General features: G+C 58.5%; 54 protein-coding genes and 1 other annotated feature (1 of these 55 running past the window's edge). Of the genes, 38 read left to right on the forward strand and 16 right to left on the reverse strand.

The window, feature by feature from the left end; all coding sequences use genetic code 11:
* From dnaA to gyrB, 4 genes are read left to right on the forward strand one after another with little or no spacing between them, the layout of a single operon-like run.
* Positions 1-1,395, forward strand: a complete 1,395-nt coding sequence (gene dnaA, locus ABFV38_RS00005) for a chromosomal replication initiator protein DnaA (protein ID WP_039267117.1) — start codon at positions 1-3, stop codon at positions 1,393-1,395.
* Between the two features lie 4 nt (positions 1,396-1,399).
* Complete coding sequence (gene dnaN / locus ABFV38_RS00010) at positions 1,400-2,500, forward strand: DNA polymerase III subunit beta (RefSeq protein WP_008500170.1); 1,101 nt, start codon at positions 1,400-1,402, stop codon at positions 2,498-2,500.
* A complete protein-coding gene (recF, locus tag ABFV38_RS00015; RefSeq protein ID WP_048226779.1) occupies positions 2,500-3,573 on the forward strand; it encodes a DNA replication/repair protein RecF in 1,074 nt (357 codons plus the stop codon). Before dnaN ends, recF begins: the two co-directional genes overlap by 1 nt.
* Positions 3,574-3,601: 28 nt before the next feature.
* Entirely contained in the window at positions 3,602-6,013 is a 2,412-nt protein-coding gene (gyrB, locus tag ABFV38_RS00020; protein WP_045909362.1) for a DNA topoisomerase (ATP-hydrolyzing) subunit B, read from the forward strand.
* Positions 6,014-6,047: 34 nt separating this feature from the next.
* On the opposite strand, the gene ABFV38_RS00025 is transcribed toward gyrB, so the two are convergent.
* A complete protein-coding gene (locus ABFV38_RS00025; RefSeq protein ID WP_023616016.1) occupies positions 6,048-6,983 on the reverse strand; it encodes a LysR family transcriptional regulator in 936 nt (311 codons plus the stop codon).
* A gap of 109 nt (positions 6,984-7,092) precedes the next feature.
* Here ABFV38_RS00025 and ABFV38_RS00030 point away from each other — a divergent pair, with 109 nt between their 5' ends.
* The 3 genes from ABFV38_RS00030 (at position 7,093) to ABFV38_RS00040 (ending at position 10,325) form a co-directional block, all read left to right on the forward strand.
* Positions 7,093-8,118 (forward strand): NAD(P)-dependent alcohol dehydrogenase, encoded by a 1,026-nt coding sequence (locus tag ABFV38_RS00030; RefSeq protein ID WP_348958102.1) that lies wholly within the window; start codon positions 7,093-7,095, stop codon positions 8,116-8,118.
* Positions 8,119-8,232: 114 nt separating this feature from the next.
* Complete coding sequence (gene yidA, locus ABFV38_RS00035) at positions 8,233-9,045, forward strand: sugar-phosphatase (RefSeq protein WP_008500165.1); 813 nt, start codon at positions 8,233-8,235, stop codon at positions 9,043-9,045.
* Positions 9,046-9,095: 50 nt separating this feature from the next.
* Positions 9,096-10,325: a DUF3748 domain-containing protein gene (locus ABFV38_RS00040; RefSeq protein WP_348958103.1), complete on the forward strand. Its 1,230-nt coding sequence runs from the start codon at positions 9,096-9,098 to the stop codon at positions 10,323-10,325.
* Here ABFV38_RS00040 and ABFV38_RS00045 read toward each other — a convergent pair.
* The gene (locus tag ABFV38_RS00045; RefSeq protein ID WP_032662055.1) at positions 10,322-10,654 is read right to left on the reverse strand and encodes a YceK/YidQ family lipoprotein; all 333 of its coding nucleotides are present in this window, start codon (positions 10,652-10,654) and stop codon (positions 10,322-10,324) included. The two genes, ABFV38_RS00040 and ABFV38_RS00045, sit on opposite strands and share 4 nt — an antisense overlap.
* 249 nt (positions 10,655-10,903) lie before the next feature.
* Positions 10,904-10,975, forward strand: a sequence feature (ROSE (Repression Of Heat Shock gene Expression) occurs in the 5'-region of heat shock genes and acts as an RNA thermometer to modulate expression.).
* Between ABFV38_RS00045 and ibpA the strand changes: the two genes are divergently transcribed.
* The 3 genes from ibpA (at position 10,969) to ABFV38_RS00060 (ending at position 13,778) form a co-directional block, all read left to right on the forward strand.
* A complete protein-coding gene (ibpA, locus tag ABFV38_RS00050; protein ID WP_008500162.1) occupies positions 10,969-11,379 on the forward strand; it encodes a small heat shock chaperone IbpA in 411 nt (136 codons plus the stop codon). Its footprint overlaps the feature before it by 7 nt.
* A 136-nt stretch (positions 11,380-11,515) precedes the next feature.
* On the forward strand, positions 11,516-11,944 hold the full coding sequence (gene ibpB, locus ABFV38_RS00055) for a small heat shock chaperone IbpB (protein WP_348958105.1): 429 nt from the start codon (positions 11,516-11,518) through the stop codon (positions 11,942-11,944).
* A gap of 172 nt (positions 11,945-12,116) precedes the next feature.
* Entirely contained in the window at positions 12,117-13,778 is a 1,662-nt protein-coding gene (locus ABFV38_RS00060; RefSeq protein WP_111967621.1) for a putative transporter, read from the forward strand.
* Here ABFV38_RS00060 and ABFV38_RS00065 read toward each other — a convergent pair.
* Entirely contained in the window at positions 13,746-14,492 is a 747-nt protein-coding gene (locus tag ABFV38_RS00065; RefSeq protein WP_023618235.1) for a GntR family transcriptional regulator, read from the reverse strand. The two genes, ABFV38_RS00060 and ABFV38_RS00065, sit on opposite strands and share 33 nt — an antisense overlap.
* A gap of 221 nt (positions 14,493-14,713) precedes the next feature.
* Between ABFV38_RS00065 and ABFV38_RS00070 the strand changes: the two genes are divergently transcribed.
* The 4 genes from ABFV38_RS00070 to ABFV38_RS00085 all read left to right on the forward strand — a co-directional run bounded on the left by ABFV38_RS00070 (position 14,714) and on the right by ABFV38_RS00085 (position 18,432).
* Positions 14,714-16,336, forward strand: coding sequence for an alpha-glucoside-specific PTS transporter subunit IIBC (locus ABFV38_RS00070; RefSeq protein ID WP_348958107.1), 1,623 nt, complete (start codon positions 14,714-14,716; stop codon positions 16,334-16,336).
* Positions 16,333-17,655: a 6-phospho-alpha-glucosidase gene (locus ABFV38_RS00075; RefSeq protein WP_348958108.1), complete on the forward strand. Its 1,323-nt coding sequence runs from the start codon at positions 16,333-16,335 to the stop codon at positions 17,653-17,655. The genes ABFV38_RS00070 and ABFV38_RS00075 overlap by 4 nt, the downstream gene beginning before the upstream one ends.
* Positions 17,656-17,747: 92 nt before the next feature.
* The gene (locus ABFV38_RS00080; RefSeq protein WP_025756985.1) at positions 17,748-18,095 is read left to right on the forward strand and encodes a DUF202 domain-containing protein; all 348 of its coding nucleotides are present in this window, start codon (positions 17,748-17,750) and stop codon (positions 18,093-18,095) included.
* Positions 18,085-18,432 (forward strand): DUF202 domain-containing protein, encoded by a 348-nt coding sequence (locus ABFV38_RS00085; protein ID WP_348958109.1) that lies wholly within the window; start codon positions 18,085-18,087, stop codon positions 18,430-18,432. The genes ABFV38_RS00080 and ABFV38_RS00085 overlap by 11 nt, the downstream gene beginning before the upstream one ends.
* A gap of 32 nt (positions 18,433-18,464) precedes the next feature.
* Here the strand turns inward: ABFV38_RS00085 and dsdA are convergent, their stop codons facing one another.
* Positions 18,465-19,751, reverse strand: a complete 1,287-nt coding sequence (gene dsdA / locus ABFV38_RS00090) for a D-serine ammonia-lyase (protein ID WP_048030329.1) — start codon at positions 19,749-19,751, stop codon at positions 18,465-18,467.
* A 17-nt stretch (positions 19,752-19,768) separates the two neighbouring features.
* On the reverse strand, positions 19,769-21,106 hold the full coding sequence (gene dsdX / locus ABFV38_RS00095; protein WP_348958110.1) for a D-serine transporter DsdX: 1,338 nt from the start codon (positions 21,104-21,106) through the stop codon (positions 19,769-19,771).
* A 204-nt stretch (positions 21,107-21,310) separates the two neighbouring features.
* On the opposite strand from dsdX, the gene dsdC reads away from it, so the two are divergent.
* The gene (gene dsdC, locus ABFV38_RS00100) at positions 21,311-22,237 is read left to right on the forward strand and encodes a DNA-binding transcriptional regulator DsdC (RefSeq protein WP_348958112.1); all 927 of its coding nucleotides are present in this window, start codon (positions 21,311-21,313) and stop codon (positions 22,235-22,237) included.
* 84 nt (positions 22,238-22,321) lie between these two features.
* Positions 22,322-23,410: a cellulase family glycosylhydrolase gene (locus tag ABFV38_RS00105; RefSeq protein WP_348958113.1), complete on the forward strand. Its 1,089-nt coding sequence runs from the start codon at positions 22,322-22,324 to the stop codon at positions 23,408-23,410.
* Here ABFV38_RS00105 and emrD read toward each other — a convergent pair.
* The 4 genes from emrD to tisB form a co-directional block, all read right to left on the reverse strand.
* Positions 23,313-24,497: a multidrug efflux MFS transporter EmrD gene (gene emrD, locus ABFV38_RS00110; protein WP_048226801.1), complete on the reverse strand. Its 1,185-nt coding sequence runs from the start codon at positions 24,495-24,497 to the stop codon at positions 23,313-23,315. The two genes, ABFV38_RS00105 and emrD, sit on opposite strands and share 98 nt — an antisense overlap.
* A gap of 175 nt (positions 24,498-24,672) precedes the next feature.
* Positions 24,673-25,506: an EamA family transporter gene (locus ABFV38_RS00115; protein WP_348958114.1), complete on the reverse strand. Its 834-nt coding sequence runs from the start codon at positions 25,504-25,506 to the stop codon at positions 24,673-24,675.
* A gap of 62 nt (positions 25,507-25,568) precedes the next feature.
* Entirely contained in the window at positions 25,569-26,015 is a 447-nt protein-coding gene (locus ABFV38_RS00120; RefSeq protein ID WP_025910712.1) for a GNAT family N-acetyltransferase, read from the reverse strand.
* Positions 26,016-26,079: 64 nt separating this feature from the next.
* Positions 26,080-26,169 carry a type I toxin-antitoxin system toxin TisB gene (gene tisB, locus ABFV38_RS00125; RefSeq protein ID WP_008500146.1) on the reverse strand — a complete coding sequence of 30 codons (90 nt, stop codon included), beginning with the start codon at positions 26,167-26,169 and terminating at the stop codon, positions 26,080-26,082.
* Between the two features lie 490 nt (positions 26,170-26,659).
* Between tisB and ABFV38_RS00130 the strand changes: the two genes are divergently transcribed.
* From ABFV38_RS00130 to ABFV38_RS00190, 13 genes are all read left to right on the forward strand, one after another.
* Positions 26,660-26,974, forward strand: a complete 315-nt coding sequence (locus ABFV38_RS00130; protein WP_048961381.1) for a type II toxin-antitoxin system HigB family toxin — start codon at positions 26,660-26,662, stop codon at positions 26,972-26,974.
* The gene (locus ABFV38_RS00135; protein WP_348958115.1) at positions 26,971-27,390 is read left to right on the forward strand and encodes a helix-turn-helix domain-containing protein; all 420 of its coding nucleotides are present in this window, start codon (positions 26,971-26,973) and stop codon (positions 27,388-27,390) included. The genes ABFV38_RS00130 and ABFV38_RS00135 overlap by 4 nt, the downstream gene beginning before the upstream one ends.
* A gap of 147 nt (positions 27,391-27,537) precedes the next feature.
* Positions 27,538-27,636: an ilvB operon leader peptide IvbL gene (ivbL, locus tag ABFV38_RS00140; protein ID WP_319875829.1), complete on the forward strand. Its 99-nt coding sequence runs from the start codon at positions 27,538-27,540 to the stop codon at positions 27,634-27,636.
* A gap of 106 nt (positions 27,637-27,742) precedes the next feature.
* A complete protein-coding gene (gene ilvB / locus ABFV38_RS00145) occupies positions 27,743-29,431 on the forward strand; it encodes an acetolactate synthase large subunit (RefSeq protein WP_348958116.1) in 1,689 nt (562 codons plus the stop codon).
* A 3-nt stretch (positions 29,432-29,434) separates the two neighbouring features.
* The gene (gene ilvN, locus ABFV38_RS00150; protein ID WP_008500144.1) at positions 29,435-29,722 is read left to right on the forward strand and encodes an acetolactate synthase small subunit; all 288 of its coding nucleotides are present in this window, start codon (positions 29,435-29,437) and stop codon (positions 29,720-29,722) included.
* A gap of 82 nt (positions 29,723-29,804) precedes the next feature.
* Positions 29,805-30,398, forward strand: a complete 594-nt coding sequence (gene uhpA, locus ABFV38_RS00155; RefSeq protein WP_022646555.1) for a transcriptional regulator UhpA — start codon at positions 29,805-29,807, stop codon at positions 30,396-30,398.
* On the forward strand, positions 30,395-31,900 hold the full coding sequence (uhpB, locus tag ABFV38_RS00160) for a signal transduction histidine-protein kinase/phosphatase UhpB (RefSeq protein ID WP_348958117.1): 1,506 nt from the start codon (positions 30,395-30,397) through the stop codon (positions 31,898-31,900). The genes uhpA and uhpB overlap by 4 nt, the downstream gene beginning before the upstream one ends.
* Positions 31,893-33,212, forward strand: a complete 1,320-nt coding sequence (locus ABFV38_RS00165; protein ID WP_126288224.1) for an MFS transporter — start codon at positions 31,893-31,895, stop codon at positions 33,210-33,212. Before uhpB ends, ABFV38_RS00165 begins: the two co-directional genes overlap by 8 nt.
* Before the next feature lie 132 nt (positions 33,213-33,344).
* A complete protein-coding gene (gene uhpT, locus ABFV38_RS00170) occupies positions 33,345-34,736 on the forward strand; it encodes a hexose-6-phosphate:phosphate antiporter (RefSeq protein ID WP_039024528.1) in 1,392 nt (463 codons plus the stop codon).
* 175 nt (positions 34,737-34,911) lie between these two features.
* Positions 34,912-35,364 carry a DUF1198 domain-containing protein gene (locus tag ABFV38_RS00175; RefSeq protein WP_008500140.1) on the forward strand — a complete coding sequence of 151 codons (453 nt, stop codon included), beginning with the start codon at positions 34,912-34,914 and terminating at the stop codon, positions 35,362-35,364.
* A gap of 102 nt (positions 35,365-35,466) precedes the next feature.
* Positions 35,467-36,657 carry a purine ribonucleoside efflux pump NepI gene (gene nepI, locus ABFV38_RS00180; protein WP_348958120.1) on the forward strand — a complete coding sequence of 397 codons (1,191 nt, stop codon included), beginning with the start codon at positions 35,467-35,469 and terminating at the stop codon, positions 36,655-36,657.
* A gap of 56 nt (positions 36,658-36,713) precedes the next feature.
* The gene (locus ABFV38_RS00185; RefSeq protein WP_041911702.1) at positions 36,714-36,986 is read left to right on the forward strand and encodes a type II toxin-antitoxin system prevent-host-death family antitoxin; all 273 of its coding nucleotides are present in this window, start codon (positions 36,714-36,716) and stop codon (positions 36,984-36,986) included.
* Positions 36,961-37,227 carry a Txe/YoeB family addiction module toxin gene (locus ABFV38_RS00190; RefSeq protein ID WP_041911701.1) on the forward strand — a complete coding sequence of 89 codons (267 nt, stop codon included), beginning with the start codon at positions 36,961-36,963 and terminating at the stop codon, positions 37,225-37,227. The genes ABFV38_RS00185 and ABFV38_RS00190 overlap by 26 nt, the downstream gene beginning before the upstream one ends.
* Before the next feature lies 1 nt (position 37,228).
* On the opposite strand, the gene ABFV38_RS00195 is transcribed toward ABFV38_RS00190, so the two are convergent.
* The 6 genes from ABFV38_RS00195 to ABFV38_RS00220 form a co-directional block, all read right to left on the reverse strand.
* Positions 37,229-38,134, reverse strand: a complete 906-nt coding sequence (locus tag ABFV38_RS00195; protein ID WP_008500138.1) for an EamA family transporter — start codon at positions 38,132-38,134, stop codon at positions 37,229-37,231.
* 134 nt (positions 38,135-38,268) lie between these two features.
* Positions 38,269-39,648: a carbohydrate porin gene (locus tag ABFV38_RS00200; RefSeq protein ID WP_008500137.1), complete on the reverse strand. Its 1,380-nt coding sequence runs from the start codon at positions 39,646-39,648 to the stop codon at positions 38,269-38,271.
* Between the two features lie 138 nt (positions 39,649-39,786).
* Positions 39,787-40,089, reverse strand: a complete 303-nt coding sequence (locus tag ABFV38_RS00205; protein WP_008500136.1) for a PTS lactose/cellobiose transporter subunit IIA — start codon at positions 40,087-40,089, stop codon at positions 39,787-39,789.
* Between the two features lie 5 nt (positions 40,090-40,094).
* On the reverse strand, positions 40,095-41,471 hold the full coding sequence (locus tag ABFV38_RS00210; RefSeq protein ID WP_348958123.1) for a glycoside hydrolase family 1 protein: 1,377 nt from the start codon (positions 41,469-41,471) through the stop codon (positions 40,095-40,097).
* Between the two features lie 17 nt (positions 41,472-41,488).
* Positions 41,489-42,817, reverse strand: a complete 1,329-nt coding sequence (locus tag ABFV38_RS00215; protein ID WP_348958124.1) for a PTS sugar transporter subunit IIC — start codon at positions 42,815-42,817, stop codon at positions 41,489-41,491.
* A gap of 11 nt (positions 42,818-42,828) precedes the next feature.
* A complete protein-coding gene (locus ABFV38_RS00220; protein ID WP_032644367.1) occupies positions 42,829-43,143 on the reverse strand; it encodes a PTS sugar transporter subunit IIB in 315 nt (104 codons plus the stop codon).
* Between the two features lie 293 nt (positions 43,144-43,436).
* On the opposite strand from ABFV38_RS00220, the gene ABFV38_RS00225 reads away from it, so the two are divergent.
* Positions 43,437-44,387, forward strand: a complete 951-nt coding sequence (locus ABFV38_RS00225) for a LacI family DNA-binding transcriptional regulator (protein WP_229226559.1) — start codon at positions 43,437-43,439, stop codon at positions 44,385-44,387.
* Between the two features lie 50 nt (positions 44,388-44,437).
* On the opposite strand, the gene ABFV38_RS00230 is transcribed toward ABFV38_RS00225, so the two are convergent.
* Positions 44,438-44,734, reverse strand: coding sequence for a YicS family protein (locus ABFV38_RS00230; RefSeq protein ID WP_032654360.1), 297 nt, complete (start codon positions 44,732-44,734; stop codon positions 44,438-44,440).
* A gap of 141 nt (positions 44,735-44,875) precedes the next feature.
* On the opposite strand from ABFV38_RS00230, the gene ABFV38_RS00235 reads away from it, so the two are divergent.
* From ABFV38_RS00235 to cdiA, 8 genes are all read left to right on the forward strand, one after another.
* On the forward strand, positions 44,876-45,295 hold the full coding sequence (locus tag ABFV38_RS00235; protein WP_048030347.1) for a GNAT family N-acetyltransferase: 420 nt from the start codon (positions 44,876-44,878) through the stop codon (positions 45,293-45,295).
* 129 nt (positions 45,296-45,424) lie between these two features.
* On the forward strand, positions 45,425-45,691 hold the full coding sequence (locus ABFV38_RS00240; RefSeq protein ID WP_023618491.1) for a virulence protein: 267 nt from the start codon (positions 45,425-45,427) through the stop codon (positions 45,689-45,691).
* Complete coding sequence (locus ABFV38_RS00245; RefSeq protein WP_235400532.1) at positions 45,688-46,086, forward strand: type II toxin-antitoxin system VapC family toxin; 399 nt, start codon at positions 45,688-45,690, stop codon at positions 46,084-46,086. The genes ABFV38_RS00240 and ABFV38_RS00245 overlap by 4 nt, the downstream gene beginning before the upstream one ends.
* Positions 46,087-46,225: 139 nt before the next feature.
* On the forward strand, positions 46,226-47,026 hold the full coding sequence (gene nlpA, locus ABFV38_RS00250; protein ID WP_008500128.1) for a lipoprotein NlpA: 801 nt from the start codon (positions 46,226-46,228) through the stop codon (positions 47,024-47,026).
* 123 nt (positions 47,027-47,149) lie between these two features.
* On the forward strand, positions 47,150-47,929 hold the full coding sequence (locus tag ABFV38_RS00255; protein ID WP_045907939.1) for an MBL fold metallo-hydrolase: 780 nt from the start codon (positions 47,150-47,152) through the stop codon (positions 47,927-47,929).
* 26 nt (positions 47,930-47,955) lie between these two features.
* A complete protein-coding gene (locus ABFV38_RS00260) occupies positions 47,956-48,909 on the forward strand; it encodes a helix-turn-helix domain-containing protein (protein ID WP_348958126.1) in 954 nt (317 codons plus the stop codon).
* 182 nt (positions 48,910-49,091) lie between these two features.
* Positions 49,092-50,789, forward strand: coding sequence for a ShlB/FhaC/HecB family hemolysin secretion/activation protein (locus tag ABFV38_RS00265; RefSeq protein WP_348959446.1), 1,698 nt, complete (start codon positions 49,092-49,094; stop codon positions 50,787-50,789).
* Between the two features lie 14 nt (positions 50,790-50,803).
* On the forward strand, positions 50,804-57,326 hold the 5' portion of the coding sequence (cdiA, locus tag ABFV38_RS00270; RefSeq protein ID WP_348958129.1) for a contact-dependent inhibition toxin CdiA. 5,783 nt of this gene lie beyond the right edge of the window; 6,523 of the gene's 12,306 nt are visible here — the first part of the coding sequence; the start codon lies at positions 50,804-50,806; the stop codon falls past the right edge of the window.

Genomic DNA, 57,326 nt, shown 5'->3' on the forward strand with positions numbered 1-57,326 from the left:
GTGTCACTTTCGCTTTGGCAGCAGTGTCTTGCCCGATTGCAGGATGAGTTACCAGCCACAGAATTCAGTATGTGGATCCGCCCGTTGCAGGCGGAACTGAGCGATAACACGCTGGCTTTGTATGCGCCAAACCGTTTTGTGCTCGATTGGGTAAGGGACAAATACCTTAATAACATCAATGGACTGCTGAACGATTTCTGCGGGTCAGATGCCCCACAGCTGCGCTTTGAAGTGGGTACAAAGCCGGTCACCCAAACCGTTCGTGAAACCGTAAACGTCGCAGCACCTGCTCAGGCCGCTCCTGTTCCGGCCCCTCGCGTCGCCCCCGCTCGTCAGGGGTGGGATAATGTTCCCGCACCGGCTGAGCCAACCTACCGCTCTAACGTAAACGTGAAACACACGTTCGATAACTTCGTTGAAGGTAAGTCGAACCAGCTGGCGCGCGCGGCGGCTCGCCAGGTTGCTGATAACCCCGGTGGGGCCTACAACCCGCTGTTTCTGTATGGCGGCACGGGTCTGGGTAAAACGCACCTTCTTCATGCGGTGGGCAACGGCATTATGGCGCGCAAGCCCAATGCTAAAGTGGTGTATATGCACTCCGAGCGCTTCGTTCAGGACATGGTAAAAGCCCTGCAAAACAATGCGATCGAAGAGTTTAAACGCTACTATCGTTCCGTTGACGCGCTGCTGATCGATGACATTCAGTTCTTTGCCAACAAAGAACGATCGCAGGAAGAATTTTTCCACACCTTCAACGCCCTGCTGGAAGGTAATCAGCAGATCATTTTGACCTCGGATCGTTATCCAAAAGAGATCAACGGCGTTGAAGATCGTCTGAAATCCCGCTTCGGCTGGGGCCTGACCGTGGCGATCGAGCCACCGGAGCTGGAAACCCGCGTCGCGATCCTGATGAAGAAAGCCGATGAAAACGACATTCGCCTGCCGGGTGAAGTGGCGTTCTTCATTGCCAAGCGTCTGCGCTCCAACGTGCGTGAGCTGGAGGGGGCACTGAACCGCGTTATCGCCAATGCCAACTTCACCGGTCGTGCGATCACCATCGATTTTGTGCGTGAAGCGCTGCGCGATTTGCTGGCATTGCAGGAAAAACTGGTCACTATCGACAATATTCAAAAGACGGTGGCTGAGTACTACAAGATCAAAGTGGCAGATTTACTGTCTAAACGTCGTTCCCGCTCGGTGGCGCGTCCGCGTCAGATGGCGATGGCGCTGGCAAAGGAGTTAACCAACCACAGTCTGCCGGAAATCGGGGATGCGTTTGGTGGCCGTGACCATACGACCGTGCTGCACGCTTGTCGCAAGATTGAGCAGTTACGCGAAGAAAGCCACGACATAAAAGAAGATTTTTCCAATCTAATCAGAACATTATCATCGTGACGCTATGAAATTTACCGTTGAACGTGAACATTTATTAAAACCGCTGCAACAGGTGAGTGGCCCATTAGGCGGCCGCCCAACGCTGCCTATTCTCGGAAACCTGCTGCTTCAGGTCGCGGACGGTACGCTGTCGCTGACCGGTACAGATCTGGAAATGGAAATGATCGCGCGCGTTACGCTGACGCAGCCGCACGACGCGGGCGCGACCACGGTTCCGGCACGTAAATTCTTTGATATTTGCCGCGGGCTGCCGGAAGGCGCTGAAATCGCCGTGCAGCTGGAAGGCGACCGTATGCTGGTGCGCTCTGGCCGCAGCCGTTTCTCGCTCTCCACGCTGCCTGCTGCGGACTTCCCGAACCTGGACGACTGGCAGAGCGAAGTGGAATTTACCCTGCCGCAGGCGACGATGAAGCGTCTGATTGAAGCCACGCAGTTCTCTATGGCGCATCAGGACGTTCGTTACTACTTAAACGGCATGCTGTTCGAAACCGAAGGTGAAGAGCTGCGTACCGTGGCGACCGACGGCCACCGTCTGGCGGTCTGTTCCATGCCGATTGGTGACTCACTGCCAAACCATTCGGTGATCGTGCCGCGTAAAGGGGTGATTGAGCTGATGCGTATGCTCGACGGTGGCGACACGCCGCTGCGCGTGCAGATCGGCAGCAATAACATCCGCGCTCACGTGGGCGACTTTGTCTTCACATCGAAGCTGGTTGACGGCCGTTTCCCGGATTATCGCCGCGTATTGCCGAAGAACCCGGACAAAACGCTGGAAGCCGGTTGTGATAGCCTCAAGCAGGCGTTTGCACGTGCGGCCATTCTCTCTAACGAGAAATTCCGCGGCGTGCGTCTGTATGTGAGTGAAAACCAGATCAAAATCACCGCCAACAACCCGGAGCAGGAAGAGGCAGAAGAGATTCTGGACGTCACCTACGCCGGGGCTGAGATGGAAATCGGCTTCAACGTTAGCTACGTGCTGGATGTGCTGAATGCGCTAAAATGCGAGAACGTGCGCATCCTGCTGACCGACTCCGTTTCGAGCGTACAGATTGAAGATGCCGCATCACAGTCGGCTGCCTATGTTGTCATGCCAATGAGACTGTAATGTCGCTCACCCGTCTGTTGATCCGCGACTTTCGCAATATCGAAAGCGCGGATCTCGCTTTATCCCCTGGCTTTAACTTCCTGGTTGGCGCGAACGGCAGCGGCAAAACCAGCGTGCTGGAAGCCATCTATACGCTCGGCCACGGCCGGGCGTTTCGCAGTTTGCAGATTGGTCGCGTCATTCGCCACGAGCAGGAATCCTTTGTTCTGCACGGGCGTTTGCAGGGCGAGGAGCGGGAAACCGCCATCGGCCTGACCAAAGACAAGCAGGGCGACAGCAAGGTGCGCATCGACGGTACCGACGGTCACAAGGTGGCCGAGCTGGCGCTGCTGATGCCGATGCAGCTGATAACGCCCGAGGGGTTTACTTTACTCAACGGCGGCCCCAAATACAGAAGAGCGTTCCTCGACTGGGGATGCTTTCACAACGAAGCCGGATTCTTTAACGCCTGGAGCAACCTGAAGCGTCTGCTCAAGCAGCGTAACGCCGCGCTGCGTCAGGTGACGCGCTACGCCCAGCTGCGTCCGTGGGACATGGAGTTAATCCCTCTCGCGGAACAGATCAGCCGCTGGCGTGCCGAATACAGCGCAGGTATCGCCGAAGACATGGCCGACACCTGCAAACAGTTTTTACCTGAATTCTCTCTCACCTTCTCCTTCCAGCGCGGCTGGGAGAAAGAGACGGACTATGCCGACGTGTTAGAGAGAAGCTTCGAGCGCGACCGCATGTTGACCTACACCGCGCACGGCCCGCACAAGGCGGATTTCCGCATTCGTGCTGACGGTGCGCCGGTGGAAGACACGCTGTCGCGCGGGCAGCTCAAGCTCCTGATGTGTGCGCTACGCCTGGCACAGGGGGAGTTTCTCACCCGCGAGAGCGGGCGACGCTGCCTGTACCTGATAGATGATTTTGCCTCGGAACTTGACGACGCGCGGCGCGGGCTGCTTGCCAGCCGCTTAAAAGCCACGCAGTCGCAGGTTTTCGTCAGCGCGATAAGCGCTGAACACGTTATAGACATGTCGGACGAAAATTCGAAGATGTTTACCGTGGAAAAGGGTAAAATAACGGATTAACCCAAGTTGAAATGAGCGAGAAACGTTGATGTCGAATTCTTATGACTCCTCCAGTATCAAAGTCCTGAAAGGGCTGGATGCGGTGCGTAAGCGCCCGGGTATGTATATCGGCGACACGGATGACGGCACCGGTCTGCACCACATGGTATTCGAGGTGGTAGATAACGCTATCGACGAAGCGCTCGCGGGTCACTGTAAAGACATCGTGGTCACCATCCATGCGGACAACTCCGTCTCCGTCACCGATGACGGTCGTGGCATCCCAACCGGTATTCACCCGGAAGAGGGCGTCTCTGCGGCGGAAGTGATCATGACCGTCCTGCACGCAGGCGGTAAGTTCGACGATAACTCCTATAAAGTTTCCGGCGGCCTGCACGGCGTGGGTGTTTCGGTAGTAAACGCCCTGTCGCAGAAGCTGGAGCTGGTTATCCAGCGCGAAGGCAAAATCCACCGTCAGCTCTATACGCACGGTGTGCCGCAGGCACCGCTGGCCGTCACGGGCGATACCGACAAAACCGGTACCATGGTGCGTTTCTGGCCGAGCCTCGAAACCTTCACCAACGTCACCGAGTTTGAGTACGACATCCTGGCGAAACGCCTGCGTGAACTGTCGTTCCTGAACTCCGGCGTCTCGATTCGCCTGCGCGACAAGCGTGACAACAAAGAAGACCACTTCCACTACGAAGGCGGTATCAAGGCGTTCGTTGAGTATCTGAACAAGAACAAAACGCCTATTCACCCGAATATCTTCTACTTCTCCACCGAAAAAGACGGTATCGGCGTGGAAGTGGCGCTGCAGTGGAACGACGGTTTCCAGGAAAACATCTACTGCTTCACCAACAACATTCCACAGCGTGACGGTGGTACTCACCTTGCAGGCTTCCGTGCGGCGATGACCCGTACCCTGAATGCCTACATGGACAAAGAAGGCTACAGCAAGAAAGCGAAAGTCAGCGCCACCGGTGACGATGCCCGTGAAGGCCTGATTGCCGTTGTCTCCGTGAAGGTGCCGGATCCGAAGTTCTCCTCACAGACCAAAGACAAGCTGGTCTCTTCTGAGGTGAAATCGGCGGTTGAGCAGCAGATGAACGAACTGCTGAGCGAATACCTGCTGGAAAACCCGTCCGACGCGAAAATCGTGGTGGGCAAAATTATCGATGCGGCGCGTGCCCGTGAAGCGGCGCGTAAAGCCCGTGAAATGACCCGTCGTAAAGGCGCGCTGGACTTAGCTGGCCTGCCGGGCAAGCTGGCTGACTGCCAGGAACGCGACCCGGCGCTGTCCGAACTGTACCTTGTGGAAGGGGACTCTGCGGGCGGTTCTGCGAAGCAGGGCCGTAACCGTAAGAACCAGGCGATTCTGCCGCTGAAGGGTAAAATCCTCAACGTTGAGAAAGCCCGCTTCGACAAGATGCTCTCTTCTCAGGAAGTGGCGACGCTCATCACCGCGCTGGGCTGCGGCATCGGCCGTGACGAGTACAACCCGGACAAACTGCGCTACCACAGCATCATCATCATGACCGATGCGGACGTCGACGGCTCGCACATCCGTACGCTGCTGTTGACCTTCTTCTATCGTCAGATGCCTGAAATCGTTGAGCGTGGCCACGTCTACATTGCCCAGCCGCCGCTGTACAAAGTGAAGAAAGGCAAGCAGGAACAGTACATCAAAGATGACGAAGCGATGGATCAGTACCAAATCGCGATCGCACTTGATGGCGCAACCCTGCACGCGAACTCGCACGCTCCTGCACTGGCCGGTGAGCCGCTGGAGCGTCTGGTGTCCGAGTTCAACGCCACGCAGAAAATGATTACGCGTATGGAACGCCGTTATCCGAAAACGCTGCTGAAGGAGCTGGTTTATCAGCCAACCCTGACCGAAGCCGATCTGAGCAACGAGCAGACCGTCACCCGCTGGGTGAACGCCCTGGTGACCGATCTGAACGAGAAAGAGCAGCACGGCAGCCAGTGGAAATGCGATGTTCAGCAGAACGCCGATCATCAGTTCGAGCCGATCGTTCGCGTGCGTACCCACGGCGTCGACACCGACTACCCGCTGGAGCACGAATTTGTGACCGGTCCGGAATACCGTCGTATCTGCACACTCGGCGAGAAGCTGCGCGGCCTGATCGAAGACGATGCGTTCATCGAACGTGGCGAACGTCGTCAGCCGGTAGCCAGCTTTGAGCAGGCGCTGGACTGGCTGGTGAAAGAGTCCCGTCGCGGCCTCGCGATCCAGCGCTATAAAGGTCTGGGCGAAATGAACCCGGAGCAGCTGTGGGAAACCACCATGGATCCGGAAAGCCGTCGCATGCTGCGCGTGACCGTTAAGGACGCGATTGCTGCAGACCAGCTGTTCACCACCCTGATGGGCGATGCGGTTGAACCACGTCGTGCCTTCATCGAAGAGAACGCCCTGAAAGCGGCAAATATCGATATTTAATCGACGTGATACCGCACGATAACTGGCCGCGCTTTTAGCGCGGCTTTTTTATGGGCGCAGGCATATCCAGCGACATCACGGACGGTAAACGGCTCGCCAGCGTGTCTATGGCCATTCTTACCCTCAGCGGCAGATGCGGCGTCTGCTGCCAGACCGCATGGACGTCAAAATGGACATCCGGCGCCTGCTTCAGGAGCGGGACGAGTTTTCCCTGATGGATTTCTTTAACGGCCATCCAGCAGGGGAGCCAGGCAATGCCGTGCCCGGTCAGCGCCGCGTCGCAGATGGCCTGCAAATCATCCATATTGAGTGATGAACGGGGAGTAAAACTGTGCGAGGTCCCCTCATTATCCATCAGCTGCCAGGAGAGGACTCTGCCTGCGCGCAGATAGTTAATCGCCGTATGATGGGGTAAATCAGCCACGCTTTGCGGCTGGCCTTTCTTCTGCAGATAATCCGGCGCGGCACATAGCACCATGCGGTGTTCCCCCAGCTTTCTGGCGACCAGCACGCTGCTGTCCTGCAGCGTGCCGTTACGCACCGCCATATCAAACCCTTCCTCCACCAGATCCACCACGCGGTCGCTGAACGACATTTCAAGCTCAAGCCCAGGGTGTTCCTGCGCCAGTTCTATCAACAGCGGCGCGACGCACTGGCGACCAAAGAGCACCGGCATGGCAACACGCAGGCGGCCACTGACCTGCTGTTTCCCTGTTTCAAGCAACGACTCTGCGCCTCGAATCTCCTCCAGCGCGCGCAGACAGCGCTCGTAGAACAGGGCGCCGTTATCGGTGAGCCGCTGGCTGCGAGTGGTGCGCTGAAAGAGCCGTACTCCGAGGCGTTCCTCAAGGCGAGCAATGCTTTTTCCCACCGCCGAGCGCGACAGGTGCAGGCGAACTGCGGCCTGTGCAAAGCTTCCTGCCTCCACGGCAGCGACAAAAACAGGAATATCTTTCAGCGTATCGGTCATGGATTGTATCCATTCAGGCATCAATAAAGAGAAAACTTATCGCCACTGGTGACGAAGAGTCAACGCTAGACTGTCGGTACTGAAGCTTATTTGATCGCAGGAGAGAGAAATGACAGAGACAATGCAACGCTGGACGATGAACGCCCTCGGGCGCGAGAGCCTCACACTCACTCAGGAGCCCATTCCACAGCCAGGCCCGGGTGAAGTACGCGTACGGGTGAATGCCGTTGCGCTCAACTATCGCGATAAAATGGTGATTGAAGGCACGATGCCGATTCCGCTTTCCTTCCCGTTTACCCCGGCGTCTGACATGGCGGGCGTCGTAGACAGCGTTGGTGAAGGCGTCACGCGTTTCCAGCCCGGCGCTCGTGTTATCTCAACCTTTTTCCCGGAGTGGATCGACGGTAAACCGCAGGCGGACGCGCGCAATTTGCCCTACAGAACGTCCGGTGGATACTTCCAGGGAATGCTGGCCGAGTATGTGATTGTGAAGGAAGACGCGCTGGCGGCATCGCCGGAAACTCTGGATGACGCAGAGGCCAGCACCTTACCCTGTGCAGGGCTTACCGCCTGGTTTGCGCTGGTGGAACGCGGCCAACTGCGCGCCGGGCAATCGGTGCTGGTACAGGGGACGGGCGGCGTGGCGATTTTCGCCCTGCAAATTGCCAAAGCGCACGGCGCAGAGGTATTTGTCACCTCGGGGAGCGATGAAAAGCTGGCGTTGGCCAAAAAACTGGGGGCCAGCCAGGGCATCAACCGCCTGAAAGGCGACTGGGCTGAAAATACGCTGGCACTGACGCAGGATCGCGGCATCGACCATATTATCGAAACCGTGGGGGGTGATAACCTGAAGCACTCCCTGCGCGCCGTTGCCGTTCATGGACGTATCTCGGTCATTGGCGTGCTGGCCGGCACTGACATTTCGCTCTCTGCTGGCGAACTGTTGCTGAAATCTCCCGTCATTCAGGGGATCGGTGTAGGACACCGCAGGGCGCTGGAAGATTTCGTCCGCGCTGTTGATGTCACCGGCCTGAAACCCGTGATTGAGCATCGCTACCGTTTTAACGAGCTTGAACAGGCACTTGAGCATCTGGATCGCGGTGCGTTTGGTAAAATCGTTCTCACTCGCGAGTAGGTCTTTATTCCCCGGGAGAAGCGTAAAAGGGGGCTTTTGTTGCGCAATATAGCTCTATTTTTGTGTGCTTAATCGCGTTAGCATGAGGCAGCACTCATTTATCCCGGGGAACTCATGGCTATCAAACTTATTGCAATCGATATGGACGGCACGCTGTTGCTGCCAGACCACACTATCTCTCCAGCCGTTAAGAACGCGATCGCCGCGGCACGCGCCAAGGGTGTGAATGTGGTCCTCACTACGGGGCGTCCGTATGCGGGCGTGCACAGCTACCTGAAAGAGCTGCATATGAATCAGCCTGGCGACTACTGCATCACCTATAACGGCGCGCTGGTACAGAAAGCCGCGGATGGCAGTACGGTTGCGCAAACCGCGCTGAGCTACGATGACTACCGGTTCCTGGAAAAACTGTCCCGTGAAGTGGGCTCCCACTTCCACGCCCTCGATCGCAATACGCTTTATACCGCCAACCGTGATATCAGCTACTACACGGTACATGAATCCTACGTGGCGACCATTCCGCTGGTGTTCTGTGAAGCCGAGAAAATGGATCCGGCCACCCAGTTCCTGAAAGTGATGATGATCGACGAGCCGGAGATCCTGGATAAAGCGATTGCGCGCATTCCGGCCGAGGTGAAAGAGAAATACACCGTGCTGAAAAGTGCGCCGTACTTCCTTGAAATCCTCGATAAACGCGTCAATAAAGGCACCGGCGTGAAATCGCTGGCCGACGCGCTGGGCATCAAGCCGGACGAAATCATGGCGCTGGGCGACCAGGAAAACGACATCGCGATGATTGAATTCGCGGGCATGGGCGTGGCGATGGATAACGCCATTCCGTCGGTGAAAGAAGTGGCTAATTTTGTCACCAAATCTAATCTCGAAGACGGCGTGGCTTACGCCATTGAGAAGTTTGTGCTGAACTAAACACCCGCTTGCTATACCCTGATGCGATAACTGCGCATCAGGGTATCCTCATGAAACAAATCACCTTCGCTTCCCGCAACCACCAGCTGACCAACATCAATACCTGGACGCCGGACAGCCAGTGGCTGGTCTATGACGTGCGCCCGTCAGGTGCATCGTTCACCGGAGAAACCATCGAGCGGGTCAACGTCGGCACGGGCGAGGTAGACGTGGTTTACCGCGCCACTGACGGCGCGCACGTTGGCGTGGTGACCGTTCATCCTGCGCAAGAGAAATACGTCTTCATCCACGGTCCGAAAAACCCGGATGCAGACTGGCACTACGATTTTCATCATCGTCAGGGAGTGATTACGCATCACGGTCAGGTGAGCAACCTGGACGCGATGGATATCACTTCGCCATACACCCCTGGCGCGCTGCGCGGCGGCAGCCACGTCCATGTCTTCAGCCCGAACGGCCAGCTCGTCAGCTTTACCTATAACGACCACGTGCTGCACGTGCGCGATCCTAAACGTGATTTACGCAACGTCGGCGTGGCGGCGCCTTATGGCCCGGTGAAGCCGCAGGGTAACCATCCCCGCGAATACCCGGGCGCTTACTGGAGCGTGCTGGTCAGCCGCACGACGCCCAACCCGCAGCCGGGCAGCGACGAAATTAACCGCGCCTATGAAGAGGGCTGGGTGGGCAACACCAGGCTGGCGTTTATCGGCGATACCCTCTCTGCGCAGGGCGAAAAAGTTCCGGAACTGTTTATCGTCGACCTGCCGGAAGAGGAGCAGGGCTGGAAACGCGCGGGCGATGCGCCGCTGCAGGGCACCGAAGAGACCCTGCCAGCTCCGCCTGCTGGGGTGAAGCAGCGTCGTTTGACCTTTACGCATCAGAGGGCCTATCCGGGTCTGGTGAACGTGCCGCGCCACTGGGTTCGCAGCAACCCGCAGGCGACGCAGATCGCGTTTCTGATGCGCGACGATAACGGCATTGTGCAGCTGTGGCTGATCTCGCCTGAGGGCGGCGAGCCGCGCCAGCTGACGCAGACCGCGAGCGGTATTCAGTCTGCGTTTAACTGGCATCCGGCGGGTGACCGACTGGGGTTTGTGCTCGAAAACCGGATCGCCTGCTGTGACGCGCAGACTGGAGAGGTGACGTTTTGGACGTCCGATCACGGCAATCCGCCGTCTGCTGATGCCGTCGTGTTTTCCCCGGACGGGCGCTTTATCGCGTGGATGGAAGAGACAGGAGGTTTCCGTCAACTTTGGTTAACGGAAACCGCGCAGAACTAGCGTGGAGGCATGTCAGCGGGCGGGATAACGGCGTTTGTCGCCAGATTCTCCTGCTCGCTTTTTTCTACCCGTGAGCGCACGGAGTTGTCCTTACGAAACATATCCCACGGCAGCAAAAGCGTATCCGCCACAGCCGTAAACGGCATATCCAGGATAACCAGGGATTTGGTGCCCCAGTTTGTATCGTCATCGGAGATCATCGCCGCGCTGGCGCGCGTCCCCGGATATGTTCCTTCTTTACCGCCGGTGTGAGACATCACGCTCGAACACCCGCAAAGTAAAACAACCCCGCTGAACGTCGTCAGCTTTATCAGAACATTTTTCATCATCACTCAGTCATCGTTAATGGCACTGCATAGACCTGCAACTCAGGGTTATAACGAGCCTTAACCAAAATGGATAGCCCGATAACCCCGCACTGTGGCAGCCATCGCAATTTAACCCTTTGTGCTGTTGTCCCAGTCTAAGCGAGATGCAGGAAAGTGCAAAAAAAAGTGCAGTCGTCGTGCTTGAAAAGCCCGGTTGCAGACCCATTTTAAGAATACGACCCGATAACGAACTCGCCTGATGGGTGTTCGGGGGGCGCAAAGGCCTGTCCATGGTGGAAGGCTTAATTTTCTCGCTGATTTCAGGAGTTTTATTTATGCGTAACTTCGATCTTTCTCCGCTATACCGTTCTGCAATTGGTTTTGACCGCCTGTTTAACCATTTAGAAAATAACCAAAGTCAGAGCAACGGCTACCCTCCATACAATGTTGAGCTGGTTGATGAAAACCACTACCGCATCGCCATTGCCGTCGCCGGTTTTGCAGAAAACGAACTGGAGATCACCGCGCAGGACAACCTGCTGGTGGTGAAAGGTTCCCATACGGCCGAGCAGAAAGAGCGTACCTACCTTTACCAGGGCATCGCTGAGCGCAACTTTGAACGCAAGTTCCAGTTAGCCGAGAACATTCACGTGAAAGGCGCGAACCTGGTCAACGGCCTGCTGTTTATCGAACTGGAACGTGTGATTCCGGAAGAGAAAAAACCGCGTCGTATCGAAATTAACTAATTATGCGGGTCGCACGAGCGGCCCACCCAGACTTGCTTGCCGTAATGGGAGCATATGCGAGTCCATCCGGATTTGCAGGAACAACTGCGCACAAAATTAAACTGTGCCGAACTCGCTTCTCAGAAGGAGATTTAGTATGCGTAACTACGATTTATCCCCCCTGCTGCGCCAGTGGATTGGTTTTGACAAACTGGCTAACGCCCTGCAAAGCACCGCTGAGCAACAGACGTTTCCGCCGTACAACATCGAAAAAAGCGACGATAACCACTATCGCATCACCCTGGCGCTGGCCGGCTTCCGTCAGGAGGATCTGGATATCCAGCTCGAAGGCACGCGTCTGACCGTGAAAGGTACGCCGGAGAAACAAGAGACCGAGACCAAATGGCTGCATCAGGGGCTGGTTAATCAGCCGTTTAGCCTGAGCTTCACCCTGGCAGACCATATGGACGTCTCAGGCGCAACGTTTACCAACGGGCTGCTGCATATTGACCTGACCCGTAACGTACCGGAAGCCATCGCCCCGCAGCGTATCGCCATTAGCGACCGGCCGGCGTTAAACAGTTAACAAGCCCGCCGAACCTGTAGGTCGGGTAAGGCGCAGCCGCCACCCGACACCGCTCACAGACCGCACAAGGCCCTGCCCCGGCAGGGCTTTTTTGTGCGCCATCGCCCATACAACCGCCCACGGCTCTGAGAGAATCCTTAGCATAACTAAGGTTATGCCAAGGAAGTGGATCATGAGTGATATCGCGTTAACCGTCAGCGTGTTGGCCCTGGTCGCTGTTGTTGGCCTGTGGATAGGGAATATCAAAATCCGCGGCGTCGGGTTTGGGATAGGCGGGGTGCTGTTTGGCGGCATTTTTGTCGGCCACTTTGCCGACCAGCTCGGGCTGGTGCTGAGCGCCGAAATGCTCCACTTTACTCAGGAGTTCGGCCTGATCCTGTTCGTTTATACCATCGGGATTCAGGTGGGGCCGGGTTTTTTCGCCTCTCTTCGTGTCTCCGGCTTACGGCTCAACCTGTTTGCCCTCGGCATTGTGGTGATGGGCGGGCTGGTCACCGCCATTCTGCATAAAATCTTTGCTATCCCGCTGCCCGTGGTGCTGGGCATTTTCTCCGGGGCGGTCACCAACACGCCCGCGCTCGGTGCCGGGCAGCAAATCCTGCGCGATTTGGGCATCGAACCCGGCATCGTCGACCAGATGGGGATGAGCTACGCCATGGCCTATCCGTTTGGCATTTGCGGCATTCTGCTCTCCATGTGGTTGGTCCGCGTCCTGTTTCGCATTAACGTCGATAAAGAGGCAAAGGACCACGAAACCACGCTTACCAACGGCCATATGCCGATCAAAACCATCAACATTCGGGTTGATAACCCCAACCTTAACAATATGGCGATTCAGGACGTGCCGATCCTGAACAGCGCCAATATCATCTGCTCGCGCCTTAAGCGCGACGATATGCTGATGGTCCCCGCGCCCGGCACCATTATTCAGCAGGGCGATCTGCTGCATCTGGTCGGCCAGCCCGGCGATTTAAACAACGCGCGGCTGGTGATTGGTCAGGAAGTGGATACCTCGCTCTCAACGCGCGGCACCGATATGCGGGTGGAACGCGTCGTGGTGACTAACGAGCACGTACTGGGTAAAAAAATACGCGATCTGCAGGTAAAAGAGCGCTATGACGTGGTGATCTCCCGCCTCAACCGTGCGGGTGTCGAGCTGGTCGCCAGCCCCGAGGCCAGCCTGCAGTTCGGGGATATCCTCAACCTGGTGGGTCGCCCGTCGTCCATCGACGCCGTGGCGGATATGGTGGGTAACGCCCAGCAGAAACTGCAGCAGGTGCAGATGCTGCCGGTGTTCATCGGTATTGGACTTGGCGTACTCCTTGGCTCCATCCCGCTGTACGTGCCGGGCTTCCCGGTGGCGCTCAAGCTGGGCCTGGCGGGCGGGCCGCTGATTATGGCGCTGATCCTCGGGCGTATCGGCTGCATCGGTAAGCTCTACTGGTTTATGCCGCCGAGCGCCAACCTGGCGCTGCGCGAGCTGGGCATCGTGCTGTTCCTGGCGGTGGTCGGGCTGAAGTCCGGCGGGGATTTCGTCGATACGCTGATCAAGGGGGAAGGGATGAGCTGGGTCGGCTACGGCATCTTTATCACGGCAATTCCGTTGCTGACGGTAGGCATACTGGCGCGGATGTTCGCCAAAATGAACTACCTGACGCTGTGCGGCATGCTGGCGGGCTCCATGACCGATCCGCCCGCGCTGGCCTTTGCCAACAACCTGCACACCACCAGCGGCGCGGCAGCGCTCTCCTATGCCACCGTCTATCCGCTGGTGATGTTCCTGCGCATCATTACGCCGCAGCTACTGGCGGTGCTGTTCTGGGGGATGGGCTAGCAGGTCGTCCGGGTGGATGCGCCGCAGATGGTAGTCCACCTGGTAATCACTGGTATTTCGGAACATCACGGAATAATTGAGGAACTCGCCGCTGTCGCTGTAGGAAAGGGAGGTGATACGCAGCAGCGGCGTCTGTTCCGGCAGGTTCATATAACCCGCCAGCTGCTTATCGGCCAGCACCGGCGTCAGGCTCTCGTAGTTGCCGCTGATGGTGATCCCGCACTCCTTCTCGATGTAATCAAACTTTGACCCTTCAAGATGCGCCAGCGACAGATTGCGAAACAGCTTCACCGGCATAAAGCTGTCCTCCAGCATCAGCGGCTTTCCGTCCACGTAGCGCACCCGTCGGGAAAAGTAGATCCGCTCATCCACCTGAATTCGCAGCTGGCTGGCGATGGCGGGCGGGGCGGGCATCACTTCGAACTGCAGCACCTTGCTCTGCACCTCTTTTCCCTGCTGACGCAGCACCTCCACCAGCCCGGTCAGGTTGGTGGTTTCGTGGTGAACGTCTTTGCGTGACACAAACGTGCCGCTGCCGTGCCGCCGTTCAACCAGCCCCCAGCTCACCAGCAGATCCAGCGCCTTGCGGATGGTCATTCGCGCCACGCCGAACTCCTGCGCCAGCGCTTTCTCGCCCGGCAGCGGACTGCCGATGTTGTAGTCCGACGAATTCAGCCGCAGCCGCAATCTGTCAGCAATGGATTTGTAGATCACCAGTAGACCTCTCTGCCCTTATCAGGGCGTGGATGGCGTCCTGACATGTCCATATTTACCGCAAAAAGTAGACCTGATTGGTCAAAATAAAACCATGAATGCGATCACGAATCGCAGCGGCACGCCATGTTCGCGCATCAGTAAGTTCTTATGCTCACCTCAGGCCAGCAAAAAACCATAAAGGCCTCTACCCCTACAGGTTGTTTCATGAGGATTTAAAAATGCTCAGTCAAATACAACGTTTTGGCGGTGCCATGTTTACCCCGGTGTTGCTGTTTCCGTTCGCCGGGATCGTGGTGGGAATCGCCATCATGCTTCGCAACCCGCTGTTTGTCGGCGAAGCCTTAACGGCCCCCGATCATCTTTTCGCGCAGATTGTTCACATCATTGAAGAGGGCGGCTGGGCGGTGTTCCGCAATATGCCGCTGATTTTTGCCGTCGGCCTGCCGATTGGCCTGGCGAAGCAGGCCCAGGGCCGCGCCTGCCTGGCGGTGCTGATTAGCTTCCTGACCTGGAACTACTTCATCAACGCGATGGGGATGACCTGGGGCCACTTCTTTGGCGTCGACTTCTCCGCCGAACCGACGGCCGGTAGCGGGCTGGCGATGATTGCCGGCATCAAAACGCTCGATACCAGCATCATCGGCGCCATCGTGATTTCAGGCATCGTCACCGCCATCCATAACCGCTATTTTGACAAGCCGCTGCCGGTGTTTCTGGGGATTTTCCAGGGCAGCTCATTTGTCGTTATCCTCGCGTTCTTCGTCATGATCCCCTGCGCCTGGCTGACGCTGCTGGGCTGGCCGAAAGTGCAGATGGGCATTGAGTCTCTGCAGGCGTTCCTGCGCTCTGCCGGGGCGCTGGGCGTGTGGGTGTATACCTTCCTGGAACGCATTCTGATCCCAACCGGATTGCACCACTTCGTCTACGGTCCGTTCATCTTCGGCCCGGCGGCGGTTGAGGGTGGGATTCAGGTCTACTGGGCGCAGCATCTGCAGGAATTCAGCCAGAGCACCCTGCCGCTGAAAACCCTCTTCCCGGAAGGCGGCTTCGCCCTGCACGGTAACTCAAAAGTGTTCGGCTCGGTCGGGATTGCGCTGGCGATCTGGTACACCGCGTCGCCGGAAAACCGCGTCAAGGTCGCGGGGCTGCTGGTCCCGGCCACGCTTACCGCGGTGCTGGTGGGCATTACCGAACCGCTCGAATTCACCTTCCTGTTTATCTCGCCGCTGCTGTTTGCCGTTCACGCCGTGCTGGCGGCGACCATGGCGACGGTGATGTACACCTTCGGCGTGGTCGGGAACATGGGCGGCGGCCTGCTGGACCAGTTCCTGCCGCAAAACTGGATCCCGATGTTCCATAACCACGCCGCGACGGTCTTTACCCAGATCGGCATTGGCGTCTGCTTCACCGGAATTTACTTCGTGGTTTTCAAAACGCTGATTGCACGTCTGAACCTGAAAACCCCGGGCCGGGAGGAGAGCGAAATCAAGCTCTACAGCAAGGCCGACTATAAGGCGGCGCGCGGGCAAACCACCTCCCCGGCCGCGGTCAGCCAGCAGGTCGGGCAGGCCGCCGGATTCCTGCAGGCGCTCGGCGGCGCGGCCAACATCGAAAGCATCAACAACTGCGCCACCCGCTTGCGCATCGCCCTGGTCGATATGGCGAAAACGCAAAGCGATGACGTCTTCAAAGCCCTCGGCGCCCACGGCGTGGTGCGACGCGGCAACGGCATTCAGGTGATTGTCGGCCTGCACGTTCCTCAGGTGCGCGACCAGCTGGAATCGCTGATGAAAACCCCCTTAACGAATGAACAAACCACCCTGACAGAGGCTATATCATGAAAAAATTCTCAGTTGTCATTGCAGGCGGCGGCAGCACCTTTACGCCTGGTATCGTCCTGATGCTGTTAGCCAACCGTGACCGTTTTCCGCTGCGCGCGCTGAAGTTCTATGACAACGACGGCGCGCGTCAGGAGACCATCGCCGAAGCGTGCAAAATCATCCTTAAGGAGCAGGCTCCGGAGATTGAATTCAGCTACACCACCGATCCGAAAGCGGCCTTTAGCGATGTCGATTTCGTGATGGCGCATATCCGCGTGGGTAAATACCCGATGCGCGAAAAAGATGAAAAAATCCCGCTGCGCCACGGCGTGCTGGGCCAGGAAACCTGCGGACCGGGTGGCATCTCCTACGGCATGCGTTCTATCGGCGGCGTGCTGGAGCTGGTGGATTATATGGAGAAATACTCTCCGAACGCGTGGATGCTGAACTACTCCAACCCGGCGGCGATTGTCGCGGAAGCCACGCGCCGCCTGCGTCCGAACGCCAAAATCCTCAATATCTGCGATATGCCGATCGGCATCGAAGGGCGCATGGCACAGATTGTTGGCCTGAAAGACCGCAAAGAGATGCGCGTGCGCTACTACGGCCTGAACCATTTCGGCTGGTGGACGTCAATTGAAGACCTGAACGGCAACGATCTGATGCCGAAGCTGCGCGAATACGTGGCGAAAAACGGTTATGTCCCGCCTTCTGACAACGCCCATACCGAGGCGAGCTGGAACGATACGTTCGCCAAAGCCAAAGACGTGCAGGCGCTGGATCCGGACACCATGCCGAACACCTACCTGAAGTATTATCTCTTCCCGGACTACGTGGTCGCGCATTCCAACCCGGAACGCACCCGCGCCAATGAGGTCATGGACCACCGTGAGAAGCACGTGTTCAGTTCCTGCCGGGCGATTATCGAGGCGGGAAAATCCTCCGCCGGTGAGCTGGAAATCGACGAACACGCGTCGTACATCGTCGATCTGGCGACCGCCATTGCCTTTAACACCCAGGAGCGGATGCTGCTGATTGTGCCAAACAACGGGGCCATCCATAACTTTGATGCCGATGCGATGGTGGAAATTCCTTGCCTGGTGGGCCATAACGGACCGGAGCCGCTCACGGTGGGCGATATTCCGCACTTCCAGAAAGGGCTGATGAGCCAGCAGGTGGCGGTGGAAAAACTGGTGGTGGATGCCTGGGAGCAGCGCTCGTATCAGAAACTCTGGCAGGCGATTACCCTGTCGAAAACCGTGCCGAGCGCGTCCGTCGCGAAAGCGATTCTGGATGACCTGATCGAGGCCAACAAGGATTACTGGCCAGAGCTGCACTGATCGTCCCGACCGGCATCGCCCGATGCCGGTCTCCTTGTCCTTGTCGATTTACGCTATGCTGAAGCCTGCCCGTTGCACGACAAGGAACCTTCATGAAAATTTCCCGCCTCGGCGAAGCGCCGGACTACCGCTTCTCGCTGGCTAATGAACGCACGTTTTTAGCGTGGATCCGCACCGCGCTGGGATTCCTTGCCGCCGGGGTGGGGCTCGACCAGCTCGCGCCTGATTTCGCCACGCCGCTGATTCGCGAGGTGCTGGCGCTGCTGCTGTGCCTGTTCGCGGGCGTGCTGGCGATTTACGGCTACCTGCGCTGGCTGCGCAATGAAAAAGCGATGCGTCTGAAGCAGGATCTGCCCTATACGCGTGGATTACTTATCATCAGCGCGATTTTGCTGGTGGTGGCGGGTGTGGTGATGGTGCTGGTGTTCTATGGCGGATAGCCGCAAAGCGCGACGCGAAGCGGACCCCGGCCTGCAGCCGGAGCGGACGTCACTCGCCTGGCTGCGCACGCTGCTGGGGTATGGTGCGCTGATTGCCCTGGCGATTAAGCACAACTGGCACCGTACCGGGGTGCCGTTCTGGATCTCGCTGGTTGTGCTGGCGCTGGTGGCGATCGTTTTATGGCGCTATACCCGCAGTCGTAACCTGATGGACGTGGCAAAAGAGGATGTTGTGCAGCCGAAGGCGGTGCGGGATAAGTTCTTGATCGCCTTGGCTGTGCTTTCTCTCTCACTGCTGTTTGCGATAACCCACATTCAACAAATTTTGCAGTTGTAGGCCGGGTAAGGCGCAGCCGCCACCCGGCATAATTACTTCCCTTTCGCCAGATACTTCGCCATCTCGTCTTCCGGCACCATGCCGCCGCCGGTCGCCCACACCAGGTGGGTAACGCTGGCATCTGAAGGCACGCGCAGCGGTCCGGCCATGCCCGCCAGCGCGGACGGTTCCAGCCGAATGCCTTCCTCCTGCGCCAGCCAGCCGAGCATGTCGTACATGCTCTGATCGGAAAGCGTATAGAACCCGTCAAGCAGGCGCTCCATCGCGCGGCCCACGAAGCCGGACGCGCGTCCTACCGCCAGCCCGTCCGCTGCCGTTACGTTATCAATGCCCAGGTCCTGTACGGCAATCTCGTCGTGCAGGCCGGTGTAAACGCCCAGCAGCATGCATGGGGAGTGCGTGGGCTCCGCGAAGAAGCAGTGGACGTTGTCGCCAAAAGCCAGCTTCAGGCCAAACGCCACCCCGCCAGGGCCGCCGCCGACGCCGCACGGCAGATAGACGTACAGCGGATGATCGGCATCCACCACGCGGCCCTGTGCGGCAAACTGCGCCTTTAGCCGCTCGCCTGCCACCGCGTAGCCCAGGAACAGGGTGCGGGAGTTTTCATCGTCAATGAAGAAACAGTTCGGATCGCTTTCTGCCGCTTTGCGTCCCTGCTCCACCGCCACGCCGTAATCCTGCTCATATTCCACGACGATGACGCCGTGGCTGCGCAGTTTGGCTTTCTTCCACTCGCGGGCGTCGGCGGACATATGCACCGTCACCTTAAAGCCAATGCGGGCGCTCATGATACCGATGGACATCCCCAGGTTGCCGGTTGAGCCTACCGCAATGCTGTACTGGCTGAAGAAGTCCTTAAAGCGCGGCTCCAGCAGGATGCTGTAGTCATCCTCCACGCTCAGCAACCCGGCGTCCAGAGCCAGTTTTTCCGCGTGGGTCAGCACCTCATAGATACCGCCGCGCGCTTTAATCGAGCCGGAAATCGGCAGATGGCTGTCTTTTTTCAGCAGCAGCGTGCCGGGAATAGACTTAGCAGATTCTTTCTCCAGCCGCGCCTGCATTGCCGGGATCGCGACCAGTTCGGATTCAATAATCCCACCCGTTGCCGCCGTCTCCGGGAAGGCTTTCGCCAGATACGGCGCGAAGCGGTTGAGTCGCGCATGGGCGTCGTCCACGTCGGCTTTGGTCAGCCCGACATAGGGCAGCCCTTCCGCCAGCGTGGTGGTGCGCGGGTTAAGCCAGGTGGTTTCTTTCAGGGCAATCAGATCCTCAACCAGAGGAAACTGTGCGGTTAAAGTGGTGATAGTTGCGTTTTCCATAATACGTCTCTTCGCGCTCAGATAATGAAAGAAAGCAGGAATGTGCCGCCAAGTGCAAGCACCGAGGCGATAAACGTCGCCGTCGTATAGTATTTGAAGGTCTCATTCAGGGTCGCGCCGCAGTACTGCTTCACCAGCCAGAAGAGGGAATCGGTCACGATTGTGCAGCCAATTGCGCCGGAACCGATAGCAATGGTAATGATCTCCGGACTGACGTTCGGGTAGAGCGGCAGCATCGGCGCGACGATGGCCGTGGCGCCCATCATCGCGACCGTCGCGGAGCCAACGGCGGCATGCAGCACCAGCGCCACCAGCCAGGCGAGCAGAATAGGGTGCATGTGCAGGTTCGAGAGAATATGCGCCAGCGAGTCCGCCAGTCCGCTGTTTTTCAGGATGGCGTTGAACGCGCCGCCCGCGCCGATAATCAGCAAAATGTTGGCGATAGAGCCAAAGCCGTGCTCCGTATGGGTCAGCATCGCGCCCATGCCCATATGCTGGCGGATGCCCAGCAGGTAGTAGGCGACAAACACGGCGATAAACATCGCGGTGATCGGGTTGCCGATAAACTCCAGCAGCGTATACAGCGTGCCGTCTTTTGCCATATTCAGTTCGGCGATGGTCTTCACCAGCATCAGGGCAATCGGCAGCAGCACCGTAAACAGCGTGGCGCCCAGCGACGGCAGAGTATGCTCCTCCCGCACCTTCAGGTCTGAAAATTCCGCCGGAACCGGTTTAAACGGCAGCCGATGGCCGAGCAGTTTCAGGAACAGTGGGCCGCCGACCAGAGAGGCCATCAGGCCCACCAGCAGGCCGTAGACGATCACCGTCCCGACGTCCGCCCCTAATTTATTGGTCACAAACAGTGCGGCCGGATGCGGCGGCACCACGCAGTGCACCGCCATCAGCGCGGTACAGAGCGGAATGGCCAGCTTAAGCAGCGACGTATGGGTCTTTTTGGCGATGGAAAACGCCAGCGGGATCAGCAGGACCACGCCCACTTCCACGAACAGCGTAATGCCGCAGATCAGGCCGACCAGCACCATAATCACGTCTGCTGACAGCCAGCGGCAGCGCTGCAGGGCGATCCCGATGCGCTCTGCCGCGCCGGAAACCTCCATCATCTTGCCGAGAATGGTCCCAAGACCAATCACTGCCGCCAGGAAGCCCAGCGTGCCGCCAATCCCGCTTTCAATGGCGTTTACCATATCCAGCGGGCTCATTCCCATCATTGCGCCGACGAAAAAGCTCGCCAGCAGCAGCGCGAGGAACGGGTGAAACTTCAGTTTTACGATGGTTAAAACAATCAACACAATGCTGACCAGCAGCGTTGCCACAACCCAGACCTGAGATCCCATATCTCACCTCACCCTTATGTCATCTGGGGGTATTGGACGAAAAAGCGGCGTGGGCTGACAAACGATATAAATTGGCGTTCAGATGAGCCAGATTGAATCAACTGAGTGACTGCGCTCTAAAAAACGCACTTAACTCGCATTAGGTTCACATAAATTCACCCTTAAACGGTATGCTGAGCGCAGAAACCACGCGTGAGAATTGTGATGACCGATGCAAATGAAGCCAGAAACCGGCTGCTCAACGGCTGGCAACTGTCGAAAATGTACACCTTTGAAGTGGCGGCCCGGCATGAATCCTTCGCGCTGGCGGCGGAGGAGCTGTCGCTTAGCCCCAGCGCGGTAAGCCACCGCATCAACCTGCTGGAAGAGGAGCTGAGTATTCAGCTGTTTGTCCGTTCGCACCGTAAAGTCGAGCTGACGCAGGAGGGAAAGCGCGTTTACTGGACGCTAAAATCGTCCCTCGACACCCTTAATCAGGAAATCCTGGATATCAAAAACCAGGCGCTGTCCGGCACGCTGACGGTCTACTCCCGGCCGTCGATCGCCCAGTGCTGGCTGGTACCCATGCTGGGCGACTTTACCCGCCGCTATCCGTCAATATCGCTCACCGTCCTGACCGGTAATGATTACGTCAATATGCAGCGAACAGGTGTCGATCTGGCGCTCTATTTCGACGATACCCCGCCAAACCATCTGTCTCACCACTTCCTGATGGACGAAGAGATTTTGCCCGTCTGCTCGCCGCAGTATGCCCGCGAGCATGAGCTGTTGAAAAACCCCGATAACCTCAGCCACTGCACGCTGCTGCATGACCGTCAGGCCTGGAGCAATGATTCCGGTACGGATGAGTGGCTGAGCTGGGCGCAACACTTTGCGGTGAATATGCCGCCATCGTCGGGTATTGGTTTCGATCGTTCGGACTTAGCGATTATTGCGGCCATCAACCACGTTGGCGTCGCGATGGGCAGAAAGCGGCTGGTGCAAAAACGGCTTGAACGGGGCGAACTGATCGCTCCGTTTGGTGACAAGACCCTGAAATGTCATCAGCACTACTATATTTCGACGCTTTCTGGCCGTCAGTGGCCGAAAATTGACGCCTTTATCGGCTGGCTGAGAGAACTGGCAGGTTGAAGAATTATTACGCTTTCGCGCTACACCAAATGTGAAAAAGCGTGCTAAATACAGGTAATGCTTTCGATTTATCCAGGGTAAACCGTGTTAAAGCCTTTTATTGCCTGTGCATTACTGATCTCTTCCGGCTGGGCCATTGCCGCTGAGCCGCCGCTGACAGCCGCCCTTTATGCGCAGCAGCTGGGCGTCGGGATGGATGTGGACTGGGCGCGCACCGAGCGCGGCATACGTGAATTCGACCCGCTGGTGGTACGCGATTTTCGGGCTAAAGGCATTACCCACGTGCGCATCCGTGTCGCCGATGAGCCGACGGAAGCGCGGCTGATCCACCTGCGCAAGCTGGTGGAAGCCTGCGAGCAGTATGGCGTGATCCCGATAGTCGCGTATCAGGCGGATGAATATAAAAACGACCCGAAAGCCGATAACGAGAAAGAGATGGTCAACTGGTGGATTGCCGTGGCGCACTATTTCGGTCAGAGCTACCCGCTACTGGGTTTTGATCTCATTTATGAGCCGGCCGACAAGCTCAACCACAATCTGGCGTCGTTAAACCGCGTCTATGAAAAAACCATCAAAGCGATCCACGACATCGACCCACAGCGCATGATCTTCATCGCGCCACGCCTGCGTGCCGCGCCGGAGGAGTTATCCAGCCTGAAGCTGCCCGCGCACAGCCAAAACTATCTGCTGGCGGAGTGGCATATTTTCCCGTGGGGGCCGCTGAAGAATGGCGGTAAATACCCGTGGACGTCCGGCACGGCGGCGGAAAAAGCGGCAATCCGTAACCGCATCAATGCCGCGCTGCACTGGCAGCAAAAAACCGGGCACGTTAGCTGGGTCGGGGGCTGGGGCGTGGGAGAATCAAGCCGCTTTACGCCAACCGCCTCGCAGATAGCGTTCGCCACCTTTATGGCCTGCGAGCTGCAAAAGGCCAAAATCCCGTATGCGCTTAACGCGGATTTCCAGTTTTACGATGGGGAAGAGGGCGCCTGGCGGCCTGCGCCAGAGCCGTTATTGCAGGCGATGATCGCCCCTGTCTGTGAAAAGCCCGGCGAGAAGCCGGGCCATCACGCGGTTAAACCGGCTGCTCGTGATGCGGGACACGCGACGCCAGCGGCAGCCAGCACAGTAAAATCAGCAGCCCCATCAGCGTCATCAACAACCCCAGACTAGCCTGCCCGGTCTGCGGCATCATCGCTGAGAGCCAGGCCAGCGCGCCGGAACCGATGTTCTGCAAACCGCCCACCAGCGCGCCCGCCGTACCTGCGAGGAACGGGAACGGCTCCATCGCGCCGCTGGTGGCGAGCGGAAACAGCATCCCCGCGCCGAAGAAGAACAGCGCCGCCGGGATGAGCAGCGTCCAGACGGTCATCACGCCAAACAGCCCCGGGATCCACATCATCAGACCCGCCAGCAGACAGCTGATCACCGACTGCCACATCAGGGTGGAGAAGCGTTTGTTTGGTCGCCCGGCAAACCACGCGCCGAAGAACGCCGCCGGGATCGGCAGAATAAACAGAATGCTCACCACCATACTGCTCAGGCCAAGCCCCGCGCCCAGCAGCACGCCGGAGCAGGCTTCAAACACCGCGATACCCGCCAGGCCGCCAATCAGCATCAGCAGGTAGCAGGTGAACGCGCCGTTGCCGAACAGCGTTTTATAGCTGGCGAGAAGCTTCGTGCGCGGCGCGTCCTGCGGGCGCGTTTCCGGCATCCAGCGCGCCATGCTGAAGGTGACAATCATGCAGAGCACCAGCAGGAAGGCGTAACAGGCGCGCCAGGACCACATCGTGTCCAGCAGGCCGCCGATCAGCGGGGCCAGCAGCGGGCTGACCAGAATGCCCATATTCAACAGGCTGTTGGCATGGCGCAGCTGGGTACCCTGATACATATCGCGCGGTAAGGTTCGCGCCATCACCCCGCCGACGCCGGTCCCGACGCCCTGCAGGGCGCTGGCGGCAATCAATACGGTCAGGTTATGGGTGGTCATCGCAATGACGGTCGCCACCATGAAAATGCTCATGCCCACCAGGATCACCGGGCGACGCCCGACGCGGTCGGAGAGCGGGCCGTAGAAGAGCTGCGAAACGCCATAGGTCAGCAGGTAAGCTGCCATTACGCTCTGTACTGCGCCCTCGCGGACGTTTAATTCCTTTGCCATGTCGGCAATCGCCGGAATGTAGATGGTTTGCGCCATCTGACCGACGGCCACCAGTAACACCAGCATCAACAATAAGTTAACGTTCCGTTGCTTTTTCATGTCGCTGAATACTTTTGCCAAAACAGAAAAATGAAGAATAAGTGACTGCGCATTCCCATAAATGCGCGAGGAATCTACCACAGAGAGATGACAATTTAAGCATTGTTGTAGTGAATGAAAAAACCGGTAAAGGCAGGATTTGTAAACAAGAACGGCAACTAATGTTGCCAGTGCTTTACGCCAGGCGCAGCAGAATGGCGCCGCCAGCAATGCCCAGCGCCGCCGCGATGCGCAGGCCCGCAACCTTTTCTTTTAAAAGCAAAAATGCGATCAGCGCGCCAAAAAGTATGGAAGTTTCCCGCAGCGCCGCAACCACCGCCAGCGGTGCCTGCGTCATTGCCCACAGCGCCAGACCGTACGAGCCCATGGTGCCAACGCCGCCGAGCAGCCCCTTTTTCCAGTGCAGATGCAGGTAGCCGGATGCCTCGCGTCGACGCGCGACCATCGCCCAGCCCAGCAGGCAGAAGCCGTTCATAAAGAAAGTCCACAGCGTATAGCCCAGCGCAGTGTCTGACAGCCGCACGCCGGTGCCGTCCACCAGCGTATACCCGGCGATAAAGCAGGCATTCAGCAGCGCCAGCCAGATCCCCTTGCGCGACTGCATGCGCCCGTTCATCGCCATCGCCAGAATCGACAGGCAAATTACCCCAATGCCGGACCAGGCGAGCCAGGAGAGACGATCGCCAAGCGCCAGCACGCTGATCAGCGCCACCAGCAGCGGTGCGGTGCCGCGCATCAGCGGATAGGTCTGGCTCATATCGGAGACCTGATAGGTCTTTGCCACCAGCACGGTGTACACCACCTGTAAGGCGCAGGAGACTAACAAAAACGGCCAGCTTGCGGCAGAGGGCTGTGGAGAGAAGGGGAGCAGCACCAGGGCAATCACCGTGGCGGAGCCGCTGACGCTAATCGCGGAATAGAGCTTGTCCGTTCCGGCTTTGACAATGGCATTCCAGCTGGCATGCAGCAGGGCGGCGAACAGCAAAATGCAGAATACGGTGATGGTCATGGCGTATCGGGTGATGAATTGTCACTCAACTGTAACATTCACGTCCTGAAGCTGCCAGCCGGTTACACCGCACAAAAAAGGCGGTGGGTCACCCGCGGTTCGTCCGAGACCAGCGTAAAACCTGCCCGGCGATAAAACCCGTAGGCAGCGTCCGGCGCATGGGTATTGAGGAAATCAAACCAGATGCTGGCATCGGCCATCACGACGGTTAAAAGCTGCTTGCCAATCCCCAGCCCGCGGCACTTCTCGCTGACGTAGAGATGGCGAATACGTCCAGCGCGCGGCTGCTGGCTGAACGGATCGCGGTTGAGGCCGCACACGCCCACCAGCTTGCCGTTAAGAAACGCACCCAGCAGCTTTTCGCCCGGCGCGTTAAAGCGGTTCTCACCCCGCTGCCAGCTCTCTTCGAGCCTGCGCAGCATGTTAAAATTCAGTGCAATACTTTCCGCCTTCAGGGCGATATAGCCCGGCTCATCAGGCGTAACAGGCTCAATTAACAGACGCGACATAGCATTCCCTCGTTATTAAAGAGGGGCGGTTGCCCGCCCCTCTCAGGTGCGACTTGAACCTGAATTACCGAACGAATTTCAGGACAGCATCAAGCAGTTGCAGTACAGCAACAATGAGTTTGAGGATAAGTATCACCATATCCACTACGCTCATACGCGTCTCCTTTTGGTTAAAAGGAGCACGATGCTGGCGTACCTTTCCGCCGCCTGTTGCCAGCACCTGGATTGACGTAACACAGTGTGCTCACTTCAGGGGTTAAGGCACTGACGGCACCACCCGTTTCAGCCAGGACTTCGTTGCGCCGGTAGAACTGCGGCCCCCTCGCTCACTGCGAACACCCTCAGTATAGATAAATACTGTATGTATGAACAGTATTTTTTGGACAAAAATCGAAAGGCGATCCATACTCAAAAACGTCAAAATCCGTGCCGGAATTGCGCGTTCGTCTTCGATCGCGTATACTTTTTTGCGTTGACGTAACACAGTGTGTTCTGCGGCGACCAACCGCAAAACCCTGATAAAAACCTCGCTTAGGCGGGGTTTTTTGTTTTCTGGTGTTAGTCAGAAAAACGATACGTGTTGACACATTGGCAATGCATGGATATCGTTGCCATAATGGCAACGGACGCAGCAGGCATGCAGTATGCATTTAATTTCTATGAAGGCAATTATTGATGCGGTAAAACAGTTCCCGCAGCACAAGGAAGAGCTCCTTTTTTTAGGTCGCACTATCGAAAAGAGCCATTGCCCGACACCTGCTGCGCTGAAACAAATTTTTCCGACGCTGGATAACTTTAAATATCTGGATAAGCATTATGTGATTGATATTGCAAATAACAATCTCAGAGTAGTGGCTCTCATATTCTTTGAAAGCCAAAAGTTCTATGTGCGCCATGTTTTTACTCATAAGGAATATGACCGTTTTACGGAGAAACATCGCACTAAGGGGAAGAAATGATGATCGTCGCTGATGCAATGAAAGCAACGCATGCTCTTGTCGAGGCTGTCCCTTTACTGGGTGAACATCCGAACGAGAAAGATTACCAGGATGCACTTGAGCTGGTTGAGTATCTGCTCATGAATGAACCTGGTAGCCCTTTGCTGGATATCGTATGTGCAAGAATAAGTCGTTATGAAGTGAATCGACCCGACATTGTCGCCTTGCGTCAGGAGATGGAATCTGTTCCAGTGGGAATTGCGGTTTTAAGAACCCTTATGGATCAGTACAAACTGACCATTTCAGATTTTCAGGATGAAATTGGCAGTAAATCAATGGTTTCAAGGGTATTGAATGGACAGCGTCAGCTGACGTTAAACCATATAAAAAAACTGGCGGCGCGCTTTGGGGTATCGCCTGCACTGTTTATTGAATGAAATAAAACGGTCGACAGCCCTTTTATCACTCAACAAACGAAACGTGATCCCTGACGCATTTTTGCGCAGATGAAAATTTTTCCATTGTCACGCCCGAAAACCTGTGTTTGTATAAATTCAATCAATGAATCCAAACACAGGTCCCCAATGACTTCATCCATCTTCACTTCGACCCTACTAAAAACTGCGCATCCAGCCGCAGTGGTCGTCGTGCGTGTGGTGGTGGTCGTCGGCAATGCGCCGTAGGGACTGGATCAACACACGAATCCAAAACCCCGCCGGCGCAAACCGGGCGGGGTTTTTCGTTTAGGACCCTCCCCGGAAAGTCGGCTCAGAAGAAAAGGACTGGAGCATGGCAAGTTCGGGCACAACATCCACCAAGACGCGTTTTACCGGCGCGCAGCTGATCGTTCATCTGCTGGAGCGACAGGGCATTACCACGGTTGCGGGCATCCCCGGCGGCACGGTGCTGCCGCTGTACGATGCGTTAAGCCAAAGCACGCAGATCCGCCATGTGCTGGCGCGTCACGAGCAGGGGGCAGGCTTTATCGCTCAGGGCATGGCGCGCACGCAGGGTAAACCGGCGGTCTGTATGGCCTGCAGCGGCCCGGGCGCAACCAACCTGGTCACCGCCATCGCCGACGCGCGTCTCGACTCCATTCCGCTGATCTGCATTACCGGCCAGGTGCCGTCCTCGATGATCGGTACCGATGCGTTCCAGGAAGTGGACACCTACGGCATCTCTATCCCCATCACCAAACATAACTATTTAGTTCGCGACATCGCCGAGCTTCCTCAGGTTATCAGCGATGCGTTCCGCATTGCGCAGTCCGGCCGCCCGGGCCCGGTGTGGATAGACATTCCTAAGGATGTCCAGACCGCAGAAATCGAGATCGACGTTCTGCCTGAACCGGGCGAGCGTGCCCCCGCGCCAGCATTTAGCGCGGAGAGCGTGCGCGACGCCGCCGCCATGATTAACGCCGCCAAACGCCCGGTGCTCTATCTGGGCGGCGGGGCAATCAACGCCGCGGATGAAATCCGCCAGTTCGCTGAAAAAGCCAACCTGCCGACCACCATGACCCTGATGGCGCTGGGCATGCTGCCAAAAGCGCACCCATTGTCATTAGGCATGCTGGGCATGCACGGCGCGCGCAGTACCAACTACATTCTGCAAGAGGCCGATTTGCTGATTGTTATGGGCGCGCGTTTTGATGACCGGGCGATTGGTAAAACCGAGCAGTTCTGCCCGAATGCCAAAATCATTCACGTGGATATCGATCGCGCCGAGCTGGGTAAAATCAAGCAGCCGCACGTGGCGATTCAGGGCGATGTAGCCGAAGTGCTGGCGCAGCTGATCCCGCAAACCGACGCGACCGATCGCACCGACTGGCGTCAGCTGGTGGCCGATCTGCAGCGCGAGTTCCCGGGCGCGATCCCAACTGAAGGCGATCCGCTGAGCCATTACGGCCTGATCAACGCCGTTGCCGCCTGCGTCGACGACAGCGCGATTATCACCACCGACGTGGGACAGCATCAGATGTGGACCGCGCAGGCCTACCCGCTGAACCGTCCGCGCCAGTGGCTGACCTCCGGCGGTCTGGGCACCATGGGCTTCGGTCTGCCTGCAGCAGTTGGTGCGGCGCTGGCGAATCCGGACCGCAAGGTCATCTGCTTCTCCGGCGACGGCAGCCTGATGATGAACATTCAGGAGATGGCGACTGCAGCCGAAAACCAGTTAGACGTGAAAATCATCCTGATGAACAATGAGGCGCTGGGCCTGGTGCACCAGCAGCAGAGCCTGTTCTACAAGCAGGGCGTGTTTGCGGCGACCTATCCGGGGATGATTAACTTTATGCAGATTGCCGCCGGCTTTGGCCTGCACACCTGCGATCTGAACGCGGAAGAGGATGCCCACGCGGCGCTGCAGGCGGCGATCTCGCGTCCGGGCCCGGCGCTGATCCACGTCCGTATCGACCCTGAACAAAAAGTGTATCCGATGGTGCCGCCGGGTGCGGCAAATACTGAGATGGTGGGAGAATAAGCCATGCAGAAACAACATGATAACGTCATTCTGGAACTCACCGTCCGCAACCATCCTGGCGTCATGACCCACGTCTGTGGGCTATTTGCCCGCCGGGCGTTTAACGTGGAAGGCATTCTCTGTTTGCCGATTCAGGGCAGCGAGCACAGCCGCATCTGGCTCCTGGTCAACGATGACCAGCGTCTGGAGCAGATGATGGCGCAGATCGACAAGCTGGAGGACGTCACCAACGTGGCGCGCAACCAGTCCGATCCCACCATGTTTAACAAAATTGCGGTGTTCTTCGAATAGATCGCTTAAGGTAGGCGTCTTTCGCTCTTGTAGGCCGGATAAGCGCAGCGCCATCCGGCTTTTTCAGACCGCAGGAACACACATGACCACCATCGCCCTTATCGACGACCACCTTATCGTCCGCTCTGGCTTTGCCCAGCTTCTCAACCTCGAACCGGATTTCCAGGTCGTGGCCGAGTTTGGCTCCGGTCGCGAAGCGCTGGCGGGCCTGCCGGGGCGCGGGGTGCAGGTCTGTATCTGCGATATCTCCATGCCCGACCTCTCCGGGCTGGAGCTGTTAAGCCAGCTGCCGAAAGGGATGGCGACCATTATGCTCTCGGTCCACGACAGCCCGGCGCTGGTCGAGCAGGCGCTCAACGCGGGCGCGCGCGGGTTCCTCTCCAAACGCTGTAGCCCGGACGAGCTGATTGCCGCCGTGCGCACCGTCTCCACCGGCGGCTGCTATCTGACGCCGGATATCGCCATCAAGCTGGCGGCCGGACGACAGGATCCGCTCACCAGACGCGAGCGTCAGGTGGCGGAGAAGCTCGCGCAGGGGATGTCGGTAAAAGAGATTGCCGCCGAGCTGGATCTGTCGCCGAAGACCGTGCACGTCCATCGCGCCAACCTGATGGAAAAACTCAACGTCAGCAACGACGTCGAGCTGGCGCGCCGCATGTTTGACAGCTGGCAATGAGTCCCGTCTTTTCGCGGCTGATCGCCGTCGTTGCCAGCTTTTTTATCTTCTCTGCCGCGTGGTTCTGCCTGTGGAGCATCAGCCTGCATCTGGTGGAACGTCCTGAACTGGCGGTGCTGTTGTTTCCCTTCGGCCTGCGACTGGGGTTAATGCTCCAGTGCCCGCGCGGCTACTGGCCCGTTTTGCTGGGCGCGGAGTGGCTGCTGCTGGTCTGGCTGGCGCAGGAAGTCGCTCTGGCGCATCTGCCATTATTGATGACCGGAAGCCTGCTTACGCTTCTCCCGGTTGCGCTCATTTCCCGCTATCGTCACCAGCGCGACTGGCGCACGCTGCTGCGTCAGGGGGCGGCGCTGATTGCCGCCGCGCTGCTGCAGTCCCTGCCGTGGGTTGGCGACAAGGAGATGCTCAACGCGCTGCTGCTCACCCTCACCGGCGGCTTGACGCTCGCGCCGACCTGCCTCGTTATCTGGCACTATCTCTCCAGCACCGTCTGGCAACCGCTTGGTCCGGGGCTGGTGTCCCAACCGGTGAACTGGCGCGCCCGGCATCTCATCTGGTATCTGCTGCTGTTCGTGGTGAGCCTCTGGCTTCAGCTCGGTTTACCTGCCGAGCTTTCACGCTTCACGCCGTTTTGCCTGGCGCTGCCGATTATCGCCCTGGCCTGGCACTACGGCTGGCAGGGGGCGCTGATCGCGACCCTGATGAACGCCATCGCGCTGATTGCCAGCCAGACCTGGCACGACCATCCGGTGGATCTGCTGCTCTCGCTGCTGGCCCAGAGCCTGACCGGGCTGCTGCTCGGGGCGGGTATTCAGCGTCTGCGCGAGCTGAACCAGTCCCTGCAAACCGAGCTGGCGCGCAACCGGCGTCTGGCTGAACGCCTTCTGGAGACGGAAGAGAGCGTGCGGCAGGAGGTCGCCCGCGAGCTGCATGATGATATCGGCCAGACGATCACCGCCATCCGTACCCAGGCGGGCATTGTCCAGCGTCTGGCGGCGGAAAACGCGGGCGTGAAGCAGGGCGGAGCGCATATCGAGCAGCTTTCACTGGGCGTATATGACTCGGTGCGACGCCTGCTCGGCAGGCTGCGTCCGCGCCAGCTCGACGACCTGTCGCTGGAGCAGGCGGTGCGTTCCCTGATGCGCGAGATGGAGCTTGAAAGCCGCGGCATTGTCAGCCATCTCGACTGGCGAATTAACGAATCTGCGCTGAGCGAAGGCCAGCGCGTGACCCTTTTCCGCGTCTGTCAGGAAGGGCTGAACAATATTGTTAAACACGCCAATGCCAGCGCGGTCACGATACAGGGCTGGCAGCAGGACGAACGCCTGATGCTGATAATTGAAGACGACGGCTGTGGCCTGCCGCCGGGCTCCGGCCACCAGGGCTTTGGCCTGGCGGGCATGCGCGAGCGCGTAAAGGCGCTGGGCGGCACGCTGAGCCTCTCCTGCACCCACGGGACGCGCGTCAGCGTCAGCCTGCCGCTACGGAGTTATCATGTTTAAAACCCCTGCCAGCGCCGCGCCGATTGGCGACAAAGCGGAAATCGACGCCCGCTACCGCTACTGGCGTCGCCATATTCTGATCGCCATCTGGCTCGGCTACGCGCTGTTCTACTTCACCCGCAAAAGCTTCAACGCCGCCGCGCCGGAAATTCTCGCCAGCGGCGTGATGACGCGCACCGACATCGGCCTGCTGGCGACGCTGTTTTACATCACCTACGGCCTGTCGAAGTTCTTCTCCGGCATCGTCAGCGATCGCTCCAACGCGCGTTATTTCATGGGCGTAGGGCTGATCGCCACCGGCGTGGTGAACATCCTGTTTGGTTTCTCTACCTCGCTGTGGGCCTTTGCCCTGCTGTGGGCGCTGAACGCCTTCTTCCAGGGCTGGGGTGCGCCGGTCTGCGCCCGCCTGCTCACGGCGTGGTACTCGCGCAACGAGCGCGGCGGCTGGTGGGCCGTCTGGAACACCGCGCACAACGTCGGCGGGGCGCTGATCCCGATGGTGGTGGGTGCCGCGGCGCTGCACTACGGCTGGCGCGCGGGGATGATGATTGCGGGTGGCCTGGCGATTGTCGCCGGGCTGTTCCTCTGCTGGCGCCTGCGTGACAGGCCGCAGACCGTGGGCCTGCCTGCGGTGGGCGACTGGCGGCACGACGAGATGGAGATTGCCCAACAGCAGGAGGGCGCGGGATTGACCCGCAAGGAGATCCTCACCAAATACGTGCTGAAAAATCCCTACATCTGGCTCCTCTCGCTCTGCTACGTGCTGGTCTACGTGGTGCGCGCGGCCATCAACGACTGGGGCAATCTGTACATGTCCGAGACGCTCGGCGTGGACCTGGTCACTGCTAACTCGGCGGTCACGATGTTCGAACTGGGTGGGTTTATCGGCGCGCTGGTGGCGGGCTGGGGCTCGGATAAGCTGTTCAACGGCAACCGCGGCCCGATGAACCTGATTTTTGCCGCCGGGATTTTGCTCTCCGTCGGCTCGCTGTGGCTGATGCCGTTCGCCAGCTACGTCATGCAGGCGGCGTGCTTCTTCACCACCGGCTTCTTCGTCTTTGGCCCGCAGATGCTCATCGGCATGGCGGCGGCAGAATGCTCCCACAAAGAGGCGGCAGGCGCGGCGACGGGCTTTGTCGGGCTGTTTGCCTACCTCGGCGCATCGCTCTCCGGCTGGCCGCTGGCGCGAGTCATCGACATCTGGCACTGGAGCGGTTTCTTCGCGGTGATCGCCATCGCGGCGGGAATTTCCGCCCTGCTGCTGCTGCCGTTTTTACATGCGCAGGCACCGCGTGAAGCCAGTGTGATGTGATGCGCCTCACCTTTTCGCCCCGAGTGGCGCAAAACTAAGAAATTTTCCCGGTTTTACCTGGACGCTGTCTCAGGCATCTCTCCCGGCTGATTTTTACAATGCTGCAAAAATCAGCTCAGGAGTAAACCAACCATGCTGGCCTTCTTAAATCAGGTGCGCAAGCCGACCCTGGATCTGCCGCTCGATGTGCGGCGCAAAATGTGGTTCAAACCGTTCATGCAGTCCTATCTGGTGGTCTTCATCGGCTACCTGACCATGTACCTGATCCGCAAGAACTTTAACATCGCGCAGAACGACATGATCTCCACCTACGGGCTGAGCATGACGCAGCTGGGGATGATTGGCCTGGGCTTCTCCATCACCTACGGCGTGGGGAAAACTGTCGTTTCCTACTATGCGGACGGCAAAAACACCAAGCAGTTCCTGCCGTTTATGCTGATCCTCTCCGCCATCTGTATGCTCGGCTTCAGCGCCAGCATGGGCGCAGGATCCGTTAGCCTGTTCCTGATGATCGCCTTCTACGCCCTGAGCGGTTTCTTCCAGAGTACCGGCGGGTCGTGCAGCTACTCCACCATCACCAAATGGACGCCGCGCCGCAAGCGAGGGTCGTACCTCGGCATGTGGAACATCTCCCATAACCTCGGCGGGGCGGGTGCGGCAGGCGTGGCGCTGTTTGGCGCAAACTACCTGTTCGACGGCCACGTGATCGGTATGTTTATCTTCCCGTCGATTATCGCCCTCATTGTCGGCTTTATCGGCCTGCGCTTTGGCAGCGACTCCCCCGAATCCTACGGCCTCGGCAAAGCCGAAGAGCTGTTCGGCGAGGAGATCAGCGAAGAGGACAAAGAGACCGAAGAGAACGAGATGACCAAATGGCAGATCTTTGTTGAGTACGTGCTGAAAAACAAAGTGATCTGGCTGCTCTGCTTCTCAAACATCTTCCTCTACGTGGTGCGCATCGGCATCGACCAGTGGTCTACCGTGTACGCCTTCCAGGAGCTGAAGCTCTCTAAAGAGGTGGCGATTCAGGGCTTCACCCTGTTTGAAGTGGGTGCGCTGGTCGGCACGCTGCTGTGGGGCTGGCTCTCCGACCTCGCCAACGGCCGTCGCGCACTGGTGGCCTGCATCGCGCTGGCGCTGATTATCGCCACGCTGGGCGTTTACCAGCATGCCAGCAACCAGTACGTTTACCTCGCATCCCTGTTTGCGCTCGGCTTCCTGGTGTTTGGTCCGCAGCTGCTGATCGGCGTGGCGGCAGTGGGCTTCGTCCCGAAAAAAGCGATCGGCGCCGCCGACGGGATCAAGGGTACCTTCGCCTACCTGATCGGCGACAGCTTCGCCAAGCTGGGTCTGGGAATGATCGCCGACGGCACGCCAATTTTCGGCCTCACCGGCTGGGCGGGCACCTTCGCGGCGCTGGATGCGGCAGCGATCGGCTGTATCGTCCTGATGGCGATGGTTGCCGTGCTGGAAGAACGTAAAATTCGCCGTGAGAATCGTGCGCAGAAATTAAAAACAGCCTGAGTGTGCAGGTAACTTCTTTGCCCGGTGTGTGATGCCGGGCTTTTTTATTTCCGCCGACGGCATTAATACCTTATCCCCCGTTCTGCAACGTCTTTTCAGTGCACTATTCTGGTTCTGCCCGCTGTTGACGCCGTGCGTTTCCCGCTATGATGAGCGGCTAGTCAAAGGAGAACGCATGGTCTGGATAATGCTGGCAACGCTTGCCGTGGTGTTTGTGGTGGGATTTCGCGTCCTGACCTCAGATTCCCGCCGCGCCATCAAACGTTTAAGCGAGCGTCTGGGCATCACCCCGATGCCGGTCGAGTCGATGATCGATCAGTTCGGTAAAACGCCGGGCAATGAGTTTATCCGCTACCTTGAGCGCCCCGACGAGGCGCATTTGCAAAACGCCGCACAGGTGCTGCTGATCTGGCAGGTCTGCATTGTCGACGGCAGTGAAGAGAACCTGCACACGTGGCACCGCCTGCTGCGTAAAGCCCGCCTGGCCGCGCCGATCACCGATGCGCAAATTCGTCTGGCGCTCGGCTTTATGCGCGAGATGGAGCCCGATCCGCAGGAGCTGAACGCCTTCCAGCTGCGCTATAACCAGCTCTTCCTGCCGGAAGAGGGCGTGTTTTACCTCCACTGATCCCCTCTAAAAACCACAAAAGTTGTCTAAACGTTAAATTCGTCACACTTTTGATGATAAACTGCGCGACTTTTCCGCACGTTTTTATCTTCAGGTGACGCCATGACAGAACATATCCAGCCCTCGACCAGACCGCAGACCAGCGAGGTTTCACGCCCCAACTGGTCGGCCGTTTTCGCCGTGGCATTCTGCGTCGCCTGCCTGATTACCGTTGAGTTTCTGCCGGTGAGCCTGCTGACGCCGATGGCGCAGGATCTGGGCATTTCCGAAGGCGTGGCGGGGCAGTCCGTTACCGTCACCGCCTTTGTGGCGATGTTTGCCAGTCTGTTTATCACCCAGGTGATTGGCACCATCGACCGCCGCAAAGTGGTCATTCTGTTCAGCGTGCTGCTGACGCTCTCCTGCCTGCTGGTCTCCTTCGCGGAAAGCTTTACCCTGCTGCTGCTGGGGCGCGCCTGTCTGGGGCTGGGGCTCGGCGGCTTCTGGGCGATGTCCGCCTCGCTGACCATGCGCCTGGTGCCTGCGCGCACCGTGCCGAAAGCGCTGTCCGTCATCTTTGGCGCGGTCTCTATCGCGCTGGTGATTGCCGCGCCGCTGGGCAGCTTCCTCGGCGGGATTATCGGCTGGCGTAACGTCTTCAACGCGGCGGCAGTGATGGGCGTGCTTTGCGTTATCTGGGTGTGGAAGGCGCTGCCGTCCCTGCCGGGCGAAGCGGCGCACCACAAGCAAAACATGTTCAGCCTGCTAAAGCGCCCCGGCGTGCTGGCGGGGATGACCGCGATCTTTATGTCCTTTGCCGGGCAGTTTGCCTTCTTTACCTATATCCGCCCGGTGTATATGACCATGGCGGGCTTTGACGTCGACGGCCTGACGCTGGTGCTCCTGAGCTTCGGTATTGCCAGCTTTGTCGGCACGTCGCTGTCGTCGCAGTTCCTGAAGCGCTCCCTGAAGGTGGCGCTGGCGGGGGCGCCGCTGGTGCTGGCAGTGAGCGCCACGGTGCTGGTGCTGTGGGGCAGCGATAAGTGGGTCGCGTCTGCCATTGCGATTATCTGGGGCTTTGCCTTTGCGCTGGTGCCGGTGGGCTGGTCGACGTGGATCACCCGCTCGCTCGCCGATCAGGCGGAAAAAGCCGGGTCGATTCAGGTGGCGGTGATCCAACTGGCAAACACCTGCGGCGCGGCGATTGGCGGCGTGGCGCTCGACCACCTGGGGCTGACGTCACCGCTGGTGATTTCCGGCACGCTGATGTTGTTGACCGCGCTGCTGGTGGCGGGCAAGGTTAAAGCACGTTGATTGATAAATAGTCACTTCATCGATATACTTGTACCGTAACTTGTACAGGAGGGAATATGCAGGTTGTGACGTTTACCGAAGCACGAAGCCGACTCAAAGATGTGTTGGACGACGTGAATGACAACGTGGAGACAACCATCATCAGCCGCCGAAACGGGGGTGATGCGGTGGTTATGTCTCTGCAGCACTACAACTCGATGATGGAAACCATCCATCTGATGAGTTCGCCTGCTAACGCCAGCCGACTGATGGAGTCAATCGCACAGGCAAATACCGGAAAAACCACGCAGAGGGATCTGATTGATGACCAGGCTACTGATTTGGACTGATAACGGCTGGGATGATTACCTGTGGTGGCAGGAGCAGGACAAGAAAACGCTTCGCAGAATCAATAAATTGATTGAAGATGCGAAGCGTCAACCCTTCGATGGCCTGGGTAAGCCGGAACCCCTTAAAGGTAACCTTTCCGGATACTGGTCCCGTCGAATCAATGATACTGACCGTCTGGTTTACGGGGTGTCAGATAGCGCTCTTACTATTTTAATGTGCCGCTATCACTATTATTCGTAGATCACGCCGATGTCCTCACCCGTCTTCTTGAATCCATCGAAATCAGCACCACCGACGACACGATTAGCAGCGTCCCCAGCCAGTCCGGCAGGGTAAACGCCACGCCCAGCAACATCACCGACAGCAACGCGCTGCTCAGCGGCTCGGCGCAACTCAGAATGCTCGCCTTTGGCCCGCCGATCATCTGCGCGCCTTTCAGATACAGGCTGAACGTCAGCGCGGTGCCGATCACCACCAGATAGAAAAACGCCAGCAGCAGGCTGCCGTCAATGACGAAGGTCGTCCCGCGCCCGGCGTAGAACGGCGTCAGCATTAACCCGGCAATCAACATACTCCAGCCGACAATCGGCAATGTGCCGTAGCGGGCAATCAGCGTTGACGGATAGGTGGTGTAAAACGCCGCGGCAAACGCCGAGGCGATGCCAAAGAACAGCGCGGCTGGCGAGATGGAGAGCGAGGTTGGGTCGCCGTGGGTCACCAGCAGGAACGTCCCGACAAGCGAGGTCACAATCGCGGACAAAACAAACACGCCGGGGCGCGTTTTCCGCGCCAGCGCGAACCACGCCACGATAATGGTTGGCGACAGAAACTGCAGCACGGTGGCGGTAGCGGCGTTGGATTTTTCAATCGTCAGCAGGAAGGTGAGCTGCACGGTGAGCGCGCCGACCAGCGAGAAAAACAGCAGGCTGAGGGCGTCTTTGCGATGCTTGATGACCGAGAAAATCTTGTCGCCGTGAACGAAGGAGAGCGTCAGGAGGATCACGCCGGTAAACAGCAGGCGAACCATGGTCAGGTAAGGCGAAGAAATGTGGCTTTTCTCCATGATGTACTGCGCGCAAACGCCGGAACTGCCCCATAAAACGGCGGCGATCAGAACGTTCAGCATCCCTTTACGTGTGGAACCCATTTTCTCCCCTGCTATGTTGATTTTTTTCTAGCATAACATGGGATCTTGCCGGGTGGCGCTGCGCTTACCCGGCCTACAAAACCTTGTAGGCCCGTGCAAGCGCAGCGCCGCCGGGCGAAACAAACGACGCTCTACTAGAACCACGCCTCCCACATCGCGCCGACGTTGAAGTCGTCGAGCGTCTCGTCTTTGGTGTTGTTCACGCGCGCGGTGCGTGCGTTATCCACTTTGCCGCCGGTCACGTAGAAGCGCAGCATCGGACGGAACTCAGGTCCCATGGCGATAGACATGTTCTGCGACAGGGTCAGCTTCCAGCCCTTGTTGTCGCCGCCGTTATCGTAGTCAACGTGCTGCCAGCCTGCTTCCAGCCAGGTGGAGTGAACGTCGTTCCACCAGTGCATCGGGCGCACGATGGCGTTGTAGTTCTTACGGTTGTCGGTCTTATCGCGGCTGTTGTCATAGTCGTGGAAGGCGAGGATGTACTCCACCTGCGTGGCCTGGGTGAATTTATACAGCCCTTCGAAGCTGGCATAGACCGTGGTCAGATCCTCGGTTTTGTTGAACACGCTGTTGTCCGCGTTATCGGAGTAGCGGGCGATCACCTTGTTCACGCCGCTGTCGTTGGTGTGGCTCAGCACCACGCCACCCTGCCAGGCGTTCAGACGCTCGTCGCTCTCCACCGCTTTCGAGTCAAAGCCGTAGTTGGCGTACAGCTCCAGATCCAGCGGACCGAGCTTCATGCCGTGGATTTTAGACGTCGCGGCGTAGTTGCCTTTGTCGCCCGTGCCGGAACCGCCGGTACAGGTGATGCGCGACGGGTTCGCTTCGTCTTCCATCACTTCCGGGCTACAGGATTCCACCGCCGCCACGGCGGCCACGTCAAACTGCACGCCGCCGATGTCGAAGTTCTTCACCCCGGCGCCCTGGCCGTCGTGGTTCATCCAGAAGTAATCGTTGATGCCCTGCTGCGGACGCTGGTGGAAGTCACGACCGGCCCAGAAGTAGGCGTTCGGGTTGGAGGCCATAATATTGGTCACCCCGGCGTAGGCCTTTTTCAGGTTAACTTCGTCGCCCCAGTGGTCGATCATCACGTTGATGTCCCAGATGGCGCCGTTTTCGCCCTTGAAGGCTTTAGAGAGCTGGAACTCGCCGCCATTGCCTTCGTTACCCAGACGACCAATCGCGGACGCGCCGTTGTAGGAGCCATCGACAGCCACGTATTTCTGATCGGCGGCCTGGAAGTGTGCGCCGTAGCGGGCGTAGCCGGTAAATTTAATCCCGAACGGAATCGCCATGTCCGGGGATTGCGCCGCGCTTTGCGGCTCGGTCACCACGTCCGCTTTTTTCGCGACGGCGGCATCCATTTTGGCCTGGCGCTCGGCCAGGGCTTTATCCACCGCTTTCGCCACAATGGCGTCGATTTGCTCCTGGGTGAATTCTTGTGCGAGCACGGAAATTGGGCAAAGCGCGGCGATAACCGCCATGGTTAATGGAAGTTTTTTAATCGTATTCATGGTTATCTCAATATAGTTTAATTTTATTCAGACAATAACCATCCCGCTCCGATCTGACAGAATATGTCGCTATCATCAGAACAAGTGGATTTCTAGTTTTAGGTACAGAGGTATTACATTAATTTATTTCGCCATAGACTATCTCTGATATAAATGAATAATTTCTTCAGACAATTCACGCGCTAATAACGAATTCATTAAATGATCCTGCGCGTGCACCATAATTAAGGTCATCGGCTGGCGGGCTTCGCCTGCGTCCTGCTCGATCAGTTTGGTCTGCATCTTGTGCGCCTGGCGCGCATAGCCGTCGGCTTCGCGCAGCAGGCTTTTGGCTTCGTCAATGTTGCCCTGGCGCGCCGCGTGCAGCGCCTCAAAGCACAGGCTGCGGGACTGGCCAGCATTGACGATAATTTCCATAACGGCTTCTTCTAATGCGATCATTATCATTACTCTTTTTCAAAATTATTATTTAAGGCGGTGGCGGCAAACCACTCTCCGCTTTTCTTAATGGTGCGCTGCTGCGTCTCCAGATCGAGCTGGATAAATCCGTAGCGATTTTTATAGGCATTGCACCACGACCAGTTATCGATAAATGTCCACATATGGTAGCCAAGGCAATTACACCCTTCGCTAATGCCTTTATGCAGCCAGGTTAAATGCTCAGAAATAAACTCAATGCGGTATTGATCGTTAATCTGGCCATTTTCAATAAAGCGCTGCTCGTTTTCGACGCCCATCCCGTTTTCAGAAATAAAGCAGCGGGGGTTACCGTAATTGTCGCGCAGGTTAATCAGAATATCGTAGATACCTGGCGCATAGATTTCCCAGCCGCGGTAGGGGTTCATCTTGCGGCCCGGCATCTCGTAGCTATCAAAGAACCATTCCGGCATAAACGGCGCCTGCGGGTTCACCGCGCTGTCGCGGCACTTCACGCGACGCGGCTGATAGTAGTTAATGCCGAGCAGGTCGATTTTCCCTTCCGCAATCAGGAAACCGTCTTCCGGCTTGCAGGCGGGCAGCTGATCGTAAGATTTCAGCAGCGCCACCAGGTCGGCCGGATACTCCCCGCGCAGCACCGGGTCGAGGAAGCTGCGGTTAAACATCAGGTCCGCAACGTGCGCCGCCTTCACGTCAGCCGGGTTTTGCGAGCGCGGATACGACGGCGTCAGGTTCAGCACGATGCCGATCTCCCCCGCGTAATGCCCGGCGCGGTAAGCCTGAACTGCCTTCGCATGCGCCAGCACCGTGTGATACGCCACGGTGGCCGCCCGGCGGAAATCCACCACGTTCGGATAGTGGAAGTCGTACAGATAACCGCCTTCCACCGGCACGATCGGCTCGTTGAAGGTAAACCAGTGCAGCACGCGGTCGCCGAACAGCTCAAAGCAAATCTGCGCATAGCGGGCGTACGCGTCCACCACGTCACGGTTTTCCCAGCCGCCTATCTCCTGCATCGCCATCGGCATGTCGAAATGGAACAGGGTGATGAACGGCGTGATGCCCTGTTCATTCAGCTCATCAATGACCTGATGATAAAAATCGACCGCGTCCGGGTTCACTTCACCGATACCGTCGGGGATCAGGCGCGCCCAGCTAATCGAGGTGCGAAAGCTGTTGTGGTTCAGCTGTTTCAACAGCTGAATGTCCGTTTTCCAGTGCTGATAAAACGTGGAGGTCTGCTGCGGCCCCACGCCGTTGTGAAAACGGTTCGGCTCGCGGGCAAACCAGTAATCCCACGTGGTTTCACCCTCTCTTGCCCCTTCCGTCTGGAGAGCGGAGCTTGCGCTGCCCCACCAGAAGTTATCGGGAAATGCGTATTTCATGACCCTTCCTCTTTGACTTAATTGCTTGTGGCTTCAGCGGCACCCACGGTTGCAGCCTGGGCTTTCTGCTCTTCGTTTTTAATCAGCGTACGCTCATAGGCGCGCAGGAACGGCAGGTACATCAGCGCCGACATCACCATGCAGACCAGGCACATTACCACCGGGCTCAGCGCCCAGTTCGCCGCCCACGAGGCGCCAATCGGTGCTGGGGTAGTCCACGGGGTTAACGAGACGACCTGTGCCAGCCAGCCGAGCTTAGTTGCACCGTACGCCAGGCAGGCGTTGACCAGCGGAACGCACACGAACGGGATAAACAGCATCGGGTTCATGATGATCGGCGCACCGAACAGAATCGGTTCGTTGATGTTAAAGAAGCTTGGCACCACGCCCATTTTGCCGATGGTGCGCAGGTGGGTAACGCGGCTGCGCAGCAGCAGGAACGCCAGCGGCAGGGTGGAACCGACGCCACCAATCAGCAGGTAGTGATCCCAGAAACCCTGCAGGTAAACGTGCGGCAGCGCCGCGCCTGCGGCCAGTGCCGCCTGGTTTGCCGAGAGGTTGGCCATCCAGAACGGGTTCATGATGCCGGTAACAATCAGCGAGCCGTGGATACCGGCAAACCAGAAGATCTGGCACAGCAGCACGGAGAGCAGAATGGCGGGCAGGGAGTCAGACGCGGACACCAGCGGCTCCAGCAGGTGCATGATCGCCTGCGGGATAATCATCCCGGTCTTCGCTTCAATGAACAGGTTCAGCGGATGCAGCGTGCCGATCACCACCATCACCGGGATCAGGATCTCAAACGAACGCGCCACGCCGGTGGGCACTTCCTTCGGCAGGCGGATGGTGACGTTGTTCTGCTTCAGCCAGGCGTAGACGCGGGTGGCGTAGATCGCGGTAATCAGCGCGGTGAAGATGCCCTGGCCGGAGAGATACTGGGTCGAGATTTTGCCGTCGGCATACGGCGCGGCGACCAGCAGGAAGGCCATAAAGGCCAGCAGGCCGGACATCACCGGGTCGAGGTTAAACTGACGCCCCAGGCTCGCCCCAATCCCTACCGAGATGAAGAAGGTCATCACGCCCATGCTGAGGTTAAACGGCAGCATCAGCTGTTCGCGGTAGGTCTGGGAGAAATCCAGCCAGCCGCGGGCGAAGCTGTTGGTGGTATCCGCCGAAAACGGTGGGAAGATGAACACCAGCATAAACGAGCCGATGATCATAAACGGCAGCGCGGCGGTAAAGCCGTCGCGGATGGCAATCACATACTTTTGCTGACCGAGCTTCGCGGCCAGCGGGGTGATTGACTGCTCAATTACCGCGACCATGGATTGATATAACGAACTCATGTGAACACCTTTTAGTGTGCCGCTTCGATGAGCGACAGAGCATAGTCCAGTACTTTATCGCCACGCTGCATGCCGTAGTCCATCATGTCGATGGGCTGCACCGGAATGCCATGCGTCGCCGCCTTGTCTGAGAGTGTCTGTAACATGTATTTCACTTGCGGTCCGAGAAGTACCACCTGGTATTGCGGAAACTGCGTATCAAATTCGGAAACACCGTACGCATCAATCTTCACCGGCAAACCACGTTCTTTCGCTACATCGACCATTTTGCTGACCAGCAGGCTGGTGGACATCCCGGCAGAGCAGCACAGCATAATCTTGAACATCGACAACCATCCTCTAAATGTAAAAAGTTATTGCGAGGATGATTGGACATGATACGGAAACCGGTTTCCATTCATAAAAGACAGAACTGTGACAACCATCAAGATCCAATACTTATGAGGCTAATTAACCGGATGCAGGTCACATAATTTGGCTGTTTTGACATCATTTTGAGTGGAAACGGAAAATCGGTTTCCATGGAAAACGGAAACGGATATACTCCGTTCTGGCTATAATGTGAGCCGAAGCGGTCATGGAATTTGCAGGCGCGAGGTAAGCCTGCCAGGGGAAAGAGATGTCGACAATCAATGATGTATCACGTCTTGCCGGGGTGTCTAAAGCCACGGTATCGCGAGTGTTGAGTGGGTCGCGTGGCGTAAAGGAAGCCAGCCGTCAGGCCGTACTGAAAGCGGTGGATGAGCTGAACTACCGGCCTAACGTGATTGCACAGTCGCTGCTGAGCCAGTCGACGGGCTGTATCGGGGTGATTTGCGCGCAGGAAAATATTAACCAGACCACCGGTTATCTCTACGCGCTGGAAAAACAGCTCAGCCAGCATCAAAAACACCTGCTGCTGCGCTTCGCGCACAGTAAAGCGGAAGTGATGCACGCCCTTGAAGAACTCTCTCGCGGGCTTTGCGATGACATCCTGGTGATTGGCGCGCGTTTCCCGCTGGACGTCGATATGGACAACGTCATCCTGGTCGACTGCATGGAGTCTGATAATTCCAACAGCATTCAGTTCGATCACGCCTTTGCCGCCGAAACCGCCTGTAACTACCTGACCAGCCAGGGGCGACGCCAGATTGCCCTGATCCACCCGCACGGTAGCGGGTTTGCCGACCAGGTTCTGCTCGGCTACAAGCACGCGCTGGAGAAAAATTTCCTGCCCTTTAATCGCAACCTTGTGTTCATGGACGCGACCTCCTCGTCCGTTGCGCTACAGGAGCTGCTGAATAACGCCAGCACGCTGAACTTCAACGCACTGCTGGTGGCGGACGAGCAGGAAGCCCAGCGGGTGATCCCGCAGCTGCAGGCATTTAATAAAACCGTGCCGGACGACATTATGGTCTTTAGCCTGGCCGGATCGCTGCACCTGCCGGGTATTCCGGTGATCCCGGCGATTGAATATTCAATGGATGCCATGGCGGCGCGTATCGTGAGCTGGCTGACGGAGAAAACGCAGATGCTGGGCTCATATGTGCTGCGCGGGGATTTGATCATTCCAGACGTGCGTAAGCGTTAAAAATATTTTGTAGGCCGGGTAAGGCGCAGCCGCCACCCGGCAAGCAGCATTCAATAATCTTCCATACAATCCACCTGACCAACCGCCGCCCAGTAGGCGTCCAGGTTGTCGCGCTTCACGGCGGTAACGGCATTTTTGATCAGCAGCTGATTGGCCTCTGACGACAAAATCATCGCCTGCCAGGCTTTATCGCTCTGCTTTTTCTGTGGCGTACAGGTTTTCTTTATATCTTTCATGACCTGCTGCTTAATCTGCGCTTCTTTCGCCGGATCCTCCTTTTCCTGAGCATGGACAAACGCGGCGAAGAGCAGACAAACCAGCAGGCAGACCAGATGCGCAGCTTTCATCAACAACCCCCATTAGAAGTCACAGGCTTCCCATGAAATATATCGTTACATTCAGTGTAGCGACGCCAGCCGAAAGTATGAATTTTCTCCACGATGCGTGTGTGAGATAGTGAAACGGCACAGATAACAAGGAGAAAAAATATGCACCTGAGCATTACTGATAATGTTACGACGCAGGAGAAAGAGGAGTTACTGACGGGGCTGAGGGCTTTTAACGGAAAGTTTCTCGATCTGACAAATTTTAGCGGCGACGTTGGCGTTTACGTGCGGGACGAAAACGGCACCATGCTCGGCGGACTCATTGGGGTGCGCAAAGGCGACTGGCTGAATATCGACTACCTCTGGGTGAGCGATACCGTGCGCGGAACCGGCGTGGGCAGCCAGCTCATCAGAACGGCCGAAGAAGAAGCCAGGCGCAAAGGCTGCAAGCACGCGCTGGTCGATACCGCCAGCTTCCAGGCGCGTCCGTTCTATGAAAAGCAGGGGTATCAGCTGCAGATGTCTTTGCAGGATTATCCGTATCCGGGCATGCAGCGACATTACCTGGCGAAAGCCCTTTAAGCCCGTTTCTGTCATTATGCATTCTGCTATTTATTGCGAGCCGCTTTCCTAATTTAAAACGTGTTGCTTGTCTTCTTTTCGGGCCCTGGCGCATGCTTTGGCCTGGTCAAGTCATCCATGGAGATAGCAATGGAACGCACAGCAAAACTATTCAAAAAGGGTCAGAATCAGGCCGTTATGCTGCCTGCTGAATTCGCGTTTGATGCGGAGAGCGTCTACATCCGACGGGATGAGGAGGGGAATGTCGTTTTGGCGGCAAAACCTGTTCTAATAAAGAGCTGGGATAATTTTCTCCGCATGCTGGCAGAAACGGACGTACCAGATACGTTTTTGAGCAAGGAGGAACGCAATCAGAGTGTTACGACAAGAGACCCTCTGGATGGAGCATGCTCATGAGACATATGCTGGATACGAATATTGTGAGTCACTTGTTTAAACGACACCCGGAGGTTGTAAGCAGAATGACATGTCTGGCGCCGGGTGACGTTTGTATCTCAAGCATTACCGAAGCGGAATTGCTGTATGGTGCTGACAAGAAGAAAAGCAGTAGATTGAAAGATACAATCCGGGAGTTTCTCAATACCATCACGATTTGCGACTGGGACAGCGATGCCGCAGCAACGTACGGTGAACTCCGTGCAACCCTGGAAAAGAAAGGGAAAGTGATGGGGGATCTCGATCAACTGATCGCTGCACATGCTATCAGTCGGGGAACAACGATTGTTACTAACGATCGTGCATTCAGAATGGTGCAGGAGCTTGCCGTCGAGGACTGGACGGCAACGTTGTGATCCCTGATGCCCGGTGGTGCAGCGTCACCCGGCCATACCCGCATATAACCGATCCTTCTTATTGATTCTTTTTCGGTTTTTATTTCCCCGCCTCGTTGTCGATATAGTCACTACACCATTCAGCAAAAGGAACTGTCTTGTGAAACGTCGATTGGGTGCTCTGGTACTGGCTGGCCTGCTGCTGGCAGGGTGCGATCAAAGTGGCAGCGATGCCAAACACATTAAAGTCGGCGTCATCAACGGCGCTGAACAGGACGTGGCGGAAGTCGCCAAAAAGGTGGCAAAAGAGAAATATGGCCTGGACGTGGAGCTGGTGGGCTTCAGCGGCTCGCTGTTGCCTAACGATGCCACCAACCAGGGGGAGCTGGATGCCAACGTCTTCCAGCATCGCCCGTTCCTTGCAGAGGATAACAAGGCGCATGGCTACAAGCTGGTGGCCGTGGCGAACACCTTTGTTTTCCCGATGGCTGGCTATTCCCGCAAAATCAAATCCGTGTCTGACCTGAAGGACGGCGCAACCATTGCCATTCCAAACGACCCGACCAACCTGGGACGCGCGCTGTTGCTGCTGCAAAAAGAGAAGCTCATCACCCTGAAGCCAGATACCGGGTTGCTGCCGACGGCGCTGGATATTACCGCCAACCCTAAGCAGCTGAAAATCATGGAGCTGGAAGGGGCGCAACTGCCGCGCGTGCTGGACGACCCGAAAGTGGATGTCGCCATCATCAGCACCACCTATATTCAGCAAACCGGGCTGTCGCCGGTGCATGACAGCGTCTTTATCGAAGACAAAAATTCGCCGTACGTGAACATCGTGGTGACGCGCGAAGACAACAAAGACGCGGAGAATGTGAAGGAATTTATCCAGTCGTATCAGTCCCCTGAAGTAGCGAAAGCAGCGGAGACGATCTTTAACGGCGGGGCGGTGCCGGGCTGGTAAAAACACCCGCATAAAGCACGGTGACGTAAATTGGCCCGATTTCATCAGTAATCGCTCTTTAACCCACAGCGTGACGCGCGACGGCTGGCTATCCTCCTTATCACACCAACCGGAGGATAGCCCATGAACATCACCCACATTCGCAACGCCACCCAACTGATTACCTATGCTGGAAAACGTCTTTTAGTCGACCCGATGCTGGCCCCACAGGGCGCTTATCCGGGCTTCCCTGGCACGGCCCATGCCGAACGCCGCAACCCGACGGTCGAACTCCCCGTTGACGTCAACGCGCTGCTGGACGCCGACGCGGTGATCGTCACCCATACCCATGACGATCACTGGGATCGCGCCGCGGCGGAACTGATCGCCAAAGACAAACCGATCTACGTACAAAATGACCGCGACGCCGCGCTGCTGCGCAGCCAGGGGTTTAGCAACCTGACGGTCATGACCGACGAAACCACCTTTGGCGAGATTCGAATTGCGAAGACCCACGGCGGCCAGCACGGTACCGATCGCGCATACGCCGTGCCCGAACTGGCGGAGCGGCTGGGCGAGGCCTGTGGCGTGGTGCTGCGTCATCCTGATGAGAAGACGCTCTATATTGCCGGGGATACCGTCTGGCGTGACGAGGTGGCGGCCGATTTGCAAAAGCATCAGCCGGACGTGGTGGTGCTGAACGCCGGCTATGCCCACGTCATTGGTTTTGGGCCCATTATTATGGGGCAGGAGGATGTGCTCAACGTCCATTTCCTGCTGCCGCAGGCTAAAATTGTGGCGATCCATATGGAAGCCATTAACCACTGTCTGTTAACCCGCAGCGCGCTGCGGGAGTACGTTGAAGCCAACCAGGTGAGTGACGCAGTGAGCATTCCCCAGGATGGCGAAACCGTTATATTCTGAGTGTAAGAAAGGGAAAGGAGAGACAGATGTCGCTAATCAACGTCGCGATTGTCGCGGTAGACGGGTTCAGCCCGTTCCACTACTCCGTTCCCTGCATTCTGTTTGGCGACTCTGTCTCCGGAGAAAAGCGCTTTAACGTGACGATCTGCGCCGAAACGCCAGGGTTTCTCACCTCAAAAGACGGATTTGCTCTCAGCGCCACGCAGGATTTTACCGCCATTGGGCAGGCCGATATTGTTGTCGTTCCTTACTGGCAGCACGTTCTTGAACGCCCGCCGCAGTCGCTGCTCGACAGCCTGGTGCAGGCGAGAGACCACGGTGCGGAAATCGTCGGGCTGTGTCTGGGGTCGTTTGTGCTGGCCTGGGCGGGGATCCTCGACGGCAAACGTGCGGCCACCCACTGGGAGTTCGAACGTCAGTTTCAGTCGCTCTTTCCGAACGTTCAGCTGGATATTAATGCCCTTTACGTGGATGACGGCAATATCATCACCTCCGCCGGTACTGCCGCAGCCCTCGACTGCTGCCTGTATATCATTCGCCAGCGCTTTGGCAGCGTGGTCGCTAACCAGATTGCCCGTCGGATGATTGTTCCGCCCCACCGCGAGGGCGGGCAGGCGCAGTTCATCGCCCAGCCGGTACCCAAAGATACCCGCGACGGACGCATTAACTGCCTGATCGACTACCTGCAGCAGCACATCACCGAACCGCATAGTCTGGACTCGCTGGCGGAGGTGGTCTCGATGAGCCGCCGCACCCTGACCCGTCATTTTGTTAACGCTACGGGGATGAGCGTCACCGACTGGCTGACCGCCGAACGCCTGCGGCGCAGCCAGATCTTACTGGAAGCCGGAAATATGCCGATTGAACGCGTGGCTGAGTTGGTGGGGTTTAATTCCGCTGTCACCTGGCGACAGCAGTTTAAAGCGCGTTTTGGGGTGAGTCCCGCAGAGTGGCGAAAAACTTTCCGTCTTCACAGCTAGTGTATTCGGGCTAACTCAAGATTTAAGGCTTAGTTAAATTAGTTCGTATTTTTTCTTAATACCCTTCTCATTTTTCTGAAAGAAAAATTTATTTCAGATGCCCTAACGCAAATTAGATATACTCGCTTTAAGAATGCTCTTATATTACGCAAATAATCATTGCGGACATTTTTGTGGCATGGATGAATAGCTCCAAAATAAAAAATAGAATAATTTCATTAGTAAATTATGCTGCTGCTATCTTATTGGTCGTCTTTTTTTTAGCGCGCGCCAATGCTGCGCCGCTGTCGCCGGCCGATCGCGATTCCATTCAACAGCAACAGCAGCAGCTTTTATTACAGAACCAGCAACAGCGTGAGGAGCTGGAGCGCAGTATTCCTCGCCCTGCGCCCGCCAGACCGCTGCCTGTTACCGGCTCCGGACCCTGTTTCACCATTCATACCATTACCCTTTCCGGTGCGACCTTAATCTCCCCGAAAAACCGGCAGACCCTTGTCGCGCCGTGGCAGGGCCGCTGTCTGGATATGGCGAAAATAACGGAGCTTCTCGCCCATATTTCTGACTGGTATATCAGCCGGGGATATATCACCAGCCGCGCTTTTCTTACCGAGCAGGATCTCTCCGGCGGTCAGCTGAATATTGTTGTGCTGGAAGGCAGACTGGAAGCGATCCGTCTGGAAGGCGAAACGCCGCGTATGCTGAAAATGGCGTTTCCGGGACGGGTGGGCGGCATCCTTAATTTACGCGACATCGAACAGGGCATGGAGCAAATTAACCGTTTGCGTACCGACCCGGTTCAGATTGAAATTCTTCCGGGAACGCAGGCCGGATATTCCATCGTTAATCTCACGGCAAAACCGGAATTTCCCTTAAGTGTATCCGTAAGCCTGGATAATAGCGGGCAGAAGAGTACCGGCGAAGATCAGCTGAGTGGCGTGCTCACCGCCAATAATATGCTGGGGCTGGCGGATAAATGGTTTGTCAGCGGCGGGCGCAGCAGCGATTTTGCCAGCGCGTACGATGCGCAGAATTTCCAGGCGGGCGTCAGCGTGCCGTTTGGCTACGGATTACTGGACTACAGCTACGCCTGGAGTAACTACCGAACCACCATCAATAACCAGGGATTCAACTGGCTCTCCACGGGCGATACCAAAACCCACCGCGTTAACGCGTCCTGGGTGGTCTTCCGCAACGGGGAGGTGAAAACCGGCATTGCGGCTGGCGTGGTTCAGCGATCCAGCCGCAACTGGCTCAACGACGCGCCGCTTCAGAGCAGCACGCGCAACCTCTCCAGCCTGATTCTGGGCATTACGCACACGCAAAAAATGCTGGGCGGCGTGGCGACCTTTAACCCGACCTGGAGCCACGGCATGCCGTGGTTCAATGCCGAAACCGACGAAGATAAGTCCGGGGATGTGCCGCGTGCGGAATTCCGCAAATGGAGTCTGAACGCCAGCTTCCAGCGGCCGATTACCCGTAATGCCTGGTGGCTGACCAGCGCCTACGGCCAGTGGTCGCCCGATCGGCTGTACGGTTCCGAGCGCCTGACGCTCGGCGGCGAAAGCTCCGTGCGCGGTTTTAAAGAGCAGTACCTGTCCGGGGATAACGGCGGCTACTGGCGTAACGAGCTGGGGTACTCCCTCTTCACCCTTCCGGTGATTGGCGCGGTGAGCGCAACGATCGCCGTTGACGGCGGCTGGCTGGAAAAAGACCGTCAGGACCGCTTTGCCTCCGGCACGTTATGGGGAGGCTCGGTGGGGCTGAGCAGCGCAGGGCGCTGGTACAGCAGCCAGATTTCGGTCGGGACGCCCCTGCACTACCCCGACTGGCTCGGCCCGGATCATGTGAGCGTTAACTGGCGCATTGCCTTCATGCTTTAAGAGACTCTACGACTATGGATACCCGTCACCCACCCGTTCGTTTCTCGCAGCGTCTGATCAGCTGGATTGTCTGCGGCTTAATGGTCTGGCAGCCGATGGCTCCTGCCGTCGCGGCGGCGCTTACGCCGACCGGGCAGACCACGGTCGATCGGGCGGGGAACGGGGTGCCGGTCGTCAACATCGCCACGCCCAACGGGGCGGGTATCTCGCATAACCAGTTCGGTGAGTATAACGTCGGCAAAGAGGGGCTTATCCTCAATAACGGCACGGACCGTTTAACCCAGACCCAACTGGGCGGGCTTATCCAGAACAACCCCAACCTGCAGGCCGGGCGGGAAGCGAAAGGCATTATCAACGAAGTCACGGGCGCCAGCCGCTCGCAGCTGCAGGGCTACACGGAAGTCGCCGGTAAAGCAGCAAACGTCATGGTGGCCAACCCGTACGGCATTACCTGTAACGGGTGCGGATTTATCAACACCCCGAACGTCACCCTGACCACGGGGAAACCGCAGTTCGACGCCAGCGGTAACCTGCAGGCGCTGGAGGTGACGAAAGGCGCCATCACGGTTGAAGGCCAGGGGCTGGATGCCAGCAAGAGCGACGCGCTGTCGATCATTGCGCGCGCGACGGAAGTGAACGCCGCGATACATGCGAACGACCTGACGGTAACGGCAGGGGCGAACCGTGTGGGCGCAGACGGCAGCGTCAAACCGATTGCCGATGAGGGCGCCGCGCCCGTGGTGGCCGTGGATACCGGCGCGCTCGGCGGGATGTATGCCAACCGTATCCGCCTGGTCTCCAGCGAGACGGGCGTGGGGGTGAACCTCGGCAACCTCACCGCGCGCCAGGGCGATATTCAGCTGGATGCGGGCGGGAAACTGACGGTCACGAACAGCCTGGCCAGCGGCTCGATTACCGCGAATGGCGCGGGAGTGGTCCTCAACGGCAGCCATCAGGCCGGGGGCGCGCTGAATGTGACCAGCTCGCAGGATGTGGAACTCAATAACAGCACGCTCGCCAGCCAGGGCGATATGCGCCTTTCCGCTGCGGGGAAAGTGCAGACGACGGGCGGCGGGACAAACAGCGCGGGCGCGCTGTCGGTGAGCAGCGGGCAGGGGATGACGCTCAGCAATACCTCCCTGGTCTCCCGCGGCGCGGCGACGCTGGACAGTAAAGATACCCTGACCGTAAACGGCGGCGGCGTGTCGGCACAGGGCGGGGCGCTAACCGTCACGAGCAAACAAGGAATGGCGCTTGCGGATGCGACGCTGACAGGCCAGGCCGACACCACGCTGTCCACCGACGGCAGCCTGACGCAGCGCGGCGGCAGCGTCACCAGCAAAGGCGCGCTCAGCGTGGCGGCCGGGAAAGATATCACGCTGACGAATACCCGCAGCGGTAGCGATACCCGCGCGACCCTCAGCAGCGGCGGCACGCTGTCATCCACGGCCAGTGCGGTCTCGGCAGGAGAAAATCTGGCCCTGAGCGGCGGACAGTTGGTGATGGACGGCCAGAGCCGGGCCGATGCCACGGGCGATGTCCGCCTGACGGGCAGCGCCGTTAGTAATCAGGGGCAGGTGAATGCGGGGCGTGACATTGCCCTCTCCGGCAACAGAGTGTCCAACAGCGGCCAGCTGGCAGCGAAAGGCCATCTTGACGTGAATGCAGGAGAGCTGACAAACGGTGGCACGGTGCAGGGTAACGACGTCACCCTGAAGGGGCAGACGGTCACTAACAGCGGTACCCTGCAGAGCGCCGGTAACCTGGCGCTAAGCGCCGGTAACCTGGAGCAGCGGGGCACGCTGAGCGCGAAGGGCAATGCAAACGTCACGGCGCAGCAGACCCTCCGTAACAGCGGCAGCCTGCTGGCTGACGGGGCGATGAGCGTGACGGCAGACGCGCTTGAACAGAATGGCACCCTGTCCGGCGCGACGGCGCTGACGGCGCAGACCGGCACCCTGACCAGCGGTCAGGCGTCCCGTACCACCAGTCAGGGCAATGTTCAGATTACCGCGACCCGCAGCGCCAGCCTGAACGGGCAGACGGACGCGGCGGGGGCATTAACCGTCAGCACCGGCGACCTGACCACCGGCCAGGATGCGCATCTGCAGAGCGGGCAGGGGCTCACTCTGCAGGCGCAGAATGCCGCGCTGAACGGCACGCAGGCGGCGAAGGGTGCTCTGTCGGTGACGGCGGGCACGATTGCGCACGCCGGGAAATCCACCGGTAACGCGCTGAGTTTTAACGCGACCGGCGACCTGACCAGCGGCGGAGAGCTTACCGCCAGCGCCATCGCGCTCAGCGGACAGAACATCCTCCAGTCCGGCGTCGCAAAAGCGGAACGCTTGACCCTGACGGCTCCTGAACGCATCGCCAACAGCGGTACGCTGGTTGCCGGTACGCTGGCGCTGGACGCTGCCTCGGTGGAGAACAGCGGACTGCTGCAGGGGACCACCCTGCTCGGCCTGAAGACCGGGTCACTCACAAACCTCGCGGGCGGATCGGTCTACAGCACGCAGGATTTTACGCTGAACGTTCCGGTGCTGTCTAACAGCGGGCTTATCACCACTGACGGCACGCTGCACCTCCGGGGCGACACGCTGACAAACCAGGGTGAAATCAACGGCGTCAGCCTGAGCAGCGACTACCTCAGCCTGACCAACACCGATACCGGACGCCTGCTGGCGGACGACCGGCTCACCCTGAACGGCACTGCGTTTGCTAACGCGGGCAATATTGCGGCCAGCGACCTGCACATCACGGCGAACAGCCTGCAAAACCAGGGCACTGTCGAGGGGGACTCGGCGCTGACGCTCGGCGTGGCAGACCTCACTAACCGTGGCGCGCTGCGCAGCAGCGGAACGCTGACGCTCGGCGGTGAGACGCTGGTCAACAGCGGTGAGCTCAGCGCCACCGCGCTGCTGCTGAACCTGACCCGACAAGCCAGCAACGATGCCGACGGGCGGGTGATTGCCCGGAACGGCCTGACGCTGACTACCGCCAGCCTGACGAACAGCGGGCTGATGGCCGGTACCGACGCGCAATTTAACAGCGCGTCGGTGACCAACGGCGGCACGCTGCAGGGAACACACTCCCTGACGACGACCGGGGCACAGCTCAGCAACCAGCAGGCGGGCATGCTGCTCTCCGGTGGCGCGCTCGCCCTGCACCACACCACCCTGAACAACGCCGGGCTGCTGCAGGGCAACACCCTGAACCTCGCCACCGGTGAGTGGATGAACACCGGTAACGCGCTGGGGGAAACGGGCGTGACGGCGGCGGTGACCGGCACGCTGACCAACAGCGGTAAGGTGCTCAGCCAGCAGGCGCTGGACGTCCAGGCCGACAGGACCGATAACCGTGGCCAGCTGCTGGCGAAAGTGCTGACCCTGCGGGGCGACCTGCAGAACAGCGGTCTGCTTCAGGGCAGCAGCACGCTGGCCTGGTCCGGGAACACCTTCACGAACCAGCCTCAGGGCCAGGTGACGGGCGGCGAGACCCTGACGCTCAGCGGACAAACCCTCAGCAACGCGGGCAGCCTTCAGGGGCGCAGCGCGACGCTTGACGCCGGGAGCCTGAATAACCAGGGCAGCATTCAGACGCTGGATGCCCTGACGCTTTCCGCGACCGGCAGGCTGGATAACACGGGCGCCCTGCTCAGCCAGAATCTGTTCACGCTGACGGCGGCGCAGCTGTTCAACGACGGCCAACTGGCCGGGAAAGCCCTCACGATGAAGGCTGCGCAGCTGAACAACACCGGGATTCTTCAGGGCAACGACACGCTGGTGCTGACCACCCGCGCGCTGAGCAACGGCGCCACCGGGCAGCTGGTGAGCGGCAGTCCTCTGAACTTATCCCTCGACACGCTCGATAACGCTGGCCTGTTGCTGGTGAAGGGCGGGTTCACCCTGCGGGGCAGCGACCTGACGAACCGGGGCGATATTCAGGCGCAGAGCCTGGATTTGGGCCTGAGCAATGCCCTGACCAACACGGGGAACATCGTTGCCACCGACGATGCCGTGCTTAACGCGACGACGCTGACCAGCAGCGGCACGGTGGCGGGCAAAACGCTGACAGCAGGCGGTACTGAGCTGCGCAACAGCGGCCTGATGCAGGGCAGCAACGCGGTTAACGCCACCGCCGACCGCTTTATCAACGAGCTGAACGGTAAATGGCTCTCCGGCGGCGGCTTCACGCTGACGGGCGGACAGCTGACCAACGCCGGTTCGCTGCAGGGCGCCACACTGGGCATGACCGGCACCACCCTCACCAACAGCGGCACGGTGAACGGGCAGACGGGACTCAGCGGCACGCTCAGCGGGGCGTTAACGAATACCGGGCTGCTGCAGAGTGGCGGCACGACCGCCTTCACCGCGGATACCCTGGCGAACCCGGGGCGCATCACCGGCGGTACGCTGTCCCTCACTGCCCGCGATATGAACAACGGCGGGCTGATGCAGGGAACGAATGGCCTGGCGCTCACCGGGACCACGTTGACCACGGGCGCGACCTCGCGCACCCTCTCCGGCGGCATGTTGACGCTGGATGCAGGCCAGCTGACCACGCAGGGCACGCTGCAGGGGAACGGCGCGGACATCCGCGCCAGCGACTGGGCGCACGGCGGGTCTCTGCTCAGCCAGGGAACGCTGACGGCCACGACCGGCGGCACGCTGACCTCAACCGGCTCGCTGATGAGCCAGGGTAGGACGGATATCACCGCACAGACGCTGGATAACCGCGGGCAGCTCCTCAGCGAGGGCGATGTGACGCTCGGCGGCAGCACGCTTAAAAACAGCGGTACCGTGCAGGGGAACACCCTCGCGCTGCATCAGAACAGCATTAACAACCAGGGCACCTTAACCGGTCTGCAGAGCCTGACCGTTCAGGGGCAGCAGCGGCTGATGGCGCGCATGGCGATGGCCGCGCCTCAGCAGGAGCTGATTAACGGCGCAGGCGGTAAGCTTCTCACCCAGGGTACTCTGACGATTGCGTCCGGCGCGGTGACCAACGCCGGCAGCTGGCAGGCACAGAATATTTTGCTTAACGCCCGGTCGCTCAATAACAGCGGCGCGGTGCAGAGCGCCGACGCGCTGCAGATGACGCTGGCCGATACGCTCACCGGAACCGCAGGCAGCAGGATCACCGCGCTGGGTGCGGCGACGCTGCAGGCCGCGACGCTGGCGAACCAGGGCCAGTGGGCGGCGAAAAACCTGACGCTGACAGGCGGCACGCTCAGCAACAGCGGCGCCATCAGCGGTGTGAATGGCCTGACCCTCAGCCAGACCGGCGTCGTCAGCCAGCAGTCTGGCGGCACCCTGCTGTCCGGCGGGGCGCTGAACATCACGGCGGCCTCCGTCACCAGCGACGGCAAAATGCAGGGGGGCACGCTCGGCATCACCACCGGGGCGCTCACCAACAACGGACGTCTGCAGGGCGATAACGGCGCGACGCTGGCCCTCAGCGGGACGCTGACCAACAACAGCGGAGGCGAAATCGTCAGCCGCGATGCGCTGACGCTGACCACGCCCGCGCTGTTTAACTACGGCCTTATCCAGGGCGGCGGCGAGACGCGCGTGACCGCCTCCTCGCAGGCGCGTAACGACGGCAGGCTGCTTTCCGGCGCGCGCCTGACGCTCGGCACGCCGCAGTTCACGGGCACCGGCTGGCTGCAGGCCACCGACCTGATCCTGAATGCGGCAAACGCCACCAACGGCGGCACGTGGGTGGCCGATCGCGCCACCCTGACCGGCACCAACTTCGCCAGCCAGGGCACCACCCAGGCGGGACAGCTGACGGTGAACTACAGCCAGCTGAACAACAGCGGCACGCTGCTCGGCAACACGCAGCTGAATATTGGCGCGGACCAGGTAACCCAGAGCGCGGGCGGCAAGCTGCTGAGCGGCGGCAACCTGTGGCTGCAAAGCCGGGGGCTGGACCTTACCGGCCAGCTGGTGTCCCTGGGGGACTTAACGCTGCAGCTGACGAACGCGTTTACCAGCAGAACCGCTGTGGCGGCAGGCAGAACCCTGACCATCAACAGCGGCGGCGACATCGATAACCGCAGCGTGCTGCAGGGGCAGGCGGTCAACCTGAACGCGGGCGGGCAGCTCAGCAACAACGGACAAATCACCACCGGCGGCGGCGTGAGTACGCTCTCCGGCAGCAGCGTGGCGCTGAACGCCGCGGGCTCGGTGCAGGGCGGAGGTGACATCACCGTGGCCAGCCGGAGCAATATTACCGTGGACGGCTTCACCGGCACGCGCGGCTCGCTGACCCTGAGCGCGCCGGGCGCCATCGTCAACACCGCGCTACTGTACGCGGCGAATAACCTGGCGCTGTTTGCCGACAGCATCACCAACCAGCGCGGCGACATCATGGCGGGGAACAACCTGTGGATGCAGCGGGATGCGGCGGGAAATGCGAACAGCCAGGTGGTGAACACGTCGGGGAATATTGAGACGCAGAATGGGGATATTGCGATCAGGACGGGGCATTTGCTGAACCAAAGGGATGGTCTGGTGGTGCTTAACAGCAAAA

This window comes from Enterobacter cloacae complex sp. Mu1197 (assembly GCF_040059225.1).
Classification (GTDB): Bacteria; Pseudomonadota; Gammaproteobacteria; order Enterobacterales; family Enterobacteriaceae; genus Enterobacter; species Enterobacter quasiroggenkampii.

Bases quoted from the DNA above. Each gene is read 5' to 3' on its own strand.
- ABFV38_RS00215 (WP_348958124.1), bottom strand. From the start codon at position 42,817: ATGAGTTCGTTATATCAATCCATGGTCGCGGTAATTGAGCAGTCAATC.
- ABFV38_RS00175 (WP_008500140.1), top strand. From the start codon at position 34,912: ATGGTCTGGATAATGCTGGCAACGCTTGCCGTGGTGTTTGTGGTGGGA.
- ABFV38_RS00070 (WP_348958107.1), top strand. From the start codon at position 14,714: ATGCTCAGTCAAATACAACGTTTTGGCGGTGCCATGTTTACCCCGGTG.
- tisB (WP_008500146.1), bottom strand. From the start codon at position 26,169: ATGAGCGTAGTGGATATGGTGATACTTATCCTCAAACTCATTGTTGCT.
- ABFV38_RS00130 (WP_048961381.1), top strand. From the start codon at position 26,660: ATGCATTTAATTTCTATGAAGGCAATTATTGATGCGGTAAAACAGTTC.
- dnaN (WP_008500170.1), top strand. From the start codon at position 1,400: ATGAAATTTACCGTTGAACGTGAACATTTATTAAAACCGCTGCAACAG.
- dsdC (WP_348958112.1), top strand. From the start codon at position 21,311: ATGACCGATGCAAATGAAGCCAGAAACCGGCTGCTCAACGGCTGGCAA.
- ABFV38_RS00040 (WP_348958103.1), top strand. From the start codon at position 9,096: ATGAAACAAATCACCTTCGCTTCCCGCAACCACCAGCTGACCAACATC.
- ABFV38_RS00045 (WP_032662055.1), bottom strand. From the start codon at position 10,654: ATGATGAAAAATGTTCTGATAAAGCTGACGACGTTCAGCGGGGTTGTT.
- ABFV38_RS00235 (WP_048030347.1), top strand. From the start codon at position 44,876: ATGCACCTGAGCATTACTGATAATGTTACGACGCAGGAGAAAGAGGAG.
- ABFV38_RS00260 (WP_348958126.1), top strand. From the start codon at position 47,956: ATGTCGCTAATCAACGTCGCGATTGTCGCGGTAGACGGGTTCAGCCCG.
- ABFV38_RS00060 (WP_111967621.1), top strand. From the start codon at position 12,117: ATGAGTGATATCGCGTTAACCGTCAGCGTGTTGGCCCTGGTCGCTGTT.
- ibpA (WP_008500162.1), top strand. From the start codon at position 10,969: ATGCGTAACTTCGATCTTTCTCCGCTATACCGTTCTGCAATTGGTTTT.
- ABFV38_RS00075 (WP_348958108.1), top strand. From the start codon at position 16,333: ATGAAAAAATTCTCAGTTGTCATTGCAGGCGGCGGCAGCACCTTTACG.
- ABFV38_RS00030 (WP_348958102.1), top strand. From the start codon at position 7,093: ATGACAGAGACAATGCAACGCTGGACGATGAACGCCCTCGGGCGCGAG.
- ABFV38_RS00080 (WP_025756985.1), top strand. From the start codon at position 17,748: ATGAAAATTTCCCGCCTCGGCGAAGCGCCGGACTACCGCTTCTCGCTG.
- ABFV38_RS00225 (WP_229226559.1), top strand. From the start codon at position 43,437: ATGTCGACAATCAATGATGTATCACGTCTTGCCGGGGTGTCTAAAGCC.
- ABFV38_RS00230 (WP_032654360.1), bottom strand. From the start codon at position 44,734: ATGAAAGCTGCGCATCTGGTCTGCCTGCTGGTTTGTCTGCTCTTCGCC.
- ibpB (WP_348958105.1), top strand. From the start codon at position 11,516: ATGCGTAACTACGATTTATCCCCCCTGCTGCGCCAGTGGATTGGTTTT.
- ABFV38_RS00240 (WP_023618491.1), top strand. From the start codon at position 45,425: ATGGAACGCACAGCAAAACTATTCAAAAAGGGTCAGAATCAGGCCGTT.
- recF (WP_048226779.1), top strand. From the start codon at position 2,500: ATGTCGCTCACCCGTCTGTTGATCCGCGACTTTCGCAATATCGAAAGC.
- gyrB (WP_045909362.1), top strand. From the start codon at position 3,602: ATGTCGAATTCTTATGACTCCTCCAGTATCAAAGTCCTGAAAGGGCTG.
- ABFV38_RS00200 (WP_008500137.1), bottom strand. From the start codon at position 39,648: ATGAATACGATTAAAAAACTTCCATTAACCATGGCGGTTATCGCCGCG.
- emrD (WP_048226801.1), bottom strand. From the start codon at position 24,497: ATGAAAAAGCAACGGAACGTTAACTTATTGTTGATGCTGGTGTTACTG.
- uhpA (WP_022646555.1), top strand. From the start codon at position 29,805: ATGACCACCATCGCCCTTATCGACGACCACCTTATCGTCCGCTCTGGC.
- ABFV38_RS00205 (WP_008500136.1), bottom strand. From the start codon at position 40,089: ATGATCGCATTAGAAGAAGCCGTTATGGAAATTATCGTCAATGCTGGC.
- ABFV38_RS00220 (WP_032644367.1), bottom strand. From the start codon at position 43,143: ATGTTCAAGATTATGCTGTGCTGCTCTGCCGGGATGTCCACCAGCCTG.
- uhpT (WP_039024528.1), top strand. From the start codon at position 33,345: ATGCTGGCCTTCTTAAATCAGGTGCGCAAGCCGACCCTGGATCTGCCG.
- ABFV38_RS00025 (WP_023616016.1), bottom strand. From the start codon at position 6,983: ATGACCGATACGCTGAAAGATATTCCTGTTTTTGTCGCTGCCGTGGAG.
- ilvB (WP_348958116.1), top strand. From the start codon at position 27,743: ATGGCAAGTTCGGGCACAACATCCACCAAGACGCGTTTTACCGGCGCG.
- ABFV38_RS00120 (WP_025910712.1), bottom strand. From the start codon at position 26,015: ATGTCGCGTCTGTTAATTGAGCCTGTTACGCCTGATGAGCCGGGCTAT.
- ABFV38_RS00085 (WP_348958109.1), top strand. From the start codon at position 18,085: ATGGCGGATAGCCGCAAAGCGCGACGCGAAGCGGACCCCGGCCTGCAG.
- ABFV38_RS00165 (WP_126288224.1), top strand. From the start codon at position 31,893: ATGTTTAAAACCCCTGCCAGCGCCGCGCCGATTGGCGACAAAGCGGAA.
- ABFV38_RS00245 (WP_235400532.1), top strand. From the start codon at position 45,688: ATGAGACATATGCTGGATACGAATATTGTGAGTCACTTGTTTAAACGA.
- yidA (WP_008500165.1), top strand. From the start codon at position 8,233: ATGGCTATCAAACTTATTGCAATCGATATGGACGGCACGCTGTTGCTG.
- ilvN (WP_008500144.1), top strand. From the start codon at position 29,435: ATGCAGAAACAACATGATAACGTCATTCTGGAACTCACCGTCCGCAAC.
- ABFV38_RS00115 (WP_348958114.1), bottom strand. From the start codon at position 25,506: ATGACCATCACCGTATTCTGCATTTTGCTGTTCGCCGCCCTGCTGCAT.
- ABFV38_RS00195 (WP_008500138.1), bottom strand. From the start codon at position 38,134: ATGGGTTCCACACGTAAAGGGATGCTGAACGTTCTGATCGCCGCCGTT.
- dsdX (WP_348958110.1), bottom strand. From the start codon at position 21,106: ATGGGATCTCAGGTCTGGGTTGTGGCAACGCTGCTGGTCAGCATTGTG.
- dsdA (WP_048030329.1), bottom strand. From the start codon at position 19,751: ATGGAAAACGCAACTATCACCACTTTAACCGCACAGTTTCCTCTGGTT.
- ABFV38_RS00185 (WP_041911702.1), top strand. From the start codon at position 36,714: ATGCAGGTTGTGACGTTTACCGAAGCACGAAGCCGACTCAAAGATGTG.
- ABFV38_RS00265 (WP_348959446.1), top strand. From the start codon at position 49,092: ATGAATAGCTCCAAAATAAAAAATAGAATAATTTCATTAGTAAATTAT.
- ABFV38_RS00210 (WP_348958123.1), bottom strand. From the start codon at position 41,471: ATGAAATACGCATTTCCCGATAACTTCTGGTGGGGCAGCGCAAGCTCC.
- uhpB (WP_348958117.1), top strand. From the start codon at position 30,395: ATGAGTCCCGTCTTTTCGCGGCTGATCGCCGTCGTTGCCAGCTTTTTT.
- ivbL (WP_319875829.1), top strand. From the start codon at position 27,538: ATGACTTCATCCATCTTCACTTCGACCCTACTAAAAACTGCGCATCCA.
- ABFV38_RS00190 (WP_041911701.1), top strand. From the start codon at position 36,961: ATGACCAGGCTACTGATTTGGACTGATAACGGCTGGGATGATTACCTG.
- ABFV38_RS00135 (WP_348958115.1), top strand. From the start codon at position 26,971: ATGATGATCGTCGCTGATGCAATGAAAGCAACGCATGCTCTTGTCGAG.
- ABFV38_RS00255 (WP_045907939.1), top strand. From the start codon at position 47,150: ATGAACATCACCCACATTCGCAACGCCACCCAACTGATTACCTATGCT.
- nepI (WP_348958120.1), top strand. From the start codon at position 35,467: ATGACAGAACATATCCAGCCCTCGACCAGACCGCAGACCAGCGAGGTT.